Genomic DNA, 57,387 nt, shown 5'->3' on the forward strand with positions numbered 1-57,387 from the left:
TCCGAAGATTTCATTGATGCCGAACTGCACCACATTTTTTTGTGCAAATTAACTGTCCCGTTAAATCAACTTAAAAAGCAGGATAGTGAGGTAGCCGATCTGGCCATAGTACCCTTATTTAAATTTGCAGAAGAAACTTGGGGTTTGGCCAGCGTGGGCAAATATGTGCCGCACGGCCCTACCTATTACAAAACCATTATCAATGAGATTAAAAGTCGGACTTGACTTTTTCAACGAATTCCTCCAGTGAATCCAACGGATAGTCCTTCTGGTCGCCTGTCTTCATGTTTTTGGCCACAAACTTACCATCGGTCAACTCTTGTTCCCCCAAAAGGATTACGTATGGTACACCTCTCTTGTCCGCATATTTGAACTGCTTCTGCACTTTGGTATCCGTAGGATACAAATCAGCCCTTAGACCTTGCTTACGTAGTCCAGACACCAATTTTAAAGCCGCTGTTCCTTCTTTCTTTCCAAAATTAAGGCAAAGCACATCCAAAGAAGTATCCAAGCTGTCAGGGAACAGGTTCAATTCTTCCAAAACCAGATAAATCCGGTCCAATCCAAAAGAAATACCCACACCACTCACATCCTTAAGTCCAAAAATGCCAGTGAGGTCATCGTAACGACCTCCACCACCAATAGAGCCCATTTTTACACCTTCTGGTGCTGCAACTTCAAAAATAGCCCCTGTGTAGTAATTTAGTCCACGGGCAAGTGTCACATCCAATTGTAAGTTGGTAGATTGCAAGCCAACCATATCAACAGTGGAAATTATCTCTTCCAATTCCGAAACACCCAACATGCCCACTTCTGAATCGGCAAGAATGGATTTCAGCTTTTCCAATTGCTCTGAAGCGGTGCCAGTCATTTCGAACAAAGGCTGTGCTTTGGATATAGCGGCTTCGGAAATACCTTTTTCCATCATTTCCGCTTTTACCTTCTCCTCTCCTATCTTGTCCAATTTGTCCAAGGCCACGGTAAAGTCCACCAATAAATGCTTCGCTCCGATCACTTCGGCAATTCCGGATAGTATTTTTCGGTTGTTGATTTTAATAGTAGCGCCATTTAATCCTAAATCGGTAAAAACAGCATCGTACAACTGTACAAACTCCACTTCTTGAAGTAGTGAGTTCGCACCAACCACATCGGCATCACACTGATAAAACTCGCGAAAACGCCCTTTTTGTGGACGGTCTGCACGCCACACAGGCTGAATCTGGTATCGCTTGAAAGGGAAATCTATCTCATTTTGGTGCATCACCACGTAACGAGCGAACGGCACCGTAAGATCATAGCGTAGGGCTTTTTCCGAAATCTTGGGCGTTAAAGAAGCTGAATTCTTGGAGCTGTAGGTCACGTCGTCCACTTTGGAAATAAAATCACCCGAATTCAATATTTTAAAAATCAAACGGTCCCCTTCATCCCCATATTTACCCATTAGGGTCTCGGAATTCTCAAAAGAAGGGGTTTCTATCGGCTGAAAACCATAGGTCTCGAAATGCTTTTTTATAGTTTGGATAATATAATTACGCCTAGCTACCTCTGCAGGTGAAAAATCTCGGGTTCCTTTAGGTATGGATGGTTTCTTTGCCATGTGGTTTTAAATTCTCGTGCAAATATAAGGTTTTGGTCAATTGGTATTAGGTAAAAGATAAGCGGTAAAGGGCGAATGGCAAAAGAGTTATAGCTTATAAAAACAGCCTATCCTAAAGGGCAAAAGTCTGGACTCTTGATTCACTGAAAACCCTTATCAGTGTTCCATAATTTGATCAAACCATTGGTACAGTTCGCCCTTGGTGATAACAGCACCTTGTTTTATAATTTCGAACTTATCCACGTTTTTATCCTCGCCATACGCTTTGGACGCAGAAAGGTATTCCACAAAATCGGATTGGTAGTTGCGCTTAAACCAACCGAAACCTACTTCTGTCCTTAAATCAATTTCTGGATTTAGAATCTTGACTGACAACAATTTCATCTCTTTATCGGTCAAATGGAAAAGATGCATATGCTTTTCTGAAACATTTTCCAGATACTCTACTTTATTCAATACACCTTCCCAAATCAGATCACTGAAAACATCAATCTCATCCTCTGCTACCTCTGGCTTCTCTTTTTTCAGTGAATCCCATTCATCCGCAGTAATGGATTGGGTTGCCAAAAAGTTGATAAATTCCGGATGGAGCTCTTCCAATTGCTCCTTGGTCAATCGTTTATATTTCATCCTGCAAAAATAAAAAGGCTTCTGAGAACGACCGAATTTTTCATGCAAGAATCATATAAATTCACTAATGGAGACACTTTGCCTTTAAGTTTATCTTAACCTTGAAACTTTGGCAAGCCACCTAAGATCCATTAGTTTCGGAAACTAACATTTAACAAAAACAGATATATAATGACATTTTTGAATTCGATGAAAACATTAGTGATGTGCATCGCGATGCTAGGGGTTTGTGCATTTGCACAAATAAATGCCCAGGAACAAGTAGAGGTAAGCGATGCAGAGCTAAATAAAATTGCTTCAGCGTTTCCTGATATCCAAAAAGTAAATATGGAGGCCCAGCAAAAGGTGATGCAAACAGTAAAGGACAGTGGTTTTGAACCCAACAGATTCAATCAGATGTACCAAGCCGCCGCTTCCCCTGAAAAAACAGTTGATGCCAGTGATGAAGAAAAGGAACGCTTTGGAAAATTAATGAACCAGATTCAACAGATGCAAATGGGTTTCACCCAACAAATCGAGGAAATTATAGGCAATCAAGGGTTGAGCATGGAACGCTATCAAAAAATTGCGATGGCTCTCCAAACCGATGCCGAATTACAAGGTCGATTAAAAACGGCTTTGGAACAACAACCTTAGATTAGAAATGAATTATAAAAAAAGCCCGAGCAAATTGCTCGGGCTTTTTTATCTATTGTAAAGTAGTTCTTAGTTTGCTTCTGCAACTACTTCAAAAGGGAATTCTACGATAACTTCCCTGTGTAATCTGATAATTGCTTCGTAAGGACCAACTCTTTTGATAGCTCCACCTTTAATATTGATGAATTTTCTATCAATTTGGTGACCTTCTTTGTCCAAAGCACTTGCAAGGTCAATGTTTGTAACAGAACCGAACAATTTGTCGCCTGCACCAACTTTAGCTGCAATTTTGATTTCCAATTGCTTCAAAGCATCGGCAATCTTAGTAGCCTCATCAATAACCTTTTTCTCCTTGTGAGCTCTTTGCTTAAGGTTCTCTGCCAAAACTTTTTTAGCAGAAGGAGTAGCCAAATCGGCCAAACCTTGTGGGATAAGGAAGTTTCTGCCGTAACCGTTTTTTACGGTAACGATATCATCCTTAAATCCCAAATCCTGTACATCTTCTTTTAGAATAAGTTCCATTCTCTGGTATTTTTTTATTTCAACATATCGCCAACATACGGCATTAACGCTAGGTGACGGGCACGTTTAACGGCCTGTGCTACTTTTCTTTGGTATTTCAAGGAAGTACCGGTAAGTCTTCTTGGAAGCAATTTACCTTGCTCGTTTACCAACTTCATCAAGAAATCCGGGTCTTTGTAATCAATATACTTGATACCTGACTTCTTGAACCTACAATACTTCTTTTGCTTGCTGGTCTCAATGTTAAGCGGGGTCAAATATCTGATTTCCCCGTCTTTTTTCGATTTTGCTTGTTGCTCAATAGATGCCATACCCTTATGCCTTTGCTTTTAGTTTGTTTCTTCTTTTTTCCGCCCAAGCAATTGCGTGCTTGTCCAATTTAACGGTCAAAAAACGCATAATGCGCTCATCTCTTCTAAATTCCAACTCGTATGGGCCAATAGCCTCACCTGGAGCTTGGAATTCGAACAAGTGGTAAAATCCACTTTTCTTGTGCTGAATGGGATAGGCCAACTTTTTAAGTCCCCAATCTTCTTTGGAGACCATTTTGGCACCACTCTTAATCAAGAAATCCTCAAATTTCTTGACTGTTTCCTCTATCTGTGTCTCAGACAGAACGGGATTCAAAATGAAAACAGTTTCGTAATGGTTCATTATAATATATTTTTAAAGGAGCGCAAAATTAGTAATAATTCTATCACCCTGCAAGAAAAGTAAAAAAACTTCGTTTAAGTACAAGAGTTATCAACAATAAAAAACCCAATAAACCTAAATAACACATATGGCAATTTACACAACAAAATAGACCATGTTTACATCTTTTGTTGCTGTTAAACGTCTTTTTTATGTAATTTGCCGATGATTTAAAACCCTACAAATCACCCCATTCTATGAAATTAAAAAGTATAATTGTAGACGATTCCTCGATGCAGCGTATGGCTGTTGCGAAATTGGTCAACAATCATCCACACCTAGCTTTGGTTGCCGAGTACAGCAACGCCATTGAAGCCAAAAATGGCCTAAAAAACCACGAAATCGATCTAATCTTTTTAGATGTTGAGATGCCTATTATCAGTGGTTTTGACCTTTTAGAGGCCCTAGAGAACCCACCACAGGTTATTTTGATTACAGGAAAACCTGATTATGCACTTAAAGCATTTGACTACGACGTAACCGATTACCTTCACAAACCTATCACCTTGGCCCGTTTTGAAGCCTCTGTAAAAAGAGCTGTTGCCAAATACGAGCAAATGAACAGGGTGGACGAGGATGAAGAGCACATCTTTGTAAAAAGCAACCTTAAAAAGCGTAAGGTTATCTTGAACGATATTAAATGGATAGAAGCGTTGGGTGATTACATTAAATTGGTGACAGATGAAGCCAATATTGTGATTCTTTCCACTATGAAATCTTTCGAAAAGCAATTGCCCGCAGAAAAATTTCTACGTATCCATAAATCTTATATTGTGAATCTGGAGAAGATTGAAAAATTCAACAGTAAAAATGTTGAAGTAGGGGGCAGACAGATTCCATTAAGTAGAAACAAAAAGACAGAACTAGCAGAAGCGCTGGCCAATGTATAATTATATGTGGTCCACATTGTAGACCAGTCTTACACTTTTATACTTGGAAATAGCATTAAAAGATTTTTCAATTCTTTTAATGCTATTTTTTGTTTGTGCCAAGGGTTGCTTCCTTGGAATTTTGATCATAATGTTTTTAAGATAGTCCCTTCGAATTCGAGCAACCGGTGGATACTCGGGTCCAAGAATATTCGAACCGAGCACATTCCGTAAAGATCCTGCCATCCAATCTGCCGCCTCGTTCAGCTTATTGAAATCCTTATCTTTCAAGGTTATTTTTATCAGCCGTACCAACGGAGGGTACTTAAACTGTTCCCGCTCATAAAATTGTTCCTTGAACATATTGTCATAGCTGTTCGTGGTGACTTGCTGTAAAATTTGATGATACGGATTATACGTTTGTATCAAAACTTTACCACGTTTTTGGGTACGCCCTGCCCTACCCGCTACCTGCGTCAGCATTTGAAAACTGCGTTCATGAGCTCGGTAATCGGGGAAATTGAGCATAGAGTCCGCATTCATAATGCCCACTAAGCTAACATTTCTAAAATCGAGTCCTTTTGTGACCATTTGGGTTCCGACAAGGATATCCATCTCTTGGTTTTCAAAAGATGAAATGATCTTTTCATACGCATATTTGCCACGAGTGGTATCCAAATCCATTCGACCAACCTTAACATCTGGAAACAACTGTCCCAACTCCTGTTGAATTTGCTCTGTGCCAAAGCCCTTATTGTCCAATGTAGGGTTGCCGCAAGCCAAACATGCTTGTTGCAATGCCATATGATATCCACAATAATGACAGCGCAGTTGATTTCTGTGTTGGTGATACGTTAAACTTACATCGCAATTGGGACATTGGGCCACATGACCACAAGTAGTACATTCCACAACTGGGGCAAACCCTCTTCGGTTCTGAAAAAGTATAATCTGCTCCCCCTCCTCCAATGCTTCCGTAATGGCCTTAATTAATATCTCCGAAAAATGGCCTTTCATTCGTCGTTTACGGGTAGCTTCTTTAATATCCACCAAATTGATATCTGGCATCAGCACATCACCAAACCTATGAGCTATGGAAGCATAACCGTACTTGTTTGTTTTAGCATTGAACATACTTTCAATGCTCGGGGTCGCCGAACCCAAAACTATGTCCGCTTTGTGCAGGGCCGCTAGAACAACAGCAGCATCCCTCGCATGATACCTTGGAGCAGGATCAAATTGCTTAAAAGAAGTTTCATGTTCCTCATCCACCACTACCAGACCTAATTTTGTAAAAGGAAGAAAAAGGGATGAGCGAGCTCCGATCACGATTTGGGCCTTTTCTGCATTCTTCAGTACATTGTTCCATACCTCGACCCTCTCGTGAATGCTATATTTTGAATGATATACGGATACCTGGTGCCCAAAATAATGCCTTAGTCTATTGATCAATTGGGAAGTCAATGCAATTTCCGGAAGCAAGTACAGGGCTTGTTTGCCTTCGTCCAAGCATTTTTGAATCAGTTTTACGTAAACTTCGGTCTTTCCTGAAGACGTGACACCATGCAACAACACCGGTTTTCCGTCATCAAAACCTTTGTTGATATCCTGTAAAGCTTGATGCTGATATTCATTTAAGTCTATATGCTTGGATTCCTCCGAACGCTCATCAAACTCTACCCTATCCTTTCGAATATGGTATTCCAATAAGATTTCTTTGTCGATGAGTGACTTGATTACTGCCTTTGAGGCCCCGCTAGCTTCTTCCAATTCGTTAATGGCAATAGGCTTGTTTCCTTTTTTGGATTTAATCTGAAACAAGGACAAGACCACTTGACTTTGCTTGGGTGCCCTAGTAAGTTCGTTCAATAATTCGGATAGCTGTTCTTCGTCATCGTACTGTTCCGAGAGTTTGACATACCTTACCAACTTGGGCTTGTATTGTTCGTACAGCTCTTCTTTTTGTAGCACAACTCCCTTGTGGACAAGTGTATTAATGAGCTTCAGTACATTTTTCTTGTCCACAATATCACTTACCTCGGATATTTTCAACGCAGTTTGATGCTGTAATGCTTCAAACACCAAAAATTCATCATCCGAGAGTTCCTGTTCGTCCACATCCACATTTTTGTTGGGCAACACCAGGGTTTCGCTCTCCAACATAAAAGCACTCGGCAAAGCACTCCGTATTACTTCGCCCAGTGTGCACATGTAATACTTGGCCACCCACTCCCAATGTTTTAACTGTGTATGGGTAACAACAGGGAAATCATCCAGTATTTGATAAATTTCTTTGGGTTCGTATGCTTCTGGTGCATTTTGGTGTACTTTAAAAGCAAGCGCAGTATAAATTTTTGATTTGCCAAAAGGAACAGCAACACGCATACCTTCCTTTATGAAGTTGGCCTCTTCTGCAGTAATCTTATAAGTGAAGAGTTTTTCCAAGGGAATGGGAAGAACAACATCCAAAAAATAATCCATACATTAATTCTCTACAACCCTGTGCCATGTTTGGGTTCTATGCAAAAATGCCAGATACCCTCTTACTTTTAACCTGTCCTCGTTATCCTCGTCCAACCAAACTTTTCCTCTAAAGGTCATGGCTTGTTCGGGGTCAAACAGTGTATCTCCTTTGTATATTCCATCCTTGTGCTCTTCAAAGTCTTTCATGATTGTCATGCCAAGAATGGGCTTGTCCTTTTTTTCGCCATCACATTTGGTGCAAAGTGCTCCTTTTTTCCCGTCTTCCAATATTTTGACCACTTTGGCATGCAGCATGCCATCTTCCTTATAAATTTCGATGATGGCTTTTTCCACTCCATTTCGGTCATCGATGGTCTTCCACTTTCCGAAAACAGTCTGTGACCATGTTATCTGACAAAGCAGAAAACAAAGAAGATATATGCACTTATTCAGGGTTTTGCTGCTTTTCATGTCGTTTTTTTAAGGAGTTCAACGTCGCATTCAATTCGAAACCTAACAATAATATATTAGAATTCAACCAAATGAACACCATTAAAATCAATAATCCTCCCAAAGCTCCATAAAGTTCGTTGTATCGAGCGAATTTCTCAACATATATCCCGAAAAGATATGAAGTGAGCAAAAACAATAGGGTCGTCATTAACGCCCCTGCCGAAAAGAATCTGGCCTTTCTGCCTTCCGCCGTACCAAAATAATAGAGTATAGCGGTGGTAAAGTAAGACAAGCATAGAAAAAATAAGATCTTGGCCACTTGAATTCCAATTGTATCCCCTTTCTCTACATCATAACCTAAGGTTTTGCCCAAATATTCACTGGTGTATTCTACAATATAAAATTCAAAATAAACGAAGGCGACCGCACCTACGATCAATAAAATGGACAAAATCAGGCCCACCATAAGTGCATAGGCGTATTGCCTGAAAAAATTTCGTGTAAGTTCTACATGGTAGGAGTTCTCAAACCCTCCGAATATGGCATTTACCCCATTGGCCATCAAAAAAATGGATAGGATAAAGGCCGAGGACAAAAGGCCTCCCTGTTTTTGGTCTTTTATCTGTTGGTAAATCTCCCCAAAATAATCACTGGTTGCGGATGGAAGAAAAGATTCCAAAAAGTCCAGGAACTGTGCATCAAAATTCTCGTTCCCAACACTTACATAGGGTATGATAAAGGGAATCATGGTAACGAAAAAAATAAGCAAGGGAAACAGGGCCAAAAAAATGCTAAAAGCAATGGAACTGGCTCTGGAGGACAATGCCCCTTTTACAATTCCCATTAAATACATTTCAATCAAATCATAGAAAGAGAGCCCCTCAAAAGCTTTGAGTTTTATGTTTTTTAGCAACCGTACGATCCAATTGATCACCGGTATTTTTTCTAACTGCTCCTCTATGGCTGCGGACATTTAAACTGCTTTTAAACTAAGGTCCATATTATAAACGGAATGGGTCAATGCTCCGGAAGAGATATAATTCACCCCACATTCTGCATATCTTCGTATGGTATCTTCCGTTATTCCTCCCGAGGATTCTGTGAGACATTGATCTCCGATACGTTTTACCGCTTCGGTGGTGTCGTCGTAATCAAAATTATCCAAAAGAATGCGGTACACACCTCCGGCTTTTAAAATTTCATCCACCTCATTTAAATCTCTGGCCTCCACTATAATTTTGAGGTCCTTCCCTTTCTCTGCCAAATAATCTTTTGTTTTTTGAATGGCTTTTGCAATACCGCCCGCAAAATCGATATGGTTATCCTTGAGCATGATCATGTCGTACAGCGCAAATCGATGGTTTTCACCTCCTCCGATCTTTACTGCCCATTTTTCAAGGGCCCGGATTCCAGGTGTTGTTTTTCGGGTATCCAATATTTTGGTATCGGTTCCATCCAAAATAGAAACAAAATCCTGTGTTTTGGTGGCTATGGCACTCATGCGCTGCATGGCGTTCAGAACTAATCGCTCCGCCTTTAATATGCTTTGAGAGCTGCCCTCTACATAAAAAACCACGTCGCCATATTTTACTTTTTCTCCATCATTGATCAAGACTTCCACGGCTAGTTCGGAGTCCACATAATTAAATACCATCTTGGCAAAATCCACGCCGGCTATAATGCCTTCATCCTTTACCAAAAGTTTGGCCTTGCCCTTTGCAGAAGCAGGGATACACGCCAAAGAGCTATGGTCACCATCGCCTACATCTTCCCTTACTGCGTTGGCGATGATCAAATCCAGCTCGTTTTGAAATTGTTCTTCGGAAATCATCCAATTGGGGTTTTAACGAAAATAGTAAAAACATTGCTGCCTGTAAATGATAAGTAGGTGCTTAATTTAAGCTGAAACGTTTATTTTTGGGTATGCAGATTACTTTGATCGCCATTGGCAAAACTGATAAGTCTGAACTTGAAGAACTTATAACTGTTTATGAGAAACGGCTAAAGCACTATATAAAGTTTAGCCTTGAGATTATTCCGGATATAAAAAACCGCAAAAATTTATCCGAAACCCAACAGAAAGAGAAAGAGGGTGAGTTGATTTTGGCACAGCTTCAACCTACGGACACCTTGATATTGCTGGATGAGAAAGGAAAGCAATACTCTTCCATGGATTTTGCTCAGCTCCTTCAGAAAAAAATGAATGCTGGAACAAAGAACCTAGTACTAACCATTGGCGGACCATATGGTTTTAGCGATGCCGTTTATGCGAAGTGCTCGGGTAAAATAAGTTTATCCAAAATGACATTTTCCCATCAAATGGTACGTTTGTTCATTGTAGAACAAATCTACAGAGGCTTCACCATTTTAAGGAACGAGCCCTATCATCACCAATGAGATAGTTGGAGGCCAAAGACGAGAACCAAGACCAAAAAAGTCCTTGTTCCTTTTTCTTTAAGCGCAGCGGTTTTCCTTATGTTAATATAGCACCCTGAACTTAATGGTATTCTCGATTTTCTTGAGGGCTTTGATCACATCCTTATTGTATTCCTTATCCAAATCGGTGATTACATAGCCTACTTGACTGTCGGTTGATAAGAATTGCCCGGTAATGTTCAAGCCATATTTAGCCAACACCTCGTTGATCTTGGCCATAATTCCAGGAACATTTTTATGGATGTGCAGGAATCTGTGGGCTTTGTTCTGTTTTGGCAATCTAATATTTGGGAAGTTGACAGCATCAACCGTATTCCCTGTATTTATGTAGTCCATGATTTTATTGGGTACAAAATCGGCAATATCTCTTTGTGCTTCCTCTGTACTTCCACCGATATGAGGCGTAAGGATAACGTTCGATAATCCTTGAAGTGGGGTTTCGAACTCACCATTACTTCGAGGCTCAACCGGATATACATCTACTGCTGCCCCTCCTAATTTTCCGCTTTTTATGGCAGCCGCCAATGCATCGATATCCACTACGAAACCGCGCGAAAGGTTGATCAGCTTGGCACCATCTTTCATTTGATTGATCTCACGCTCTCCAATAAAGTTTTTATTTGCCTTATTATCATCCACGTGCAGTGTCACCACATCCGAAATAGATAACAAATCTTCCAGTGTATTGCATTTTGTGGCATTACCGATTGCCAATTGGTCGGCAACATCATAATAATACACTCGCATACCCATAGCCTCCGCCAACACGGACATTTGCTTACCAATGTTACCGTAACCTACAATACCCAAGTTTTTTCCCCGTACTTCTTGTGATCCTGCTGCAGTTTTATTCCATTCCCCATTGTGGATTTCCATACTACGAGGAAAAATACTCCTCATGAGCATAATAATTTGTCCGATCGCAAGCTCTACAACGGAACGTGTGTTACTGTAGGGAGCATTGAACACAACAACTCCCTTCTTTTTGCTGTAGTCCAAATCGATTTGGGTGGTACCAATACAAAAAGCACCAACAACCAATAGTTTATCCGCTGCATCCAATACTTTCTGGGTAACCTGTGTTTTGGAGCGTATCCCCAACACATGAACACCTTTAATGCGCTCGATAAGTTCCTCTTCGGAAAGGCTGGTCTTTATCAATTCAACGGAAAAACCTTCTTCCGAAAGATTTTCGAAAGCTGCTGGGTGCACATTTTCCAGTAATAATATTTTAATTCTGTTCTTGGGGTATGATAAGTTTCTTGGCAAATCGTTCACAAATAAAAATTCATCTAGGTTAGGTGCCACATGATCGGCATTATTGGCCGCTTTTTCACGGTGCACATTTTCAGTGTAGGCGAAAAATTTATGGGCGATTCCGGCCTCACGCATTACGTAATCACTATAGCCATCGCCAATAACTTGGACTTCGCCTTCCAAATCCAAGTTTTTTAAACATTCTATTTTTCCGTTGTGGGCAGCTAGAACATTGGTTTCATCAAAACCGATAATGTTACCTTTTTCGTCAAACTTAAACGTATTGGCATATACCCTATCGGATGGTATGTTATATTCTTCAACAATCGGATCTATAAACTCTTTAAATCCACAAGAAATCACATAAATATCCTCTGAATATTTATGAAAAAACTCCTTGTTGGTGGCTATGGACTTTGAAATCTTTTGACGAAGCTCCACTACCAAATCCTGCAGGTCTTCTTTGTTCGCACTCAGCAAACAGATTCTTCGTTCCAATGATTCGGTGAATGAAATATCCCCATCAATCCCCAGGTTGGTGATTTTCTGGATTTCCGCCACTATCTCCTCCCTCTTGGGATTATCCTGTAGTGTCATTTCCGCCAGCACATCCAATGCTTCTACCCTAGTAAGGGTACTATCAAAATCGAAAACATATTTGCGGCCTGTCTCCACCATGCGCTTATTAAAAAAATTAAGGCATAAAATTAAACATTAATTCCATCCTTATAATCGGAACTTATTAAAAACCTTACACATTTACAGATAAATCAAAAATCCGTTACGATTTGTTTTAAATCGCACCAAAAATGAAGACATTTCGAATAAGTTCATCTCAAAACCAACGCCTTGTCAGTTTACAATAGATACTAAACTCTTTTCCGAACATTTCCATCAAGGCCTCTTCCTCTGGTTTAATTTGAAAGTGGTTCATAAACGAGACAAAGCCTGCCGCCAATAACGTATTAAAGGCATTTCCCAACTTTAGGCCAAAAGCAAGCAAGAAAAGTAGCATTCCCAAATACATAGGGTTTCGGGTAAATTTATAGACCCCGTTGGTCACTAGTTTTTTTGTTTTCTTTGGGTTTAATGGGTCAACCGTTGTTTTTAAGGTGAAAAATTGGCCCACAGAAACCAAAATAACCAAAACTCCCAGACCGAACAGAATCATTGCCAATTGATTTCTACCAAAAAAATCAAATTCTCCAACAGGCAAAAATCTGTCCAAAACATACATTAATCCTCCAAAAACCAGCATAACCAAAGCTGGTGGCACTTTCATTTTCATATAAACGGGTTAAAGTCCGAAATTACTACTTTTGAAACTCAAATAGAACCCTTTTGATTTGAAACTAGTTTTTGCCACCCATAACGACAACAAGCTTAAAGAAGTGCAACAATTACTGCCCAAAAACATTGAGCTGTTGTCCTTAAAAGATATTGAATGCTTTGATGAAATCCCCGAAACCGGGGCCACTTTGGAAGAAAATGCCAAAATAAAAGCGGATTTTGTGACCCAAACCTATGGTTTGGATTGCTTTTCCGATGACACTGGTTTATTGGTCGATGATCTAAATGGTGCTCCTGGGGTTTATTCTGCAAGATATGCAGGAGAACAAAAAAAGGCAGATGACAATATGGCCAAACTTTTGGCAGAACTAGAGGGATCCAACAACCGATCCGCACACTTTAAAACCGCCATACATTTAAACCTGCAAGATCAGAGTTATACTTTTGATGGCATTGTTGAAGGCCAAATAACCTTAGCCCGGCATGGTGAAGGCGGATTTGGCTACGACCCCATTTTTAAACCTAACGGGTACGATAAAACCTTTGGGGAACTGTCTTCGGAAACCAAAAATGCCATAAGTCACAGAGGAAGAGCTGTTCAAAAATTAGTGGAATTCCTAAAAAACAGGGCAACTTAGGTTGCACCGATCAAAATAAGTGTACCTTTGCCGCTTTATTAACGCCGCCGGTATGGGCAAGGTGTTGCGATGGGCTTGAACGGGAAATACAAAATCGCTCTATGCAACACAACATATTTGCGATTTAAGGTATTTACACCGCTATGACAAAATTTGAAGCCTTGGGGTTAGATCAACCCCTATTGGATGCTATTTCCGACCTTGGATTTGAATCCCCCTCTGAAGTACAAGAAAAATCAATCCCAATTTTATTGGAGCAGGAAACCGATTTGGTGGCCCTAGCCCAAACAGGAACGGGTAAAACTGCTGCTTTTGGATTTCCTATGATTCAAAAGATTCAATCGGACAGCAGAACAACCCAAGGATTGATCCTCTCCCCTACGAGAGAGCTTTGCTTGCAGATCACCAACGAATTAAAACTCTACTCCAAATACGTAAAAGGACTGAATGTGGTTGCCATCTATGGTGGTGCCAGCATTACCGACCAGGCCAGACAGATAAAGAGAGGCGCCCAGATTGTTGTGGCAACTCCTGGCCGTATGAAGGACATGATCGGCAGAAATATGGTCGATATCTCCAAAATTGATTATTGCGTACTTGATGAAGCCGATGAAATGTTGAACATGGGCTTTTATGAAGACATAAAGGACATTTTGTCCAATACCCCACAAGAAAAATTTACATGGCTTTTTTCGGCGACCATGCCCAAGGAAGTGGCCACGATTGCCAAAAAGTTCATGCACAAGCCAGTTGAGATAACCGTTGGGTCTAAAAATGCAGGGGCTTCCACCGTACAGCACGAATATTATGTGGTAGGTGGTCGTGATCGTTATGCAGCACTTAAAAGGTTGGCCGATGCGAACCCAGGTATTTTCTCCGTAGTGTTCTGTAGAACCAAAAGAGACACCCAACGTGTAGCCGAAAAGCTAATCGAAGATGGTTACAACGCTGGTGCTTTACATGGAGATTTGAGTCAGAACCAACGTGATTTGGTGATGAACTCCTTCCGTAAAAAGCAAGTTCAGATGTTGGTGGCTACCGATGTAGCTGCCCGTGGTATCGACGTGGACGATGTAACACACGTAATCAATTACCAGTTACCTGATGAGATTGAGACCTATACCCACCGTAGTGGTCGTACTGGGCGCGCAGGGAAGTCTGGGATTTCCATGGTAATCGTAACTCGTTCCGAGCTTAGAAAGATAAAGGCCATTGAGAAGAAAATCCAACAGGAATTCCTATCCAAAAAGATTCCTGATGGTATTGAAATCTGTGAGATTCAATTATACCACTTGGCCAACAAAATCAAAGAAACCAAGGTAAACCAAGAAATTGACAGCTATCTACCAGCTATCAACGATGTTTTGGAAGGTATTGACCGTGAAGAACTCATCAAAAAGATATTCTCCGTAGAGTTTACCCAGTTCTACAACTATTACAGTAAGACCAAAGACCTTAACAGTCAAGATTCTGGTAAGGGAGTAGGAAGTGATAAAGGAGACATTCCAACAGAAGGTTCAGTGCGTTACTTTATTAATGTAGGTGAGCGCGATGGCTACGATTGGATGAGCTTGAAAGATTTCTTGCGAGACACTTTGAACTTGGAAAAAGAAGATGTCTACAATGTGGACACCAAAGATTCATTCTCCTTCTTCAATACCGATGCTCAACTTACTGAATTTATCCTTCAAACCTTTACAGACTTTAAACTGGAAGGTCGCTTTATAAATGTTGAAGTTTCAAAGAATCCAGGTGCTGGTGGCGGCGGAAAAGGCGGAAAAAAACGTCGTGGCCGTAAAGGCGGTGGCGGAAGTCGAAGAGGCGGCAACAAGTCATATAAAGGAGGAAAAAAAGGAGGTTACGGTAAAAAAGGTGGTAAGAAAAAACAGGGCTTTTATTAGTTAATTCTATATTAAATGGTAAGCCTCTCCTATTTATTTTTCTTTGTTTAGTACCTTTATAGCTACAAAGATTGCATGAGAAGATTACTACTTTTAATATTGGTCTTGATTCCCTTCCTTGGTTTCTCTCAGGTTGACGAGCAAGAAAACCAAGAAGTCCAGGATTTTACCGCTACCGTTATCAATGCACAAACGGAATTTCCTTTGGAAAGCGTTCACGTGGTAAACCTTAACCAAGTAAAAGGTACAATTACGAATCCTGAAGGAAAGTTTACGATTCCAGCAGCCGTCAATGATACCTTGTACTTCTCTTATCTTGGTTTTAAAACCCAAAAAGTTAGGGTCACCAACGATATGTTTCGATTTGGAAACACGGAAATCGCGTTGACGGAATTGGCCTATGCTTTGGAAGAGGTGATCGTTAGGCCCTATCAGCTTACCGGATACCTGGAAATCGATGTTAAGAACCTGCCCGTTAACGATGCAAAACAATACAGTATTTCCGGACTTCCAACTAGTTATGAGGCTGGGAGTAAAAACCCGAGTGCGGTAACCAAAGTTCTCGGTGCCATTCTAAATCCTGCTGATCTATTGCGAAATCTTTTTGGCAAAAAGCCACGGCAAATGCGCAAGTTGAGACAAATAAAGGAAGATGATAATATCAGGGACCTTTTAGCTTCAAAATTCGATAGAGAGACCTTGACCGAATTGTTGCAATTGGAAAAAGTGGACATTGAGGATATCCTAAACAATTGCAACTATTCCAAATCCTTCATCAAAACTGCGAACGACCTTCAGATTTTAGATGCGATTTCGAGTTGTTATGAAGAGTACAAAGTGTTGAACAGAAATCAATAACCATCATTTAAACCATCAATTGGGACGGTGCCGCACGGCTGTAAATAAATTTTATTTTTCCGCATTCATTTTATAGCTTTAGACAAAATCCCAATTCATGAAAAAACTACTTGTTGTTTTGTCTGTTTTACCCATTTTTATTGGCTGCAAACGAGTTGAAAAAAAGCAGGAAATTACACAAGTGGTTGAGGAAGAGACTCCAAAGAAAGAAGTTCCATTTGTTTGGGAAGGTGCCAATATCTATTTTCTACTGACCGACCGTTTTAACAATGGCAATCCCAACAATGATGTAAATTTTAATCGAACCGAAGAAACCGCTGTCCTTAGAGGTTTTGAAGGAGGCGATATTCAAGGAATTACCCAAAAAATAGAAGAAGGTTATTTTACCGACCTGGGCATCAATGCCATATGGTTTACTCCCGTGGTAGAACAAATTCATGGTGCAACCGACGAGGGAACAGGAAAAACTTATGGCTATCACGGTTATTGGGCCAAGGACTGGACCGCCATCGACCCCAATTTTGGAACAAAAAAAGACCTAGAAAAATTAGTTAAAACAGCACATAGCAAAGGGATTCGAATTCTTTTGGATGTTGTTTTGAACCATACCGGACCGGTTACCGAAAAGGATCCTGTTTGGCCAGATGATTGGGTGAGAACAGGTCCTAAATGTGAATTTTCCACCTATGAGAACACCACAGCATGTACTTTGGTGGACAATCTACCCGATATCCTTACCGAATCCAATGAGCCGGTTGAACTGCCCGATGCCCTATTGGCCAAATGGAAGGAAGAAGGGCGTTTGAGCAAGGAGCTCGATGAGTTACAATTGTTTTTTGACCGCACAGGCTATCCAAGAGCGCCCCGGTATTACATTATTAAATGGCTAACGGACTACATCAACGATTTAGGTGTAGATGGTTTTCGTGTGGATACTGTTAAGCATGTAAACGAAAATGCTTGGTCCGACCTTCACAAAGAAGCCAATTATGCCTTCGACATGTGGAAGAAGAAGCACCAGGACAAAATATTGGACGACAATCCTTTTTATATGGTTGGTGAAGTCTACAATTATGGTATTTCTGGTGGACGTGAATTCGATTTTGGTGACAAAAAGGTTGATTTTTTTGATTATGGATTCAAAAGTCTCATCAATTTTGAGTTGAAACATGATGCCGGAAGCCCTTACGAAACCATATTTAAGAAGTATAACAAGCTATTAAACACCAAATTAAAGGGCAAGAGCGTACTTAACTATTTAACCTCACATGATGATGGAGCTCCATACGATAAGGACCGAACAAAGCCATATCGTGCAGCTAACGTATTGTTATTAACACCTGGTGCATCTCAAGTATATTATGGAGATGAAACCTCTAGAGACCTTACCATAGAAGGTACTGTTGGGGATGCCACACTACGCTCCTTTATGAATTGGGAAGAACTGGACAGCTTACCAGAAACCCAAAAGATTCATAAGCATTGGCAAAAATTGGGCAGTTTCCGAGCCAACCACCCGGCAATTGGTGCTGGAAAACACAAACGACTGTCCAAATCACCCTATGTCTTTTCCAGAACTTATGTAAACGGCGATTTTAGGGACAAAGTGGTTGTTGGATTGGAATTACCCAAAGGCAAAAAGTCCTTGAGGGTAAAAGGATTCTTTGGAGACGGTACTAAATTGTACGACACCTATTCCGAGACCGAGGTTACCGTGACAAACGGAAAAGTAGTATTGGACAATGATTTTGACATTGCCCTACTGGAATTGGTTGAATAAATTTTATTGCCTGGAGTGCAAGGCTATCCGATTGCCTTCTGAATCCAAAAACAGCGCCATATAACCTATATCCGGACTTATCTGGGTCTTAGCCTGTGATATTTTACCTCCCGCTTTCTCAACTCTCGATAATTCATTATCCACATTGGCACTGGAAAAATAAATTAAAACACCATCTGTAGCACTCGGATTATACCAGTCCTTGTTTTGAATTAAAGAGCCAGAAGCACCTGGCTTTCCATAATCTGCAGGAAACCATCCCATTTTCGTACCACCCAAATCGTGAAGTTGGATATCGATTTGAAACACCTTATCGTAAAACTTTTTAGCACGATCGATATCCGCTACGGGAATCTCGAACCAGCCCACCATATTACTTTCCATATGTTATTGATTTTCTAGAATTTGTTTTAAACTGTTCAATCCTTCCTCAAAGTCTTTGCCTATAGCCTTATCCATATTCATGAACAGCATCATAATACTCATTGGAAATTTGTTCTCACCAGAAAAGCCCCAAACCACTTTGGTCATATCTTTATCTACCTCTTTTGTGGTAATATAGGCGTCGGATGTAGACTTAAAAGGCTTTAAAAATCGGAGCTCGGAATCAATCCGGCTTCCTTCTTCAATGTGTGTAATCTCTTGCTCCCCTTCCCCTACTTCCTTATTTCCTTTCCAACGGTTTATGGCTCCCACTTCCCCATCGGTTCCAGAAAAATCCTTTACCATATTTGGGTCGCGTTTACTCCATGGCGACCATTCATCTTGGTTTTTCAAGAATTTTAGATATTCAAAAACTTCGCTTTTAGAACGATTGATTTCGATAGAACGGGAAACATCATAGTTTTTTGGGGCAAGTACGGCTAAAATCAGGATCACGACCACTAGGGCCAAAACAATATAAAGTACTAACATAACTGTGTAATTGATTGATTAACAGTTAAAAATACAAAAAAATCAATCCGTTAGATATCTTTCTATTATGCCATTTACATCCTTAATGGATTTTTTGGTCCAATCCAATCGCTTTTCAAGAAACTCCATATCGGTCAAATGCCATTCAACCTCTGAATCACGTACTTTTTGTGCCAATTGCTGTATAATAATTGCTGCTGAAACGGATACATTCAAACTTTCTGAAAAACCCACCATCGGAATTTTAAGGAACCCATCGGCTTGTTGCATTACTTCCTCCGACAGTCCCTCCTTTTCCGTTCCAAAAAATATGGCCGATTTTTTTGTTGGAAAGAAGTCGTGCAGCAAGGTAGAATCATTATGAGGAGTTGTGGCAATAATTTGATAGCCTTCACCTTTTAATCGCGAAATACAGTCCGTAGTTGTCTTGTACCTTTGCACATCCACCCATTGTTCTGCACCCATGGCGATATTTTTGTCCAAACGTTTCCCAAAACGGTGTTCTATAACGTGCAGATCCTGTACGCCGAATACATCACAGCTACGAAGTATAGCACTGGTATTATGCAATTGATATACATCTTCCACGGCAACTGTAATGTGCCTGGTTCTTTGCTGAAGCACATCCAAAAAACGTTGCTTGCGCTCCTCCGTAAGGTAGGTTTCGAGATATTTCAACAAATCATCATCAAACATAAAACCAAGATAGGAAAATTTGGAACTTTACCGTGGTGGCACCTTAAAGCTAGATACCATAACTTTTATAGATGTTTGTAAGGAATATGCATTTTTACTGTATTTCCTGTCCAGAACATGATTAATTTAGTACTCTAGAATTGGCAATAATGAAAGTGAATTACAACACATCCGATAAAACCATTGAAATCGAGGATGGTTTAAAAACCCATTATCTTGTTTTAAAAATGCTGATGATACTCAACCTGGGTAATGCGGCTTTGAATTTATACGATATAAACAAAAAGGAAATTGGATTTATAGAAATCGTTTGGATCGTGGTTGGGCTGATATCCCTAGTCCTTCTCTATTTTTTCATCTTTAAAAAATCAACACAGAACAAACTTGCGGTAACCTCTATAGAAAGATTGGATACTACATCTCTATTCGGGAGAAATATTTTCAGCATTGTGCTAAAAAACGGGAAAAAGCGTGACCTGATAGAAATTAAATCCAAAGAAGATTTCAACCAATTAAAAACCTTGTTTTCCAATATTGGAATACATAACTAAGACCTCATCATAAATGAAAAAGCAACTGCTCCTATTATTTTCTATACTTAGCGTGTCAAGTTCGCTATGGGCCCAGGAAAAAACCGCCATAATCTGTGGAACACTTATTACGGGCAATGACGAAAAAGTTAAGACCAACACCGTAATCCTTATAGAAGGTGATCGCATAGTTGATATAGGCACCAAGGAATTGCTCACTTCTGAATACAAAACCATTGACCTGAGTGATTATACCGTATTGCCCGGAATGATCGATGCCCATGTACACCCCTTGATCTATGGAAGCGAATATCAGACCAACCACTTAAAAGGATCTTCGGCATTCAATGCACTTAGAGGTTTAAAAACCGTACAAGATTGGCTTAAAGCGGGATGGACCACTCTCAGGATTGCAGGAGATGCAGACACCAAATACGCTCATTTTGAGATTAGGGACGCCATAAATTCCGGGATGTTCCAAGGTCCAAGAATATTTGGGGCCGGCCACTATTTGTCCGTTACCGGAGGTGGAGGCGATATCAACTACATTTCCAATGAGCAGACCATTATCCCGGACGGATTGATCGTGGACGGCAAAGAAGAAATGCAAAAGGCTATTCGCCAAGAAATAAAAAATGGTAGCGATTGGATTAAATTATTGGTCACAGGAGCATTTATGTCCACCGGTGATAATCCCAAGAATATTCATTTTAGCGATGAAGAACTTATCACAGCAGTGGATGAAGCCAATCGGCGAGGTGTTCCCGTGATGATGCACGCACACGCTAAAGAAGGTATTGTAAAAGCCATAAAATTCGGTGCGCGATCTATTGAGCATGGCACTTTTCTGGACGAAGAAACCATAGACCTTTTACTGGAACACAACACTTATTTGGTTCCGACTCTTACCGTTGGCACCTATTTTAGGCTAAAGGATCCCGGAAATGTTGCTCTTACCAAAACAGAGCGCTCACAAAAACAGTTTAGGGAAGACCGAATGAAAATGCTGGCAAAAGCTCACAAAAAAGGAGTGAAAATTGGAATAGGCTCCGACAATGTTGGTTTTCCAGGGAGTTTTGCAGCCAACGAGTTTGAGGAGTTCGTTAAATTTGGAATGACACCCCTACAGGCCATTCAAGCAGGAACCAAATTAAATGCCGAACTCTTGAAAAAAGAAAAGGACATTGGTACCATCGAAGTTGGAAAGTACGCCGATATTATCGCAACCAAAACCAATCCCCTGCATGATATTACTGAATTACAGCGTGTACAGTTTGTAATGAAAGGTGGAGCTATAATAAAGTCCATTGATTAGATATGAAAGCATCATAAGCGAATGATGGATAAGGATATACTCGAACTAAGGCATAGACTGCACGCCAACCCGGACCTATCGAACCATGAAGACAAGACGGCCGCAATCATAAAAGACTTTATTGCCTCCTTTCGCCCTACGGAAATTATCGAAGGTATTGGTGGATGCGGTCTGGCCGCTGTTTATAGGTTTTCAGAAAAAGGCCCCACAATAACCTTACGATGTGAGCTAGATGCTCTTCCGATAAAGGAATCCAATTCATTTGCGCACAAATCCACCAAAACTGGAGTATCACATAAATGTGGGCACGATGGTCATATGGCGATTGTTGCGAGTATTGCTAAATGGTTAAATCAAAACCCGCTAAAAAATGGAACTGTTATTTTACTCTTTCAACCCGCGGAAGAAACTGGAGAGGGAGCTAAGCGTATCATTGAGGACGAAAAATTCAATAATCTAAATACAGATTTCGTTTTTGCACTTCATAATATACCCAAGAAACCTAAGCACCACATCATAATTCCAAAAAAGGGTTTTTCGGCAGAAGTACTCAGTGTCATCATAAAACTCCAAGGCAAGGAATCCCATGCTTCGGAACCAGAAAATGGCATCAACCCATCTTTGGGCATATCCAAAATTATACATCAGCTCTCCTCATTTAACATAGTTGAACCGTCCGACACCAACTTCGCTATTCTCACCCCGGTACACATTAACATGGGGCAAAAATCCTATGGTATTTCTCCTGCCCATGGAGAGTTACACTACACCCTTCGCACATGGAATACTGCAACAATGGATAAGTTAAAAGCAAACCTAGAGCATGTGGTACAAACTATTTGCCGACAACACTTGCTGCAATACGATTTGGAATGGTTGGAGCATTTTCCAGCTAGTGAAGTGGACAAGTCATGCAATGCCATAGTTAAAAAGGCTGCGATTGTGAATGGTTTCACCTTTGAAGATAAAAACACACCTTTCAAGTTTGGTGAAGACTTTGGATGGTTCTCCAAAACATACAAATCTGCCATGTTTGGTGTTGGTGCTGGGATGTCGACACCTGCTTTGCATAATGCAGATTACGATTTTCCAGATAATCTTCTTGCTACCGGGTTTTCCATGTTCAAATCCATAATTTTAAATATTCTAGAAAAGAAATAAGTTTGGGACCAATAGAGCTATTCGAGTGCTTCAATTGATCATTTAACTCTAAATACATAAAAATCATATCTTTAGAGAAACCAACCTCCAATGATTAGATTTTTTCGAAAAATTCGACAGCGATGGCTTAACGAAAATAAGTTCACAAAATACTTGCTCTACGCCATCGGAGAAATTTTTCTAGTAGTCATTGGAATTTTACTTGCACTACAAATAAACAATTGGAACGATAGGCGAAAAGAGAAACAAAAGGAGACATTCATTTTAAAGGACCTTCACCAAGAATTTGCCTCCAATAAAAAACTTCTGGATTCTATTATCACCTACCATAAACAAACCTTTAAGTCCGCTGAATACTTAAAATCACAATTGCCAATCGATGTTAATAGTATTGACAACCTGGACTCATTATCTTATCACCTGTTCACGGTCAGTTTTGCCTACACGTATAACCCTTCCACGGGAATTATTAATAGTTTACTTAACAATTCATCCATTGAGATTATTTCTAATGATGAATTACGACAATTACTTATTGGTTGGAAGGATGTATTGTCCGATTATCAGGAAGAGGAATTACGGGCCAGTGAAAATTATCTTAACCATTTAAAACCTTTTGAAAAAGAGAACTTTAAATACAGTTTGGATTACAAGGAACTATTGTCGGATCCCAGAATTGATTTGACCTTTTTAGAAACCCTTGCTTTTGACAATTATGTACTCGACAGGCATAACGACCTCAACAATATTGTCAACAGTTCCACAGGGACGGGAGAACTAAATCTTATCATGAAAACAATGGACCGTATCATTCAACTTTCAGATACAGAATCCAAGGATTGAGCTGTATCGATAAATCAAATTTATTTCACCTTTTGCCTACCTGTTAATGCGATACTTTACATAGCCCTTCATTTGGTAAGAACTCAATATGGTCTGGGCCGTTAACGATATCTTGAACATGGGCAGCAAAGCCTCTTTGTCCACCTCAAAGAAAAACATGGCTTGGCCACAAGAAATGAATTTTGCTCCCAAGTTTTCCAGTTCCTCAATGAGTTTCATGTTCGGATTGTCCATTTCAAATTTGCCATTATAAAACTCGTTGGTGGTAAATGAATTTAATGCGGCTGCGTGGACTACAATCACTGGGTAAGTTTTTTCCAAAGGAATACCCGAGGCAGCATGTAGATTAATAATTCTCGCCACTTCTACCAATCCAGCATTTAAATCAGAAGGTTTTTCATCGTCAAAATTCACCAATTCGAACAATAACTTATACTCAAGGTTTGGATCTGGTGTTTCAGTAATATCCTCTATTGGAACAACCCCTGAAAATGTCCCTGCATTAATCACAGGAAAGGTTGCAACAGCTTCTATTTTCGCCATCATTTGCTGTCTTCTATTCACCTGCCCCCTCTTTTCGGAATCAACTGGGGCCTCTTTAGAGGTAACACTATCTTTTGATGTATTATTTTCGGTGGTTTGGCAATAGCTGCTAATTACTACTAAACTGGTAAAAAGAAAGAGAATTTGTTTTTTCATTTTTGGCAAGGTCGATTGGTGGGTTTTTAAATTTATTGGTAATTTGAAAGTACATAAAAATTCCAGTTATTACGTGTAAAACACTAGTTTGAAAACCAGAAATATGTCCAAACAAAAGATTGTAGTACTTACAGGAGCAGGAATGAGCGCCGAGAGCGGTCTTAAAACCTTTAGGGACGAAAACGGACTGTGGGAAGGCCATGATGTAATGCAAGTGGCCTCTCCGCAAGGATTTGCAAGGAACCCTGAACTTGTTCTGGAATTTTACAATCAACGCAGACGGCAATTAATGGACGTAGTACCGAACAAAGGTCATTTGGCCTTGGCTGAGCTAGAACAAGGTTTTGATGTAAGCATTGTTACCCAAAATGTGGACAATCTTCACGAACAGGCCGGCAGTTCACATGTAGTGCACTTGCACGGCGAATTGTTTAAAGTGCGTAGTACGGTTAACGAAAACCATGTTTTGGAATGGAAAAAGGATTTGGTTTTAGGTGATACCGATGATTATGGACACCAGCTTCGCCCTCATATCGTATGGTTCGGTGAGATGGTTCCCATGTTGGAAACCGCAGCGAAAATTACTCAGATGGCGGATATAGTTATTATAATAGGCACTTCCATGCAAGTGTATCCAGCAGCAAGTCTAATACATTATGCCCCAGACCAAACTCCGATTTACTTTGTGGATCCCAGACCAAACATAAGGTCCAGCGATTTTAACAACCTTACGGTTATTTCCAAAACGGCCGAGGAGGGTGTACCGCCTTTGGTGACAGATCTTTTTAATAGTTTGCTCTAGCCGCATCCGCCCACGCTACCAAAGCACTGATTTGCTCATCGGATAATTTGGCGTCGCCATGGGTCCAAGTATATTCGTTCAACGGCATTTTGCCTTCTTTAACCTCTTCTATTACTTCCTCTAACTTGTGGTCCTTCTTTTTGGTATCATAATTTGCCCAATCCGAAAAATCCAGATGCTTTTTCCCATCCTCAATATGATCGGCCAACCAATAAGACACTGGAGCTATATTGTTATACCAGGGATATTCGGTATTGGCACTATGGCAATCGTAACATGCAGTTTTTAGAATTTGCTTTACCTCGGCGGAGGGTTGGGTCTCTGCTTCAAAAGTGGCTACGTAATCTCCATCTGCCGTATTTTTTTCCGGGCGATAGAATTGCATACCAATCAATACGACCAATAGAGCAATTGCTATTTTTTTTACTATTTTCATCACACAGGGTTTTAGTAAATATATCGATTTTTTGTGACCGAAGAGCAGCTTCATAACGCACTTAATTCAGGCAGGATATCCAAACAACAGATAGATGCTTTGGTGGTTCAGTTGGAAAAAGAGCCACTTCTGGCCGAGAGACTGTTCCAAGAAGTTTTGTTGGAAGATAAAGAAGGTACCTTTAATGCCAGTTGGACATTTGACCATTTGATGCGTAAAAAGCTCATCTATATCCTTCCTTTTATTGATGCCTTTGTGGATGGGCTATCGGAAATACAGAGCGAATCTTGCATACGGCCCATCGCCCATGTATGCGAAATGGTCTGCGAAGCCTACTTTAAAAAGAAAAATCCAGAATTTGTTCAAAACATCGCGGATGAACAATTGGAAAAGATAATGACTGCTTGTTTTGACTGGCTCATTGGCCCCATGAACATGGCACCAAAGGTGTTTTCCATGACCAGCCTTTACTATTTAGGGCTAAAGTTTGAATGGGTCCACCCGGAGCTCAAACTGGTTTTGGAAGAAAGCTATGCTTCGGGGACCACAGGATACAAGAACCGGGCAAAAAAAACTCTGGATAAGTTGGCCAAATTGGGTGTCTAAACCACAGCGTTTAAGTATCTTTGATGCTTTCAAAATTTTCTGGACCATGTCATTGACACAACTAAATGCCATTTCACCGATCGACGGTAGATATAGAAACAAAACCAAGGCTTTAAAAGACTATTTTTCAGAAGAAGCGCTGATCAAATACCGTGTTCAAGTAGAAATCGAATACTTTATTGCTCTTTGTGAGATTCCATTGCCGCAATTGGCCGATTTTAACACGGCTCTGTTCCCTGATCTACAGAAAATATATCAAGAGTTTTCCGCGGAAGATGCGCAGGCCATAAAGGATATTGAAAAAACCACCAATCACGATGTAAAAGCGGTGGAATACTTCATCAAACAAAAGTTTGACGAATTAAATCTTCAAAAATATAAAGAGTTCATCCATTTTGGTTTGACCTCTCAGGATATAAATAATACTGCTATACCACTTTCCATCAAAGAGGCCATGAACGATGTGTACGTGCCATCTTATTTGGAAGTCTTTGAAAAATTAAAAGAGCTTGCCAAAGAATGGGAAAATATCCCCATGTTGGCCAGAACGCACGGTCAACCTGCATCCCCAACCCGTTTAGGTAAAGAAATAGATGTTTTTGTAGAGCGATTCAAAGAGCAGTTCAATTTATTGAACGATATCCCTAGTGCCGCCAAATTCGGTGGAGCAACAGGGAATTACAATGCACATAAAGTAGCATACCCAAACAACGATTGGAGAGCATTTGGAAAACAGTTTGTTCAAGAAAAGTTAGGATTGCACCACTCCTTCCCTACTACTCAAATTGAGCATTACGACCATATGGCCGCTTTGTTCGATTGCCTAAAGCGCATCAATACTATTTTGATTGATTTGGATAGGGATATTTGGACATACATTTCCATGGATTACTTTAAGCAGAAAATCAAAAAAGGGGAAGTCGGTTCATCTGCCATGCCACACAAGGTTAATCCAATTGATTTTGAGAATTCCGAAGGGAACCTTGGATTGGCCAATGCCATTTTTGAGCACCTTTCTGCCAAATTGCCTATTTCTAGATTACAGCGTGACCTTACGGACAGTACTGTTTTAAGAAATGCAGGCGTGCCTTTTGCACATACCATTGTTGGATTCCAATCTACTTTGAAAGGGTTGAACAAACTGGTATTGAACCAAGCCAAGTTTGAAAAAGATTTGGAAGACAATTGGGCCGTGGTTGCCGAAGCCATCCAAACAATCTTGAGAAGAGAAGGTTATCCCAACCCTTACGAAGCCCTAAAAGGTTTAACTCGTACCAACGATAAAATCAACCAGAAGTCCATTGCTGATTTTATTGAAACCTTGGAGGTTTCGGATGCAATTAAAGCAGAGTTAAAACAAATAACCCCAGCAAACTATACCGGGGTTTAATTTTTGTCCGTTCGAGCGCGGTGGAAAACCAGCTAAGACATCTCGATTGCTCCTTTGACTGCGCTCGAAATGACAAAAAATCCAAAAATCCAGCTATCCGACTATCCTTCCTTATGGATTTCCACTTGATGCGGATAAGGTATTTCGATTCCAGCTTCGTCCAGAGCGATTTTACAATTCTCATAAGTTGAAAAATAGACATCCCAGTAATCCTCAGGTTTGCAAAATGGCCGTACGGCAAAGTTAACAGAGCTATCAGCCAACTCAAGTACATTTACTGATGGAGCTGGGTCTTTCAGTACCTTGTCGTTGGAAGTCAATACTTTTAAAAGTACCTCTTTGGTTTTTTTGATGTCCTCATCGTACCCCACTCCAATAACAGTATCAACCCTCATTTTACCCTCGGCCGTATAATTGATGATGTTTCCGTTCGCCATGGCCCCATTAGGTATAATGGCAAGTTTATTTTGGGGTGTTATAAGTTTGGTAGTGAATATTTCTATGCCCTTCACACTCCCTAAAACGCCTTGTGCTTCGACTAAGTCACCAATTTTATAGGGTTTAAAGATCATAATTAACACACCACCGGCAAAATTGGAGAGAGAACCTTGTAAAGCTAATCCAACAGCAAGACCGGCTGCAGCAATTACAGCGGCAAATGTGGTGACATCCACACCCAATCGGGAAATAACAATTATGATCAAAAATACCTTTAGGGCCCAAGAGAAAAGATTTAATAGAAATTTTTGGAGCGATTCGTCGTATTTGCTTTTGGACATTACCTTTCTGGTACCGGCAATTATCTTTTTAACCACCCACATACCCACGATGTAGATAATGAGTTCGGTAATGAGCTTAGGCCCAAATTCTTTGGCCAGTTCTATTCCGTAATCGAACCATTCTTGTGCTTTTTCCATGATGTAGAGGTTTTGTTAGTGTTCTTATTTTGAGACACTAAGATACTAAACTACGTCACTTTCTTATTAGCAAAGAAAAAGGGCGACAAATGCCGCCCTTTTTTACTTATTTGATGATTGGGTTTTTATCCTTTTAGGAAGTCTCCTATTTCTCCAAGTCCTTCTCCTTTGTAATCGGATTTTTGAATGGCCTGCATTAATTGCATAATGTGTGCAGGGTTCATGTCTTTGCCCAAAACACGTACCAAGGCAAAACCTCTTTCCTTGCTGTCGCCGTAAATAATAACCTCATCTATGGCATCTTCATCCCCTAAATACTTAATGACTCCTTTACCATATTTTGAATTGATTTTCATCAACTCTACAAAGTCATCCCCTTTAAGGATTTCACGGACCTTTTTCTTTTCAATTTCGTATTCCGTTGCATTGTCTGCATTCTTTTTAAAGGCCAACAGGTTAAATTTACGCAATGATTCTATAGCTTCTATTTGAGTTGGATTCAACTCTTCTTCATTAAGTTTTAGAATACTGGCAGGTACATCGATGGACAAAAAGTTCGGATTCTCCGCATTGTCCACGTAATACTCCTGCAGACTGGGCTGCGAAGCACACGAAGCCAGAAGTACTGCTCCGGCCACCAACATGCTTTTAATAATATGTTTCATCTTTTTATGTTTTTGATTGATTCTTCAAACTGATAATCAGTTGACAATAATTAGTTGGGTTTTATAGCTTTTTGTTACAATTTCCAACAAATTATTGCCAACTGACATGCTAATTATTTGTTCTTCTTGCCGGCTTCATTCAATTCTTCAGGCAAGTTCATCTTCTTGGTCAACGAACTAATGTTGTTAAGATCAATATCTCCGGTAAGTGACAAGATCACTGTCTCAAACTTATGTCCGTTTGCTTCTACCTCACTCATTCCCGTTACAAACATTAACAGTTCGCTCACGTGGTCTGCATCTCGACCTTCTTTGATATAGAATTTAACGTTGGCGTCTTTGTCCTTGATACGCATCAACTCTTCCATTTTGGATGATCTTAGGTAACTGTCCACAGAAGATTTCATATCGTCCCCGATACTCTTATTTTCGGTAGTGAACACCTTTAAGCTTTTTAAACTGTTTACGATGCTGATAAACTCCTGAGCTTCCGGATCATTGGTTTCAATATCCATTTTGGCCAAAAGATTGAACATACTTTTGTTCACGATTACCGTGGTTACATCGTCCAGGTCCTCGAACTTGTCAAAAACCGATTGTGAAAACCCTGCCAAAGGCAGCAATGCCATTACTGTAATTAAGATATACTTTTTCATTTTTTCGTTTTTTAATTGTTGTTGTAAATTTTTTGTTTTGCTTCTTCGAACTCGTTGAGGTAAGCCACTTTTTCTGTTCCGCGATTAAAATTTTCCGCTAAAAGGTCAAAAGCTTTTTTGGTTTCCTCATAGGCGTACTCCGCCTTTTCTTGTTCCAAACGTTTTGTTTCTTGGTATTGATTACCAAAATAAATGCCGAAGGTGAGAACCACTGCCGCTGCTACGGATAGCCACTTGTAATAGTTTACTCTAGGTTTTAATGGAACCTGCTTGGTGTACTTTTCTTCCTTGGCCATGGAAAAGTAGTTGAACATAGGTTTGTACTGCTCCAAGTGAGGTGCTACCTCGTCTTGTGAAAAATACTCCCTAAGTGTTCTTTCTTCGTCCACAGTGGTAGTGGCCTCGAAATACTTCTCCAATATTTTTTCTATGTTACCCAATTCCATAGTTATGTTTTTTAATTAATTCTTCCCTTACTGTTTTTCTCGCCCTGGATAGTGCAACTCGCACTGCCGTGGGTTTCATATCCAATAGTTCGCAGATTTCCTCGAACTCATATTGCTCTACATCTCGCAGTTGCAATATCATTTTTTGTTGTTCTGGCAGGTCTTCCATAATTCGTTCCATCCAACTTACGCTGTCCTCAGCCTCCAATTGTTTTTGCAAAGAGGTGTTTTCGTCGCTGTAGTTACTGTGAACCAATTTTAGGTTTCCTGCTTGCTTGGACTTTAAACGGTCCAAACAAAAGTTTTTGGTCATGGTCATGGCAAAAGCTTCTACATTTTTATACTTTCCCATGGATTCGTTCTTTGACCATAGCTTCAACAAAATTTCTTGAGTGGCATCTTCTGCTTCTTCCCTGGATACCAACAGGCGCTTTGCAAGCCTGTACAGTTTATCCTGAAAAGGTAAAACCACATTTAAAAATTCTGTTTGTTTCATTTGGTTGTCTTAGTTGTTTTTAAGTCTTTCTTATCGACCTACACTATCACGACGATACATATCGAAATTTGTTACAAAAAATTTGCAATCTGCTTTTATAAACCTATTTTGCAGGGCAAATTTACATGGTTATCCATGTTTTTTTACTCATTACAACCTACGCCAAAACAATATTTGGAACAAATTTTGAGTAAATTCACTAAAAATTAAGCTATGAAAAAGTATGTATTCCTCTTTTTGGGATTGTCAGTGTTGTTTATGTCGTGCAGTAGTGACGATAATGTAATCGACCCTGGTGTTACCCCAAATCCTGATCCAGGCTCTGGATCCGAAGTAGACATAACGGCACAACACTTTATGTGGCAAGCCATGAACCTTTGGTATTTTTGGCAAGCAGAATCCACTGAACTTGGAGATTCCAAATTTAGTTCCGATGCCGAATACACGGAATATTTGGAGGACCACCCAGACCCCGAAAGCTTTTTTTACGACACTTTGGTTTTCGGAGAAGACCGTTTTAGTTTCGCCAATGAAGATTACTCGGAATTAGTAAGTAGTCTATCCGGTATATCCCAAAGCAATGGTCTGGAATTTGGACTGGGACTCATTGGTGACACCAATAATGTTTTTGGTTATGTGCAATACATTTGGCCAGATTCCGACGCTTCCACAAAAGATATTCAACGAGGTGAATTCTTCACTAGAGTAGATGGTGTGCAACTTACTGTGGATAATTATGTAGAACTGCTTTTTGGTGATAATAGCTCTTATACTCTTGGAATGGCTACAGTAACCAACAACACGATATCCGATAGTGCCAAAGAAGTGCAACTCACCAAAATAGAGAATCAAGTGGAAGACCCCATTTTGATTGCCGAAACATTGGATGTAAATGGCACCAAAGTGGCATACCTTATGTATAATCGCTTTTTAAGCAGTTTTAATGAAGATTTAAATGCAGCCTTTGCACAGTTTGTTGCAGAGGGAGCTACTGAACTTGTTTTGGATATGCGCTATAACCCCGGAGGTTCTGTTAATACATCTCGCCTATTGGCCAGTATGATCTATGGCACCAACACTTCCGACGTTTATATTAAACAGCGTTGGAACGCCAAAGTTCAGGCTCAATTAACAGAAGATTTCTTAACTGATTATTTCGCAAGCTCTACAGGTTCAAGTGCTATCAACACCTTAAACCTAAGCAGGGTTTTCGTAATTGCCACAGGAGACTCTGCCTCGGCAAGTGAATTGGTGATGAACGGACTGGAGCCATATTTAGATGTAATCCACATCGGAGAAACTACTCGTGGTAAAAATGAATTTTCCATCACTTTGGTGGATGATGTAGAAAACACATATATATACAATAGCAATCGGGAAGGAAATATAAATTCCCAAAATAGCTGGGGACTACAGCCATTGGTAGGTAGAAATGAAAATGCAGATGGATTTTATGACTATACCTCTGGGCTAAACCCCGATATAACGCTTAGCGAGGATTTGACCAATCTTGGGATTTTAGGGGATGTAAACGAGCCCTTGTTGGCACGTGCATTACAAGAAATTTCCGGTACTGCTGCTAAAATTGACTTTACCGTGGAAATGCCGGCAAATTCTATTACTTCTTCAAGGTTTCACACACCTGTAAAGGATAATATGTATTTGGAAAAGCCATTACAATTGAACAAGCAATAAAAAAAGCGGCCAATCGGCCGCTTTTCTTTTTTAAAGGTTGAGGTTCAGCCCCACCCTAAAGTTTCGTCCACGTGTTGTGAAACCAAGCAACTCTCTATAGTCTTCGTTCAATAAATTATCTGCATTCAAGAATACGTTCAATTTATTTTTAATTAACTCGTGCCTAATGGAAAAGTTCAGTAAGGAGAAAGGGTCTAGAGCAATATCCGTATAGGTGGCAAAGTCGGTATCAAAACGCTCGCCGGTGTACGCATAGGTCAAAGAAGCGTCCGTGGATTCACAAAACTGATACCATAAGGACACATTGGCCTTGTGCTTGGGAATACGAATGGCATTGTCCCCCTTCCTTTCTGTGAAAGTATAGTTGGCATTTAGGCTTAAATTCTTCAAAGGCAACCAAGTTGCTTCTGCTTCCACCCCATTGGCATCGATTTCGTCCGCGACATTGATGCTCATAAAATTGGCGTCGTAACCAATGGCATTGGTTTCATTTCTATCAAAATAAACCATACTGATTCGGAACGAATTGTTCAACTTAAATTCCAATCCACCTTCAATGGTCGAGTTCTCTTCTGGTTCCAATTCTGGATTACCGCCAAAGGCTCCGAACAATTGAGTTAAATTAGGAGTGATGTATGATGTAGCATACGACCCCATCAATTTTACATAGCCATTTTCCGTGTCAAAAACATAAGAAGGGTTCACATTGTACACAAAATGATTACCATATTCAGAGTGATTGTTCAGTCTAGCACCCGCATTCAAGTTCAATCCAAAATCCGAAACATAAACTAAATTGGTATAAGGGTCCACAATGGTAAAATCAACCTCATCAGCAAAGATGGCCTCGTCCTTAATATAATTCACCCCTAAAATGGTGTAGAACTGTTCTCCAAAAATATATTTGTTGTAAACGTCCAAAACCCAGTTACTCCCTTCTGTAATGCTTTCACCAAAGGTGTCGTTGGCCACAGACTCATAATCCGTATAGGCCGCATTCAAGTGAATGGATCCCTTACCATAACCAAATTCGGAGGACAAACCGATACGTTGCTGTTCATTCTCTCCCAAATTGGGTGCTTCGGCCATAGTCGCATCATATTCATTTTTGAACTTGGTCTGGTTTCCATAGACCTGTATCCCAAAGCTTTCCGTAAACTGATAGCCCAGCTTTATATTGGTGCTAAAGTGCGAGAAAATATCCTCTTCATTCTCAGGTGTCACCGCAGTGGACAGTCCACTTCTATATCTGTTGGAAAAATCAACCCCATAATTGAACTTGCCCAAAGTACCGTTTACATTAGCGGAATTTTGAATACTTCCTATATTGTAATTCTGGTCATCGGCAGTTTGATTGGTCCCTACGCTGGTCTCAAAATTACCGGCAATCTTCTTTTTAGAACTCTTTTTTGTAATGATGTTGATCACTGCCGTTACCGCATTGGTGCCATAAAGCGTACTTGCCGCTCCCTTGATGATCTCAATGGACTCGATGGTATTGGGAGCAAGCAACCGAAGGTCGTACTCTGCGGAAAATGTAGATGGGTCCTGTACACGAACACCATCAATAATAATCAAAACCTGACGACCACGACCTCCACGGGCATATACCCCTAGAACGTCACCGTCCCTACCGCGGCTCCCAGCAATCTCGATACCACTTTTGGTATTGATAATTTCCGCAACGGTTCTACCCTGATTGCGCTGCATTTCCTCTGCAGTGATCTTGATGACCGTTTTACCTGAGTTTTCTCGTTTCAACTCAAATTTTGAATCGCTTACAACAACCTCGTCCAGTTGCTGCACTTTAAGTGAATCTTGCTGTACATTTTGCGCAAAAATCCCCTTACCCGCCAATAGAGCGGTAATTAACCATAAATGATTTTTTTTCATTTCGTTTAATTGAATAAACGGGAGAATAGTATGTGATGCATACGTAAACTTTTATCCCGAAAGTTTAACATTGTTTGTTTGAATCTGGCAGGTCTCCTGGCTTGTGTTTTGTCTCCTACCTTCCCACCCATTGGGCAGTGGCTTTGAAGAAGAGACAATTGCCTACTTCGTACTGATGCTAATAAACATCAGTGCCGATTCGGCACATACTTACAGTTGCGGGAACAGCTCCGGTTTTGCACCGGATTCCCTTTTAATCCCACGGAAACTCCGTGCGAACCAAAATTCGGTGTCAAAGCTAATCAAACTGTTTAATCTTTTTCCGCAAAAATTAAATAATCTTACTTTTGACACATGGTAAAAAAACAGTGGTCAGTTCTATTCCTGAGCTTGATTTTGGTGGTTTCGATGGGTTGTCAACAATCGAAAAAAAAGCAACCCGTTCAAAATCAGGATAAATCATCAAACATTGCGTATGCTACTGGTTTTACTGTGGAACATCAAGGTGATATTACAGTCATTGAAGTTACTGGAGCTTGGCCAGGGTCAGATAGTTTTAAATATGCTCTGGTGCCAAAGGAAAAACTGCCCGCCATTTCATTTCCGCGTGATGCTTATGATGCCATTATCGGAACTCCCGTAGAAAAAGTGGTGCTCACCTCTACTACACATATTCAACCGTTGCTACAGCTCAACGAACTGAATACCGTGGTCGGTTTTCCGAATACAGACTATATTTCCACCCCTGAGGCCAGAAAACTAATAGAAAGTGGCCAAATTCAAAATTTGGGCATGAACGATAGGCTCAACACAGAAATGGTACTTGCATTGAATCCAGAATTGATTGTAGGGTTTAGCATCAATAACGAGAATAAAGCCTACGACATCATTAAAAAAGCGGGGACACCCGTGGTCTATAACGGTGATTGGGTAGAGCATACCCCTTTGGGAAAAGCGGAGTGGATCAAGTTCTTTGCACCTTTCTTTGAAAAGGAGGCCTTGGGTGACAATATTTTTGCATCCGTTGAATCATCATACAAGCAGGCCAAAGAGATAGCTAAAAAGGCAAAGAGTCAACCAACGGTTTTAACTGGCGGACTCTATAAAGATGTGTGGTATGTTGCCGGTGGTAAAAGTTGGATGGCCCAATTTTTAGAGGATGCCAATGCAGATTACCTTTGGAGCAACAATACTGAAACAGGCAGCTTAGGACTAAGTTTGGAATCGGTTTTGGAGAAAGCACAAGATGCCGAATTTTGGTTCAATCCATCCGCAGAGACCACTTATAGCGGATTGGCCGAGGCCAATCCGCATCATCAACAGTTCGATGCTTTTAAAAATAAAAAAGTCTACTCGAATGCCATCGACAAAGGTGAAACTGGCGGGCTTATATTTTATGAATTAGCTCCCCATCGACCCGATTTGGTTTTAAGAGATCTCATCAAAATATTGCATCCCGAATTATTGACGGAGCACAAACTTCAATTTATTAAACCGTTACCCTAAATGCATGGTTCCCGAACATATCGATTTTCATTTGTATTGATGGTATTGGCATTGCTGTGCTCTTGGTTATTGAGCATAAGTTCCGGGTCGATCACCATACCTTTTGCCGATATGTTGTCCACATTGTTCGGAGAATCCCCAAAAATCGCTTCGTGGGAGTATATCATCTGGGATTATCGCGTACCAAAGGCCTTCACCTCCATATTGGTGGGAGCAGGACTAGCTTTGAGCGGACTTTTAATGCAAACGCTGTTCAGGAACCCCTTAGCAGGCCCGTTTGTGCTTGGGATTAGTTCTGGAGCCAGTTTGGGTGCCGCTATTCTTTTAATGGGCACCTCTATTTTGGCAGGGTATACTTCTTTATCATTTTTGGGTGATATCACCCTTTCTATCGCCGCAAGTATCGGTAGCTTTTTGGTTCTATTGACGGTTATGATTGTGGCCCAACGGGTAAAAGACACCATGGCCTTGTTGATTATTGGATTGATGTTCGGCAGTATTACTTCAGCGATCGTAAGCGTTTTGGCCTATTTTTCCAGCGCCGAGGATTTACAACGCTTCAATTTTTGGTCTTTTGGAAGCGTGGGCAACCTATCTGTAAACCAATTGCTTTTGTTGGGAAGTATCGTAGCCATTGGAGTCGTGTTAAGTATTGCCTCCATAAAATCGTTGAACGCTTTTCTATTGGGAGAGAACTATGCGCAAAGCTTGGGGGTCTCCTTAAAAAAATCAAGATTTACCATAATCATCGCAACCGGACTGTTGGCGGGCGGAATCACCGCATTCGCAGGGCCCATTGCTTTTGTAGGCTTGGCCGTACCCCATTTGACCAGACAGATTTTTGATACCATGGAACACAAAGTCCTGATTCCAGCTGTGATGCTGTACGGCGCCATTTTAATGCTGCTGTGCGACACTTTGGCGCAATTGCCCAATTCTGCCAGTGTATTGCCAATAAATGCGATTACATCCTTGGTAGGAGCCCCTGTAGTGATTTGGCTATTGGTCCGTAAACGTAAAATGATGTTCTAATGGCACATACGGAAAAAAATATATTGTCCATTACAGATTTGTCCATTGGGTATGGAACCAAGACTGTTACAAAAGGCATCAATTTTAATTTGAAGGCCGGTATGCTCTGTGGTATTGTAGGGGTCAATGGTATCGGAAAATCGACCTTGTTGCGCACTTTGGGAGGGTTTCAACCCAAACTTTCTGGTGATATTTCATTGAATGGCAATCCATTGGAAAAAATTAGCACAACCACACTATCCAAAGAACTCAGTGTGGTGCTTACGGAACAACCCGCTTCCAAAAATCTAACAGTGCAGGAATTGATTGCCTTGGGAAGACAGCCCTATACCAATTGGCTGGGCACCTTAACAACGGAGGACAAGCAACAGATTCAGGCTAGTTTGGATGCCTTTTTACTGGACGAACTCCGAAACAACAAATGTCACGAACTAAGTGATGGACAGCTGCAAAGAGTTTTAGTGGCACGAGCCATGGCACAGGACACATCCTTGATTCTTTTGGATGAACCTACTACGCATTTAGATTTGTACCATAAAGTGCAGATTTTAAAAATGCTTCAGGAATTGGCGCACAACCAACAAAAAACCATTCTGTTCACCACTCACGAAATTGAATTGGCCATTCAGTTGTGCGATCGTATATTAATTTTGGACGGAAAAGAACATCCCTTCGGAGATCCCTGTCAACTCATTGAACAAAAACATTTTGACCGATTGTTTCCGTCGGAAATGGTACAGTTTGATGGTAAAACTGGTTCTTTTAAAGTTTCAAAATAAGGGTTGCCTTTCTGAATCTTGAAGTTTTCTTGAGTCAAAACCGTCAATTCGAGTGAAATTCTATAGGGATTTTGTATCGAGAATTGGTTTTAGGCTTGAAATTCTAGTTCTCAATATGATTTTTTAAAAAATCACTCGAACTGACCAATTTCAACATTCATTTTGTGGATTTCTGCTTTTGCAGTATTGACATTTTATCTTTGTAATCCGTTATCTTTATCCTACAGAAAATTTTTCATGAGCACGGAACTTATCTATGTACTAATTTTCATCATCGCATTGACCATTGGCCTCTTTGCGGGGATGTACATTCAAAAACTGAAAACGAAGTCTACCGAGAGTGTTTGGGGCGAACGAGAACAGCAATTGAATGCTACCATTAAATCCCTGAACGATAAATTGTTGCTCAGTGATGAGGAGCAAAAGCAACTGCAACGTGAAAAAGAGCAGCAGAGCAATCAAATTGTGCGCTACCAAGCCGATTTGGAAAACCTTCAACTAAAGAACAAGGAGCAAAAGGAGGAGGTTGAAAAACTTCAAGAAAAGTTTACCAAGGAATTTGAAAACCTTGCTAATAAAATCTTGGATGAGAAGAGTGAAAAGTTCACCAAGAGCAACAAGGAGAACATTGAAAACATCTTAACGCCCCTCAACAAAAAAATAAAGGAGTTCGAGGAAAAGGTAGAAAAATCCCAAAAGGAAAACATCAGTATCAACTCCTCCCTAAAGCAACAACTGGAAAGCCTTCAACAACAAAACCTGAAAATAACCCAGGAAGCAGAAAACCTCACCAAAGCCTTAAAAGGTGATAGTAAAATGCAGGGGAACTGGGGCGAATTGGTCTTGGAACGCGTGCTTGAAAAGTCTGGTTTAGAGAAAGATAGAGAATACAGTGTTCAACAAAGCTTTAAACGTGAAGATGGTAGTCGGGTAATGCCCGATGTGATCATCCACCTGCCCGATGGTAAAAAAATGGTCGTGGATTCCAAGGTTTCCCTAACAGATTACGAACGCTATACGAATGCAGAGGAAGAGGATAGACCAAAGTTTTTAAAAGATCATATCAACTCTCTTCGTAGGCATGTGGAACAACTATCATCCAAGAAATATGAGGACCTTTACGAGATGGAGAGTCCAGATTTTGTATTGATGTTCGTACCGATTGAGCCTGCCTTCGCCATTGCAATCAATGAAGACAATTCGTTGTACAACAAAGCGTTTGAACAAAACATCGTGATTGTAACACCTTCTACGCTGCTGGCCACCCTTCGTACCATTGATTCGATGTGGAGCAACGAGAAGCAGCAACGTAACGCTATTGAAATTGCTCGACAAGCAGGGGCACTTTACGATAAATTTGAAGGTTTTGTAACCGACCTTACCAAGGTCGGCAAAAAGATGGATGAGGCCAAAACTGAATATCGTGGAGCCATGAACAAATTGGTGGAAGGTCGAGGTAACATTGTTACCACCATCGAAAAATTGAAGAAAATGGGGGCAAAAGCCAAAAAATCTCTTCCCGAACCCATTTTAAAACGAGCCCACGAGGACGACCTTGAAGAATTAAACTAGAACACTGACCATGAAAAAATTCCTGACCATTGTAATTACAGCCATAGTAATTGGTGTTGTGGGGTACTTTTCCTTCGTTTATTACGTGCCCTACAGTGAAGGATATCGCTCTGGTGAACTTATTAAGTTCAGTAGAAAAGGTGTTCTGGTAAAAACATGGGAAGGTCAAATAAGTCAAGGTCTGTCGGGTACCAATGTGTTTTCCTTTTCCGTTGAAGATGGTGAAAAGGAAATCATTGAAAAGATGAAAGAGTTCCAAGGACAATACATCAAAGTGACCTACAAAGAACGCTACGCTACTTTTTTCTGGCTGGGCGACACCAAATATTTTATCACAGAAGTCAAATCTGAAAAATCTCCGATTTTTAGGAATTAGTATGAAAAAATTCAAATCATCCAGAGAAAGTAGAGTATCCATCACTGAACTCATGCTACCCTCCCACTCCAATTTTGGGGGCAAAGTACACGGTGGGCACATTCTTAATCTCATGGACCAGATAGCGTTTGCCTGTGCTTCCAAACATTCTCAGAGCTATTGTGTAACCGCATCGGTGAATCGGGTGGATTTCTTGAACCCCATTGAAGTAGGCGAACTAGCAACTTTAAAAGCTTCCATCAATTATACCGGAAAAACCTCAATGGTTGTGGGCGTGCGTGTGGAATCTGAAAATGTGACCACAGGTGAAGTCAAACATTGTAATTCCTCCTATTTTACGATGGTTGCCAAAGGAAAGGATGGCAAAAACAAAACTGTACCTGGTTTGATTTTAAAAACTAAACAGGATATTCGTCGATTTGCCCGAAGTAAAGAACGCAAGCAATCTGCCTTTAAAAGGGATAGTAAATATGAATCGAATAACTTTAAAGTAAACGAATACTTGGAATTTCTAGAAGGCGAAAACGTTAAGATGGATTTTGATTAAGCTTTGCCGCGGCCTCCTCATCCAAAAACCAGACTAGGTTTCCTGATGATGGATCAACCAAAGAGGCCGGATAAGCTTCTGAACCTTTTGTTTTTTCCACTACCGCTTCCACTTTTTCTGCTTTCGATGCTCCTGTAACCAAAAAGGCCACTTCTTTGGCCGTATTGATTACTTTACCGTTTATGGAAACCCGCTTTTGACCCGAATCAGGATGCGTGGCCACCACACAATGGTCTTCGGCATCCCACAACTCAATTTCATGAGGAAAAATAGATGCGGTATGTCCATCATCACCCATACCCAGTATCACCAAGTCAAATTGCGGTACCTCTTCCACCCTGTCCAAATCTATTTCCAACAGATTAGCGTAGCGCATAGCCTCGTTTACTGGGTCCTTTTCTCCTAAAATCCGATTAATATTTTCGGTAGGCACCTCAATTTTTGAAAATAGGTGTTCCACCGTCATTTTATAGTTGCTTTCACTATCGGAGGGAGGAACACAGCGCTCATCTCCCCAATAAAAATGCACTTTACTCCAATCTACTTTACCAGCAAAATTTTCGGCCAGCACATCAAAAACTATTTTTGGAGTACTACCACCCGAAAGGGCTACGTAAAAAGCATCTTTATCTTTTAATTGATCAATAAAATAGCTGGAAAATTGCTCAGCGACCTCTTGCTTATCCCTATATATTTTTAATTCCATATCCAATTAGTTTTTGTTCTCGACTGCGCTCGAACTGACATCTTTTTCCTGACTCCTAAAATCTAGCAAATCACACAATAACCAGGGTCATCGGCAAGGTTTTCACTGGGGTTTCTCCAATATCCATCGCCCTCGATCAGGCTATCTGCATTTTCCGGACCCCAAGCACCAGCTGCATATCCGTACATCCTAACATCATTGCCCTCTTGCCAATAATTTAAAATAGGATCTACAAATTCCCAGGCAGCCTCTACCTCATCGGCACGAGCATATAAGGTAGCGTCCCCTTGCATAGCGTCCAATAATAAACGCTCGTAGGCCTCCATAACATAAGTTTCGGCCAAGCTGGAATAATAAAAATCAAGATTGGCACGTTCCACTTTGAAACCTTGACCTGGAACTTTCACTCCGAACTTGATCAAAATACCTTCATCGGGCTGAATACGGACAATCAATTTATTGTCCATTTCCTGCATTTCTGAATCCCTGAAAATTTGATGGTGCGGTTTTTTAAAGTGTATCACTATCTCGGTGACCTTGGTTGGCATTCGCTTAGCAGTCCTCACATAAAATGGAACCCCATGCCAACGCCAGTTATCCACAAAAAATTTAATGGCGGCATAAGTTTCGGTAGTTGAGTTTGAATCAACGCCATCCTCTTCTCGATAGCCCTTCACTTTTTTGCCACTGACCTTGGATGCTACGTATTGAGCGCGGATAGTGTTTTCAAAAAGCTCTTTTTCGTCCGTCATTATCCGTAAAGATTTTAACGCCTTCACCTTCTCGTTTCTAATTTCTTCTGCATCGGAACCAATGGGAGGTTCCATCACCACTAGGGACACAATCTGTAATAAATGGTTTTGGAACATATCCCTTAACGCCCCGGATTTATCATAATATCCCCCTCTTTTTTCCACGCCAACGCTTTCTGCATTGGTGATTTCTACGTGTTGGATATAGTTACGATTCCAAAGAGGCTCAAAAATACTATTGGAAAAACGTGTAACCAATAGGTTTTGAACCGTCTCCTTGCCCAAATAGTGATCTATTCTATAAATCTGATGTTCCTTAAAATATTTATGAAGTCCTTTATTGAGTTTCTGTGCGGTTTCAAGGCTATAACCAAATGGTTTTTCAACAACCAAACGCTTCCACCCATTGTTTTGGGTGTTCATGCCCGCATCGGATAAATTATGGGAAATTGTCTCGTACAAAGTTGGCGGCGTAGAAAGATAATAAATTATGTTCCCAGACGTATTGAATTCAGCCTTAAGGCTTTCCACCCTTTTTCGCAAGGCACCATAGTCGGTGTCGTAACTATCCCCTAGGTCTTCATAAAAAAGTTTATTGGCAAATTCTTTTATTTTCTGCTCTTCTTGGTCTTTCGTCTTTTCTTTTAAATATTCGCTGTTGTAGACGACATGGTCCCTGAAGGTCTCATCGGACATATCGCTTCTACTAACCCCTAGCACCACAAAGTTTTCTGGTAATTGATTGGCTAAGTATAAATTAAATAAAGAAGGTATAAGTTTTCTAGCAGTCAAATCACCCGATGCCCCAAAAATCACGAGCATCTGATTATCGGTCTTTTTCATAGTATTTTCGTTTTCTGGCGAGTTTTGCTCCCATTGACGGTTTCAATCCAATATGCAGTCAATTATTTTGAGCATGACGAATATAAGGTTTATTTTAGGTTCGTAATTCAAGAATTGTAACCTTTGAACGGTCTTAACACCAAAGAAGAAGAAAAAATATATAATGGCAGACACGTATGATTTTGGCCTTGTGGGCCTTGGAGTAATGGGACGTAATTTTATTTTGAATGTGGCCGATAACGGATTTACCGCATTTGGAAATGATTTGGATGAAGAAAAAGTAAGCGCACTGATCGAAGAAGGTGGAGACACGTCAAAAGTGAACGCCACTTCGGATGTTGAAACCTTTGTTGGATCGTTGACAGCTCCTAGAAAAATTATGTTGTTGGTGCCTGCCGGAAAAATTGTTGACAGTGTAATAGATGGATTATTGCCACATTTGGATAAAGGAGACATTATTATTGATGGAGGGAACTCCTTTTACACCGATACTGATCGCAGGGAAGCATATCTAAAAGAAAAAGGGATTAACTTTTTTGGTGCAGGTGTTTCCGGTGGTGCCGAAGGCGCCCGTAAAGGACCTAGCATTATGCCCGGGGGGTCCAAAGAAGCCTACCAACACGTAAAACCTATTTTTGAGGCTGTTTCCGCCAAATACAAGGGTGAGCCCTGTGTGGCTTACCTAGGTCCAAAATCAGCGGGAAACTATGTAAAAATGGTACACAACGGCATCGAATATGGTTTAATGCAGTTGACCTCTGAGATTTACGATCTTCTTAAAAAAGCAGGAGGGCTTAACAATAAAGAGCTTCATAAGACCTATTCCGACTGGAACCAAGGTCGATTACAATCTTTCTTGGTAGAAATCACCTCCGAAATATTTGAACAAAAAGATGAGTTGACCGATAACGACCTGGTCGACATGATCTTGGACAAAGCCAAGCAAAAAGGCACAGGGAAATGGACCTCGCAAAATGCAATGGACTTGGGTATTCCAGTGCCCACCATCGATATTGCGGTGAGCATGCGCGAAATATCTGCCCTAAAAGATGAACGCATCAAAGCTGACGAATTGTACGACCGTCCCACTCCAAAAGCTGTGGATAAGAGTGATTTTACATCGAAAGCAGAACAGGCGTTGTATTTTGCATTCATCATTACCTATGCGCAAGGCATGCATCAATTGGCTGATGCATCCAAAGAGTACGGTTATGAACTGGAATTGGGGGAAATCGCTAAAATATGGCGAGCTGGCTGTATTATCCGTGCTGCACTATTGGCCGATATTACCGAAGCCTACCAAGCCGATAAAGATTTACAGAACCTATTGCTCTCTCCTTCTTTTGTGGAAAAGGTAAAAAGTACGGTGGATGCAGCGCGTGAATTGGTAAGTTATGGAGCAGCAAATGGCATTCCACTACCCGGATTGTCAAATGCACTAACCTATTTTGATGCCTATACCAGTAGCAGACTTCCGCTGAACCTGATTCAGGCGCAACGCGATTACTTTGGGTCGCATACCTATGAGCGTCTAGATCGTGAAGGTATTTTCCATTCAGAGTGGAATAAATAACTTCTTCATGTTTTCAAATCAGTCAAATGAGATTTGAATCATTATTTTTTAAAGAAAACCTTAACAAGAAACATGAAAAATACCAGTTTTCGCTAGCTGGTTTCTTTGCTTTACTGTCTTTTGGACTTATTGCAGGTCTATACAAAGATGATAATTTCAGACCCAAAACAAGAAGATTGGCAAGGGTCATAGGGCGTGCAGCAAACGGTCTGAATAATATGGATACTTTAGATGTTATAATTGCTGGTCTCACTGCATTAGCTGTTGGTTTTTTAACCATATTAATTTTAGATTTAATGTTTCATGACAGAAAAATAATTGTTGCATTTGAAATCAATCAACTCAATAAAACCATAATTTTTGAAACTAAAACTGTTAGGAATAAAAAGGCAGTCAAAACAGAATTACAATATAATGATCTTTCATTTTCACACGATAAGTTAAAAGACGGTGTAACCCATGAAGTTTTTGATTGTTTAATATTTAAAAAAAATCTTAAATCAATTGGAATTCTTTATTTAAATCATCCGATGTGGAATGGATATGATTCAATTGAATTTGATAAATCTATCAACCTTCTAAAAAACCAGATTAGATAAAGATTATGAAAAAAACGCTCCTTCTTCTAGCTTTTACCCTAAACCTTTTAACCATTTCAGCGCAAAAGACCCCCTACGTTATTTATAACGCCAAAGGGAAAAAAGTCTCTTACAAAAAAATGTTGAAGACCTTGGTGGAAAAGGACATGGTTCTCTTTGGAGAATTGCATAACAATCCTATAGCCCACTGGTTACAATACGAACTAACAGCCGATTTGCACAGCAAAAGACAATTGATTCTTGGAGCGGAAATGATCGAGGCGGACAACCAGGACGAACTCAACGATTATTTATCGGGCGAAATAGATTACAAAGTCTTGGATTCCACAGCACGGCTCTGGAACAACCACAAAACGGACTATGCACCATTGGTAGACTTCGCCAAGGACAACAAACTAGCATTTGTGGCCTCCAACGTCCCAAGACGCTACGCCAGCATGGTGTACAAAGGAGGTTTTGAAGCCTTGGATTCTCTTCCATCACAAGAAAAGGAGTGGATCGCTCCATTACCCATTGCTTACGACCCGGAATTGCCCGGTTATCAGAACATTCTAAAAATGATGGGGGACCACGGTAGCCCTACCTTAGTAATGGCCCAAGCTATTAAAGATGCCACAATGGCCCATTTTATTATTGAAAACTATAAAAGAGGAGCCTTGTTCTTACATTACAATGGAGCCTACCATTCCAATGACTATGAAGGTATTCTTTGGTATCTGCAACAGGAAAGACCCGATTTGGAATACGGTACCATATCCACTGTAAGCCAAGAAAATGTACTAAAATTAGAAGAGGAGAATCTTAATCTGGCAGATTTCATTATCTGTGTAGACGAGAACATGACCACTACCTATTAATTCCACTACTTTTTCCGAGGTATGTCCCAACAAGGGATAATTTGCTTATTTTTAGTAAACTAAATAACCTACCTCATGAAAAAATTACTCGCCACCATGCTACTGCTAGTGGCCATAAACCCTTTAGGGTTTGGTCAAGTACAGTCCAATCTGGAATTATTGGACATCTTTAACATGGAATACGTATCCGACCCTCAGATTTCTCCGGATGGGTCCAAGATCATTTATGTTCGGAATTTTAAAGATGTGATGACGGACAGGAACCTTTCCAACCTTTGGATCATCAATTTTGATGGTTCCAATAATCGTCCTTTGACAACAGGGAATCATAATGACTTTGCCCCTCGCTGGTCGCATGATGGCTCAAAAATCGTTTTCAAATCCAACATGTCGGATGATAAAATGAAACTTTACCTAATGTGGTTGGACACCAAGGAAACCATGGCCTTGACCAATACGCCTCAATCACCAGGGTCCGTTTCTTGGTCTTATGATGACAAATATGTGGCATTCAATATGTTTGTTCCAGAGGCCAATAAATCCATCATTAAAATGCCTGGAAAGCCGGAAGGAGCCAAATGGAACGAACCTCCCAAGTACATCGATAAAATGAACTATCGTGGCGATGGCGCCGGATATTACAAAGGCGGGAATTCCCAATTGTTCACCTTGCCCATAAGTGGCGGTACACCTAAGCAACTTACCTTCTCCGAATTTGATCATGGGGGCCCGGTTTGGGCAAACGATAATATGCATCTATATTTTAATGCCAACTTCCATACAGATGAGGAAATGGAGCCTGCAGATAGTGAAATCTATAAAATAAATGTCAATACCGGTTTGGCAATACCCCTAACCGACCGTTATGGACCGGATGCGCATCCTGTATTATCACCAGATGGGTCCAAAATCGCCTACTTGGGATACGATGACCGTTTACAGGGCTATCAATTAACACAATTGTATGTGATGAATGCCGATGGCTCCGATTCCAAATTAATTTCAGGAGATTTTGATCGCGACGTAGAAGATATGGCCTGGAATAGCAAGGGTAACGGACTTTATTTTATTTATACAGATCAAGGAATGGGCAAATTAGCATCCATGAGTCTTTCGGGAAAAGTGGACGACATTACTGACGGTTTGGGCGGTCTTACCTTGGGAAGACCCTACAATGCAGCTAGTTTTTCCGCATCTGCCAACAATAAATTTGCATACACTTTGGGTAATACCAGTCACCCATCCGATTTGGCGGTGGCAGACACTAAAACCACGAAACGTTTAACCGCCGTTAACGATGACCTATTTTCTTTTAAAAAATTGGGCAAAGTAGAAGAAATGTGGTGGGAATCCAGTTATGACCAACGAAAAATACAAGGTTGGGTGGTAACCCCTCCCGATTTTGATCCTTCAAAAAAATATCCAATGATCCTCGAAATCCATGGTGGACCCTTTACCAGCTATGGAGAAGTCTATTCTGCAGAAATTCAAGCTTATGCAGCAGAGGGGTATGTAGTGCTCTACACCAATCCACGTGGTAGTACCAGCTATGGAGAAGAATTCGGAAACTTAATTCACCATGACTACCCCAATCATGATTACGAAGATTTAATGTCCGGCGTGGATGCCCTTTTGGAAAAAGGCTATGTCGACGCAGAGAAATTGTTTGTAACCGGTGGTTCTGGTGGTGGTGTACTCACTGCTTGGATTGTTGGCAAAACAGACCGCTTTAAGGCAGCAGTGGTGGCAAAACCCGTAATTAACTGGACAAGCTTTGTGCTGTACGCGGATGGCGTACAATTTTTCTCCAAATATTGGTTTGGAAAAAAGCCATGGGAAGACCCAGAAAACTACATGAGACGCTCTCCCCTAACTTATGTCGGAAACGTGACCACACCAACAATGTTATTAACAGGTGAAGAAGATTATAGAACCCCAATTGCGGAATCCGAACAGTTTTATGCGGCCCTCAAATTGGAAAATGTGGAAACCGCTATGGTCCGTATTCCAGGTGCTTCGCACGGCATTGCCAACAGACCCAGCAATTTAATAGCTAAAATCGCTAGCGTCTTAGCTTGGTTTGATAAATATAAAGGAGAATAATAATTGTAAAGATTCATGGAGTTTTTCAGAAAAGTAACCGTAAAAACAACAGAAAACGATATCCATCAACGTCTGACACTGGGCAATCTGGACATGATCAGTACGGAAATCTTCAATTTGGACGAACCTGGTGAACACCAAGTACAAATAGGTGGTATTTGGGGCGAATTCACGTTGACCAGGAATATAATAAAAGGAGGATGTCGCTTTGCCTTAGTAGAGTGCCCCAATGCTCTATGTTGGACCATTACAACGGGATATCCTCCCGATCCAGAATCCATTATTGTTCACTTAACCATTAATCGTACAGAAAAAGATGATGAGTTCATTGAAGAAATTACAGATTTTTTAAATGATATGTGCCAAAATCTGAACCATTCATTTTCACAAGAAAAAATAAAACTTAACCAATAAAAATTTAATTATCAGTCAATTGATACGGGCAAATTACCTAATGTCAAACATGAAGGTTGTGGAAAAATCCAAGTACCGATTGGCATTAATCTGAGCCTAGGTCAATGGACATGGCTAACCGTAAATGAATAGACTTGGTTCGATAAGTATAATGGAAACAAATGTACAAATGGAATCACAAGGGATAACTAAAAATGGGGTTTCCTCCAATGAAGTACGTTATGGTGGCCTGTTATTGAGTATGGGTGCACTGATAACGGTAATCTGTATCGTTTTAGAGGTGAATGCAGGTTGGGCATCTTTCAGTAAAGAAATAGTAAGGACCGATCTTGAAGCTGGGACCTTCTTGTTTCAGAATTGGGATAAAATGAATGTTATCTGGAGCTTTTCCTTATTTGGAAATATCCCCCTGGCCATTGCGGCCCTACTTTTACAAAAACACGCTAAAAAAATCGGTGCGCTACCTTTGAGCCTTTTTTGGCTTGTTCATTTTATAGGAAGCATACTGATAATCATAGCGTTTGGTATAAGCGTAGGTAGTTATTTCCCTGCCATGGAAGTCCTCAATGAACAACCAGCACTTTTCAGTACCATAAGAGGTGCACCCATGGTTTTCTTCAATTTTGGGGCCCTCTGTCAGCTTTTTGCTATACCAATTTTCTTTCACTCCGGGTTTAGCAAATCAGGCCCAGTTGGAAAAAAGTTGGCAATTATTTGTCTGGTATTGATTTTACTGGCAATCGTTTTATCAATGGTAGGACTTGTATCCTTTGCCGTAGTGGCCATTTCGTTTTATATTCCCTCTATTGTACTAGGAATTGTCTATTGGCAAAAAGCAACATCATAGGTGTTGATGATACATAAAAAACACTAACTATTAAAATATGAAAAACCTTGTACTTGTCTTTTTAATAACGGCACTTCTAAGCTGCCAAGGTAACCCAAGTGATGCTTCATCAGAAAAGGAAACCGAGTCGGTACATACTTTGGATAAAGATGCAGAGCTGGCCAAAATACAAGAAGTTAGAAATTCATTTCAGAAAACTGTAAAAGAAAAACGTTACGGTGATTTGGGCCAGTTTGTAACTGATGATTTAATATCAATCGGTCCAGGCAGCGAAGATTGGATAGCCTACCGAAAATTAAGAGAGCAATACGGAAATAAATTTCGATACGACAGCATAAAAATGAACCCCATCGAAACGGTAATATTATCCGATACCATGGCTTACGATTTCGGGGTAAGCTCAGTATTTTACACTGATGAGAATGGAACCGTGCACGAAATGGAAGATACTTTTTTGGTTATTATGAAGAAAACCAAAGAAGGCGAATGGAAACTATTTAGAGAGTTGGCCTCCTCTTTGGTAGTGGATTAAAAATAAAAACTTGTAATCGATATAGTTCCCCCTCACATTAAACGAGTAATAACCCATTAACTATATCATTATGAAAAATCAATTTGTACGTAGTATCATAGCAGTACTGACCATTGTTTTTGCAGCTAGTTGTGAGCAACCTGCACCTGAGGTCGAATCAGGTAAAGCGTATTCAGCGCAAATTCAAAAAATCATTGAAGAGAAGAATGAGCAGATTCAAGGGTTTTATGCTTCGGGCATGATTGACTCCGCTGCCACTCATTTTGCTGATGATTGTATTCAGTTTATGCCAAACATGCCCGCAATTGTTGGAGTTGAAAACTACAAAGCTGCCTGGAAACAAAACATTCAATTTGGCAAATGGGAATTCGACCTCAACACCCAAGAAGTAAAGGCCAGCGGTGATCTGGCCACCGAATACGGTAAATACACCATGACATTTACACCAAATGAAACCTCACCCCTCCCTCCCATAAAAGACAAAGGAAACTATATGGTGCTTTGGGAAAAATTGGATGGAGAATGGAAAGTGGTCTGGGATGCCCCTGTGACCGAGCTTCCATTGCCAAATCAGGTTCCAGACTCAACCATGGTAGAGTAAATTACACGTCTGTAATGATTCAGCACCTCCACATACCAAAAAACCCAGCACTTTCTCAGGTAGTAAAGTTTATGACCTATGTAGAGTTGACCCAAGAAGACATATTGGATGGTCGAACCGCTATTTTTCCAAACGCCACTACCAATATCCTATTCTCTTTGGAAGAGGACATTCTTGTTAACCAAACATCATCTTCCAATTCTATTTATACCTCTTGCAGTACCACAGTATTTTTTAAGCCTTATGTTGGGATGAAGTTCATGACGGTTCAGTTTAGTAGTTATGGGCTCTCCCATATAAAAAAATACCTGCTTTCGAGTTATTGGACACCTTGAGCAATCTCGACATTATTTTTCCAGCCAGTGATATCGAACGTATATCTTCCCGGTTGAAGGAATGCGAAACCATTGGAGGTAAATTTTCAGTTTTAGAAATGTTCGTTAGTGAAAAAATGGGGTTGCCAGAGGTAAACCCCAGACTCCCCTACGCATTGCAACTTTTGAATTCCGAACATTCCATTTCCATTGATGCTTTGAGCCAATCCCTTTGCATTTCAAATCGAGGGCTCCAAAAATTGTTCAAAAAGCATATTGGGATGAGTCCTGTTTATTACCGAAAAATTATCCGTTTTAATAAGGCGGCACAGTTACTCCTGAACGATTCCGAAAATTCCTTAACGGAGGTCTCATATACTTGCGGCTACTTTGATCAGGCCCATTTTATCAAGGATTTTAAGGAATTTGGCGGCATCTCGCCGTCAGAATTTTTGCGATATAAGACCAATGGTTCGGATTTTTACAATTATAGGATTTCAGAACCCCATACCTTGGACAGCATCAAACAACAGCAAATCAACATATGAAAACCAAAACATCAATTATTCTCCTTTTGACCTTGGTCATGATCTCCATTCAGTATTCGATAGGTCAACAAACAGACAAAAAAGAGGGACTCTCCAACCTCATTGGAAAGTTATATGTCAATGGCACCCTGCATGGAGGGGTTTTAGTTGCAGAGGGTGAAGATATCCTTTACCGAGATGCTTGGGGAGTGGCCAATATAGAGCAGCACACGTCTTTGACCGTTGACGATAAGTTTACCATTAACAGTATGGGTAAAATGTTTACATCGATACTTATTTTACAGCTTGTAGAAGAGGGAAAACTCGACTTTGAGGATAAACTAAGTGATATGCTCCCCGAATTTCCGCACAAGAGAGCCAAAGACATTACGCTGCATCATCTTTTGGCACACCGCTCCGGAGTACGGGATTACGGATTATTACAAATGGCAGGGCAACTTCCGTATGATTTGACACGAGATCAAATGTTTGCGGAAATTGGTAAAATGGATTTAAAGTTTGAGCCCGGTTCCAAATTCAACTACAGTAATTCGGGCTATATGCTTTTGGGTGCAATCATAGAAAATAACCGTGGAAAATCATTGAAAGAAGTTATGCAAGAGCGAATTTTTGGCCCACTCGGCATGCAGAACACATCCATGATTTATACATATGATCTTGATGAATTGCCACAATACTTTTTACAAGATGGAACTATTTACCAAGAAGACGATGTGGTCATCTACGGAGGTGACGGTGCCGAAGTTTCCACCATGGACGATATGTATACTTTTATGATGGCCCTTGGTTCTGATACATTGTTGTCCGAAGCTATGTGGGAGCTAGCATTTACCCCACACTCCTTTCCAAATGAGGTTCCTGAAGATGCTTGGCCCCCACCACATCAAGATCCTTATGGGTATGGTTTTAGTATTATGGAATTACCTTTTGATGGCGAAACAACCGCTACAGCAGTGGGACATGGAGGAGCAGGTTTGGGAAGTAATTATGCACTCCGCTTTTTAGAGAGTAAACGTATCATCGTCAACTGGAACAATATTTTTAAGAACCCGATACTTTTTGATGTCATAACCTATTTGGCAACAAGTAATTAAACACCGTCGGTTAAAATCAGAAGCCCGGTTCACAAATGTAAACCGGGCTTCATTTTGGGTAAATCAATAGCCAAGGCAGTAGGTAAAACTATTGATTTGGGGCTTAATTCCAGCCACCGCCCAAGGCGCGGTACATATTTACCTGGGCCAATAACTGGTCTTTTTTGGTCTCCACCAATTCCATTCGGGATTCCAAGGCCTCCCGCTGCGCCAAAAGCACTTCGATATACTCGACACGTGCAGATTGGAACAAACGTGTGGACAGGTCTATGGATTCCGTCAAGGCCTGTACTTGACCATCTTTCAATTCATAGCTCTTTTTTAAGTTATCGATGTTGGACAACTGGTTAGCCACCTCGATATAAGCGTTCAAAATGGCCTTTTCATACTCATAAACCGCCTGTAACTGCCGAGCCGTAGCGTTTTTATACTGGGCCTTTATCGCATTTCTGTTGATCAAGGGAGCCACCATATCACCAATGGCTGAATACAATACGGATTCCGGTGTAGTGGTCAGGTATTTGGTATCGAACGCTTCCAGCCCCAAACCAGCTTTTATGGTAAACTGCGGATAGAAATTGGCCTTGGCCGCTTTAGTATCCAACTTAGCGGCAGCCAATTCATATTCAGCACTTCGTACATCGGGACGGTTTTGCAACAATTGCGAAGGAATTCCAGCGTAGATCACATCGATAGGCGTGTCGATAAAATTATCGGACGCCCGCTGAATATGTTGTGGAGAGCGACCTACAAGAAAGTTCAATCGATTTTCCACCTCTACAATTTGTTGCTGGATTTCATATTTGTGGCTTTGGTTTTTCAATACCTCTGCCTGAAAACGCTTCACCGCCAATTCCGTAGCACGCGCAGCTTGCTTTTGAAGTTTGACCATCCGTAAGGCATTCTGCTGTATGGCCAAATTTTGGTCGATAATTGCCATTTGATTGTCCAAGGCCATCAACTCATAGTATGAATCTGCAATTTCCGCTACCAAATTGGTCACCATAAAGTTCTTGCCCTCCACACTGGACAAATATTCATAAACAGCAGCTTTTTTCTCATTTCGGAGTTTTTTCCAAACATCAAGTTCCCAAGTGGCGAAGGCCCCGACCATATAATTGGTCAGGGGTTCGGGGAACTCTTCGCCTTCCTTTACCTCAAGGTTCTTTTCAACTGCTCCGTTTCTGGTGTACTCACCCACTTTTTCAACCTCGGCACCAGCCTGAAGGTTGACAAAGGGCAAATACTCCCCTTTTTTGGCCTGAATTCTGTTTTTGGCAATATCCACTTGCTGTAACATAATGTTCAACTCTTGGTTCTTCACCAAGGCGGAATCAATCAACGCAACAAGGTTAGGGTCTTTAAAGAACGTTCTCCATTCCACCAATCCTGTATTTATGGTATCCGTAGATTGATTTTGATAATTTCCTGGAACTGAAACGCTCTCGTTCCTGACCTCACGGGTGGGCACACAGGAATAGAGGCCCACCATTGCTATCATTACAATTAAAAGTGATTTACTATACTTCATCTTGGTCACCATTTTTATTCTTGTTTCCATTTTTTGTGGTCGTCATTTTTTTCAACCGCTTGTTCATCAAACGAAGACGTGCCTTCAATTTGAACACTGTATCGTTCTGTCTAAAAAACTCTTCGGACATCGGTTCATCATGTTCATCTTTAATGAGACTTTTGCCATCCGCCATTTTAGCGAATATGTAGTACAGACCTGGAATCAATAAAACTCCAAATAGCGTTCCCACGATCATACCTCCCATGGCGGAACCACCAATGGTCTTATTTCCAATAGCACCTGCACCTGTTGCAATAACCAAAGGAATCAAGCCTGCAATAAAGGCAAAGGATGTCATTAAAATAGGTCGGAAACGCTGTCTCGCACCTTCAATGGCAGCATCGAGTATGGTAGAGCCTTCGCGGCGCTTTTGCACGGCAAACTCAACAATCAGCACAGCATTTTTACCGAGTAGCCCCACCAGCATTATAATACCGATTTGCGCATATACATCATTGGCAAGACCCATGGCTTTCAATAAAAAGAAGGATCCAAAAATACCGACCGGAAGCGATAAAATCACTGCCAAGGGCAGCAAGAAACTTTCATATTGCGCCGCTAGCACCAGATACACAAAGATGAGTACCACAATAAAAATGTAAAGTGATTCATTACCGCGCTGTGCCTCATCATAGGATAGACCTTCCCAAGCAATATCGTAGCCTCTTGGCAGAGTTTGCTCAGCCACTTCCTCGATGGCCTTAATGGCATCCCCACTGGTGTAACCTGATGCCGGCAAACCTCGGATAGCTGCAGAATTATACAAGTTATATCGGGTAATCTCGTTGGGACCCAACTTTTTCTCCATGGTCATAAACGCTGAATAGGGCACCATTTCACCTTCTTCACTCTTTACAAAAAGCTTTTCAAGGTCGGACGGCATACCGCGATATTCTGGGGCCGCTTGGGTGTACACTTTAAAGAATCTACCAAAACGGATAAATCCTTGTTCGTAGGTACTACCGATTAGAATATTCAGGTTTTCCATTGCTTTTCCAATGGAAACTCCTTTTTGCATAGCTGCTTTATTGTTGATTTTTAACTCGTATTGGGGATAGTTCGCAGCAAAAAAGGTAAACAAACCTGTCAACTCCTCTCGTTCGCGCAAAGCATCCATAAATTCATTATTGATGCGCTCGAACTCGTGATAGTCTGTACCGTCGGTTTTATCCAACAAACGCATGGAGAAACCACCTGATGAACCAAAACCAGGTACCGCTGGTGGCTCAAAATATTCAATGACAGCTCCCAAATCCTTGGTTTCTTCTTCCAATTCTTCCATGATCTCGTGCACTGAATGCTCACGTTGCGACCATGGTTTCAGGTTGATGAGACAGGTACCTGCATTGGAGCCACGACCTTCCGTCATAATCTCGTAACCTGCCAAAGAAGAAACAGATTCCACACCTTCGGTCTCCTCGCAAATGGCCTGAAGCTTTCTCGCGACTTCGTTGGTTCGTTCCAAAGTAGCACCTGGAGGAGTTTGAATAATAGCATAGATCATACCTTGGTCCTCATTGGGAATAAATCCTGCTGGAAGTGTTTGATTGGTGAAGAAAATACCGGCACAAAAGGCAATCAACACACCAAAAGTGACTACCCTTCGATTTACAATCTTGCTCAATACGCCGATATATCGTCCTGTAAGTTTTTCAAACCGTCTATTGAACCAATCAATGAATCGGTTGATAGGGGATTTTCTTCTTGGTTTCCCATGGTTGTTCTTTAACATCATAGCACATAACACCGGTGTAAGGGTAAGTGCCACTAGAGCGGAAATAATGATAGATCCTGCCATGGTTATTGAAAACTGACGATAAAACACTCCAACAGGTCCCGTCATGAACGAAATTGGAATAAATACGGAGACCATCACCATAGTAATAGCTATAATGGCACCCCCTATTTCGCCCAATACTTCGTAGGAGGCTTTGTAGGGCGTGAGGTTTTCTTTCTCCATCTTCATATGGACGGCTTCCACTACTACAATAGCATCATCAACCACAATACCAATGGCCAAAACCAATGCAAATAAGGTTATCAGGTTGATTGACAAGCCAAAGAGCTGCATCACAAAAAATGCACCGATAAGGGATACCGGCACGGCAATGATCGGAATCAACGTAGAGCGCCAATCACCCAAGAAGAGGAACACGACCACCGCAACAAGGATAAAGGCATCTCGTAATGTGTGCAATACCTGTTCAATCGATGCATCCAAGAAATTCGACACATCATAGCTGATCTTGTAATCAATTCCCGGGGGCAACTCTGTTTCCAGTTCGGTGAGTTTTTCCTTCACAGCATCGATAACCTCGCTACCATTACTACCAAAAGTCTGTTTTAAAACTATGGATGCGGATGGGTCGCCATCAAGATTGGAATAGATATCGAAGAATTCACTTCCGAGTTCCACATCGGCCACATCGCCGAGTTTCAGCATCTCACCTTCATCATTCGCTTTAATGATAATATCCTTGTACTGTTCGGGTTCGTTGTACCTGTCCTGATAAACCAGCACATATTCCAACGACTGTGCACGCTTCCCAGAACTGCGCCCCAAACGTCCAGGCCGAGCCAAAATACTCTGCTCTTCCATTGCAGTAAGTATTTCCTCTGCTGAAACATCGTAGGCCCGCATACGGTCCGGTTTTAACCAAACCCGCATGGCAAACTTTCGGCTTCCTAAAATTTGGGCGCTCGCAATCCCGTTGATCCGTTGTATCTCAGGGATAATCTTCGTGTATGCGTAATTGTACAGAAACTTTTCATCATTATGCTTGGCATCGCTGTACAGGTTAACGTACATCAACATACTGGGCTGTACAGGGGTTATGATGACCCCTTCACGCTGTACCAGTTCCGGTAACAGCGGCATCACTTGGTCTACCCGGGTCTTTACCCGCACTACCGCTTGGTTGGGGTCGGTTCCTGGTTCAAAAATGACACGTAAAGTTCCTTCACCAGCACTTGTAGCATCAGAAGCGATATAGCGCATTCCTTGAACCCCGTTTATAGAGGTTTCTAAAGGAATCAAGGTTGATTTTACAAGTACATCGGCACTTGATCCTGGGTAAGCAATAAAAATATTGACCGTGGTGGGCGCGATCTGTGGGAACTGCGAAATGGGCAGTTGTTTTATGGCCAACAGTCCTGTAAATACAATAATGACCGAGATCACAATGGCCAATACAGGTCTGTGTATGAATTTTTTAAACATTGTAAAAGATTATGGGATTGTTACTCAGAATACAACTCAAGGTGAGATAGTATGGACTCGGGTTTCTCGAATTCGTATTGAATTTTTTCACCGTTCCTTACCATTCTAATACCTTCCAACAGTACCTTATCGTTTAACGAAAGTCCCTTTTCCACCACAAAAAGATGGGGAAGTTCGGCACCTACTACAATTTCACGTTGTTGTACGGTATCGTTTTCATCGAGTACAAAAACAAACTTTTTGTCCAACACCTCAAATGTGGCCTTTTGGGGAATCAACATAGCCTTATCCAAGGGAACCCTCATTAATATGCTTCCTGTTTCGCCATGTCTTAAAATGCCATCAGGATTAGGGAAAGTTGCCCTGAAAGCAATGTTTCCCGTTTCGTGGTTAAACTCCCCTTCGATGGTCTCCACAACACCGGACTGATTGAACCTTTTGTTGTTTGCCATCAACAGTTCCACCTGCTGCTTTTCATTCTTTTTGGCACTGGTAATGTAATCCAGATACTCCGCTTCGGGCACATTGAAATACACCCACATTTTGGAATTATCGGATAGTTTGGTCAAAAGCTCTCCTTCATCCAAAAGACTACCTTCCCTAACTTCCAAATGGTCCATGATACCATCAAAGGGAGCCCTGATGTTGGTGAAGCCCAAATGGGTTTCGGCAAGGGCCACCTCTGCTTTCGCTCTATCAAATTCAGCTTTGGCCATGGCCAATTCATTGGCGGACACTACGTCGCCATCTGCCAACAATTTGGTGTTTTGATACTCTATCTCGGCCACTTCTGCTTCGGCCTTGGCTTTCTGTAA

At 40.8% G+C, this 57,387-nt stretch carries 60 protein-coding genes and 1 riboswitch (2 of these 61 cut by a window edge); of the genes, 33 read left to right on the top strand and 27 right to left on the bottom strand.

All coding sequences use genetic code 11. The annotated features are described in order from the left end of the window. Window positions 1-225: the end of an NUDIX hydrolase gene (locus tag PY091_RS02220; RefSeq protein ID WP_275648122.1), read on the top strand. The gene continues 324 nt to the left of window position 1, outside the view; only the last 225 of its 549 coding nucleotides appear in the window; its start codon lies beyond the left edge, outside the window; the stop codon is at window positions 223-225. On the opposite strand, the gene hisS is transcribed toward PY091_RS02220, so the two are convergent. Then, window positions 209-1,597: a histidine--tRNA ligase gene (hisS, locus tag PY091_RS02225; protein ID WP_275648123.1), complete on the bottom strand. Its 1,389-nt coding sequence runs from the start codon at window positions 1,595-1,597 to the stop codon at window positions 209-211. The two genes, PY091_RS02220 and hisS, sit on opposite strands and share 17 nt — an antisense overlap. Before the next feature lie 156 nt (window positions 1,598-1,753). Then, window positions 1,754-2,227: a DUF6495 family protein gene (locus tag PY091_RS02230; RefSeq protein WP_275648124.1), complete on the bottom strand. Its 474-nt coding sequence runs from the start codon at window positions 2,225-2,227 to the stop codon at window positions 1,754-1,756. Window positions 2,228-2,431: 204 nt separating this feature from the next. Here PY091_RS02230 and PY091_RS02235 point away from each other — a divergent pair, with 204 nt between their 5' ends. Further along, on the top strand, window positions 2,432-2,863 hold the full coding sequence (locus tag PY091_RS02235) for a DUF4168 domain-containing protein (RefSeq protein WP_275648125.1): 432 nt from the start codon (window positions 2,432-2,434) through the stop codon (window positions 2,861-2,863). A gap of 69 nt (window positions 2,864-2,932) precedes the next feature. Here the strand turns inward: PY091_RS02235 and rplI are convergent, their stop codons facing one another. The 3 genes from rplI to rpsF are packed head-to-tail and all read right to left on the bottom strand — an operon-like array spanning window position 2,933 to window position 4,039. Beyond that, on the bottom strand, window positions 2,933-3,385 hold the full coding sequence (rplI, locus tag PY091_RS02240) for a 50S ribosomal protein L9 (protein ID WP_275648126.1): 453 nt from the start codon (window positions 3,383-3,385) through the stop codon (window positions 2,933-2,935). A gap of 14 nt (window positions 3,386-3,399) precedes the next feature. After that, window positions 3,400-3,696 (bottom strand): 30S ribosomal protein S18, encoded by a 297-nt coding sequence (gene rpsR, locus PY091_RS02245; RefSeq protein WP_014031368.1) that lies wholly within the window; start codon window positions 3,694-3,696, stop codon window positions 3,400-3,402. Between the two features lie 4 nt (window positions 3,697-3,700). Continuing rightward, window positions 3,701-4,039, bottom strand: a complete 339-nt coding sequence (gene rpsF, locus PY091_RS02250) for a 30S ribosomal protein S6 (protein ID WP_275648127.1) — start codon at window positions 4,037-4,039, stop codon at window positions 3,701-3,703. 236 nt (window positions 4,040-4,275) lie between these two features. Between rpsF and PY091_RS02255 the strand changes: the two genes are divergently transcribed. Further along, window positions 4,276-4,968 (top strand): LytR/AlgR family response regulator transcription factor, encoded by a 693-nt coding sequence (locus PY091_RS02255; RefSeq protein ID WP_100818563.1) that lies wholly within the window; start codon window positions 4,276-4,278, stop codon window positions 4,966-4,968. On the opposite strand, the gene priA is transcribed toward PY091_RS02255, so the two are convergent. The 4 genes from priA to nadC are packed head-to-tail and all read right to left on the bottom strand — an operon-like array spanning window position 4,969 to window position 9,694. Beyond that, window positions 4,969-7,428 carry a replication restart helicase PriA gene (gene priA / locus PY091_RS02260; RefSeq protein ID WP_275648128.1) on the bottom strand — a complete coding sequence of 820 codons (2,460 nt, stop codon included), beginning with the start codon at window positions 7,426-7,428 and terminating at the stop codon, window positions 4,969-4,971. A 3-nt stretch (window positions 7,429-7,431) separates the two neighbouring features. After that, window positions 7,432-7,881, bottom strand: coding sequence for a DUF2147 domain-containing protein (locus tag PY091_RS02265; RefSeq protein ID WP_275648129.1), 450 nt, complete (start codon window positions 7,879-7,881; stop codon window positions 7,432-7,434). After that, a complete protein-coding gene (locus PY091_RS02270) occupies window positions 7,856-8,836 on the bottom strand; it encodes a YihY/virulence factor BrkB family protein (protein WP_275648130.1) in 981 nt (326 codons plus the stop codon). Before PY091_RS02270 ends, PY091_RS02265 begins: the two co-directional genes overlap by 26 nt. Further along, on the bottom strand, window positions 8,837-9,694 hold the full coding sequence (gene nadC / locus PY091_RS02275; RefSeq protein WP_275648131.1) for a carboxylating nicotinate-nucleotide diphosphorylase: 858 nt from the start codon (window positions 9,692-9,694) through the stop codon (window positions 8,837-8,839). A gap of 92 nt (window positions 9,695-9,786) precedes the next feature. Here nadC and rlmH point away from each other — a divergent pair, with 92 nt between their 5' ends. Further along, complete coding sequence (gene rlmH / locus PY091_RS02280; RefSeq protein ID WP_275648132.1) at window positions 9,787-10,260, top strand: 23S rRNA (pseudouridine(1915)-N(3))-methyltransferase RlmH; 474 nt, start codon at window positions 9,787-9,789, stop codon at window positions 10,258-10,260. Window positions 10,261-10,341: 81 nt separating this feature from the next. Here rlmH and serA read toward each other — a convergent pair whose 3' ends face one another. Beyond that, on the bottom strand, window positions 10,342-12,234 hold the full coding sequence (serA, locus tag PY091_RS02285) for a phosphoglycerate dehydrogenase (RefSeq protein ID WP_275648133.1): 1,893 nt from the start codon (window positions 12,232-12,234) through the stop codon (window positions 10,342-10,344). Between the two features lie 157 nt (window positions 12,235-12,391). After that, on the bottom strand, window positions 12,392-12,844 hold the full coding sequence (locus tag PY091_RS02290) for a methyltransferase family protein (protein ID WP_275648134.1): 453 nt from the start codon (window positions 12,842-12,844) through the stop codon (window positions 12,392-12,394). A gap of 58 nt (window positions 12,845-12,902) precedes the next feature. Here PY091_RS02290 and PY091_RS02295 point away from each other — a divergent pair, with 58 nt between their 5' ends. The 4 genes from PY091_RS02295 to PY091_RS02310 all read left to right on the top strand — a co-directional run bounded on the left by PY091_RS02295 (window position 12,903) and on the right by PY091_RS02310 (window position 18,023). Continuing rightward, complete coding sequence (locus tag PY091_RS02295) at window positions 12,903-13,484, top strand: non-canonical purine NTP diphosphatase (RefSeq protein WP_275648135.1); 582 nt, start codon at window positions 12,903-12,905, stop codon at window positions 13,482-13,484. 143 nt (window positions 13,485-13,627) lie between these two features. Next, window positions 13,628-15,385 carry a DEAD/DEAH box helicase gene (locus tag PY091_RS02300; RefSeq protein ID WP_275648136.1) on the top strand — a complete coding sequence of 586 codons (1,758 nt, stop codon included), beginning with the start codon at window positions 13,628-13,630 and terminating at the stop codon, window positions 15,383-15,385. Window positions 15,386-15,460: 75 nt separating this feature from the next. Continuing rightward, window positions 15,461-16,243 carry a carboxypeptidase-like regulatory domain-containing protein gene (locus tag PY091_RS02305; protein ID WP_275648137.1) on the top strand — a complete coding sequence of 261 codons (783 nt, stop codon included), beginning with the start codon at window positions 15,461-15,463 and terminating at the stop codon, window positions 16,241-16,243. A 97-nt stretch (window positions 16,244-16,340) separates the two neighbouring features. Continuing rightward, the gene (locus tag PY091_RS02310; protein WP_275648138.1) at window positions 16,341-18,023 is read left to right on the top strand and encodes an alpha-amylase family glycosyl hydrolase; all 1,683 of its coding nucleotides are present in this window, start codon (window positions 16,341-16,343) and stop codon (window positions 18,021-18,023) included. 3 nt (window positions 18,024-18,026) lie between these two features. Here the strand turns inward: PY091_RS02310 and PY091_RS02315 are convergent, their stop codons facing one another. The 3 genes from PY091_RS02315 to PY091_RS02325 are packed head-to-tail and all read right to left on the bottom strand — an operon-like array spanning window position 18,027 to window position 19,634. Then, window positions 18,027-18,407: a VOC family protein gene (locus tag PY091_RS02315; RefSeq protein WP_275648139.1), complete on the bottom strand. Its 381-nt coding sequence runs from the start codon at window positions 18,405-18,407 to the stop codon at window positions 18,027-18,029. Window positions 18,408-18,410: 3 nt separating this feature from the next. Continuing rightward, window positions 18,411-18,938: an SRPBCC family protein gene (locus PY091_RS02320; RefSeq protein ID WP_275648140.1), complete on the bottom strand. Its 528-nt coding sequence runs from the start codon at window positions 18,936-18,938 to the stop codon at window positions 18,411-18,413. Window positions 18,939-18,980: 42 nt separating this feature from the next. Beyond that, window positions 18,981-19,634 carry a TrmH family RNA methyltransferase gene (locus tag PY091_RS02325; protein ID WP_275648141.1) on the bottom strand — a complete coding sequence of 218 codons (654 nt, stop codon included), beginning with the start codon at window positions 19,632-19,634 and terminating at the stop codon, window positions 18,981-18,983. Between the two features lie 149 nt (window positions 19,635-19,783). Here PY091_RS02325 and PY091_RS02330 point away from each other — a divergent pair, with 149 nt between their 5' ends. The 4 genes from PY091_RS02330 (at window position 19,784) to PY091_RS02345 (ending at window position 23,483) form a co-directional block, all read left to right on the top strand. Further along, window positions 19,784-20,185: a hypothetical protein gene (locus PY091_RS02330; RefSeq protein WP_275648142.1), complete on the top strand. Its 402-nt coding sequence runs from the start codon at window positions 19,784-19,786 to the stop codon at window positions 20,183-20,185. A gap of 13 nt (window positions 20,186-20,198) precedes the next feature. Then, a complete protein-coding gene (locus PY091_RS02335) occupies window positions 20,199-21,479 on the top strand; it encodes a metal-dependent hydrolase family protein (RefSeq protein WP_275648143.1) in 1,281 nt (426 codons plus the stop codon). A 21-nt stretch (window positions 21,480-21,500) separates the two neighbouring features. Continuing rightward, window positions 21,501-22,640 (top strand): amidohydrolase, encoded by a 1,140-nt coding sequence (locus PY091_RS02340; RefSeq protein ID WP_275648144.1) that lies wholly within the window; start codon window positions 21,501-21,503, stop codon window positions 22,638-22,640. 90 nt (window positions 22,641-22,730) lie between these two features. Further along, complete coding sequence (locus tag PY091_RS02345; protein WP_275648145.1) at window positions 22,731-23,483, top strand: DUF6090 family protein; 753 nt, start codon at window positions 22,731-22,733, stop codon at window positions 23,481-23,483. 36 nt (window positions 23,484-23,519) lie between these two features. On the opposite strand, the gene PY091_RS02350 is transcribed toward PY091_RS02345, so the two are convergent. After that, entirely contained in the window at window positions 23,520-24,182 is a 663-nt protein-coding gene (locus PY091_RS02350; RefSeq protein WP_275648146.1) for a DsrE family protein, read from the bottom strand. Window positions 24,183-24,285: 103 nt separating this feature from the next. On the opposite strand from PY091_RS02350, the gene PY091_RS02355 reads away from it, so the two are divergent. Further along, window positions 24,286-24,984: an SIR2 family NAD-dependent protein deacylase gene (locus PY091_RS02355; protein WP_275648147.1), complete on the top strand. Its 699-nt coding sequence runs from the start codon at window positions 24,286-24,288 to the stop codon at window positions 24,982-24,984. Here PY091_RS02355 and PY091_RS02360 read toward each other — a convergent pair. Beyond that, window positions 24,968-25,420 (bottom strand): heme-binding domain-containing protein, encoded by a 453-nt coding sequence (locus tag PY091_RS02360; protein ID WP_275648148.1) that lies wholly within the window; start codon window positions 25,418-25,420, stop codon window positions 24,968-24,970. The two genes, PY091_RS02355 and PY091_RS02360, sit on opposite strands and share 17 nt — an antisense overlap. 33 nt (window positions 25,421-25,453) lie before the next feature. Here PY091_RS02360 and PY091_RS02365 point away from each other — a divergent pair, with 33 nt between their 5' ends. Together PY091_RS02365 and purB are read left to right on the top strand one after the other, a co-directional pair. Further along, entirely contained in the window at window positions 25,454-26,026 is a 573-nt protein-coding gene (locus tag PY091_RS02365; protein WP_275648149.1) for an adenylosuccinate lyase, read from the top strand. A 46-nt stretch (window positions 26,027-26,072) separates the two neighbouring features. Beyond that, on the top strand, window positions 26,073-27,416 hold the full coding sequence (gene purB / locus PY091_RS02370) for an adenylosuccinate lyase (RefSeq protein ID WP_275648150.1): 1,344 nt from the start codon (window positions 26,073-26,075) through the stop codon (window positions 27,414-27,416). 101 nt (window positions 27,417-27,517) lie between these two features. Here the strand turns inward: purB and PY091_RS02375 are convergent, their stop codons facing one another. From PY091_RS02375 to PY091_RS02395, 5 genes are all read right to left on the bottom strand, one after another. Then, entirely contained in the window at window positions 27,518-28,333 is an 816-nt protein-coding gene (locus PY091_RS02375; RefSeq protein WP_275648151.1) for a mechanosensitive ion channel family protein, read from the bottom strand. A gap of 125 nt (window positions 28,334-28,458) precedes the next feature. Then, on the bottom strand, window positions 28,459-28,998 hold the full coding sequence (locus tag PY091_RS02380) for a DUF4252 domain-containing protein (protein WP_275648152.1): 540 nt from the start codon (window positions 28,996-28,998) through the stop codon (window positions 28,459-28,461). 113 nt (window positions 28,999-29,111) lie between these two features. Continuing rightward, window positions 29,112-29,654, bottom strand: a complete 543-nt coding sequence (locus tag PY091_RS02385; RefSeq protein WP_275648153.1) for a DUF4252 domain-containing protein — start codon at window positions 29,652-29,654, stop codon at window positions 29,112-29,114. Window positions 29,655-29,665: 11 nt separating this feature from the next. Further along, entirely contained in the window at window positions 29,666-30,100 is a 435-nt protein-coding gene (locus PY091_RS02390) for a hypothetical protein (RefSeq protein ID WP_275648154.1), read from the bottom strand. Further along, window positions 30,087-30,596, bottom strand: coding sequence for an RNA polymerase sigma factor (locus PY091_RS02395; protein ID WP_275648155.1), 510 nt, complete (start codon window positions 30,594-30,596; stop codon window positions 30,087-30,089). The genes PY091_RS02390 and PY091_RS02395 overlap by 14 nt, the downstream gene beginning before the upstream one ends. A 213-nt stretch (window positions 30,597-30,809) precedes the next feature. Here PY091_RS02395 and PY091_RS02400 point away from each other — a divergent pair, with 213 nt between their 5' ends. Further along, window positions 30,810-32,291, top strand: coding sequence for a S41 family peptidase (locus PY091_RS02400; RefSeq protein WP_275648156.1), 1,482 nt, complete (start codon window positions 30,810-30,812; stop codon window positions 32,289-32,291). 30 nt (window positions 32,292-32,321) lie between these two features. Here the strand turns inward: PY091_RS02400 and PY091_RS02405 are convergent, their stop codons facing one another. Then, a complete protein-coding gene (locus PY091_RS02405; RefSeq protein ID WP_275648157.1) occupies window positions 32,322-34,184 on the bottom strand; it encodes a TonB-dependent receptor plug domain-containing protein in 1,863 nt (620 codons plus the stop codon). A 69-nt stretch (window positions 34,185-34,253) separates the two neighbouring features. Then, window positions 34,254-34,483, bottom strand: a riboswitch (cobalamin riboswitch). Between the two features lie 55 nt (window positions 34,484-34,538). Between PY091_RS02405 and PY091_RS02410 the strand changes: the two genes are divergently transcribed. The 6 genes from PY091_RS02410 to PY091_RS02435 all read left to right on the top strand — a co-directional run bounded on the left by PY091_RS02410 (window position 34,539) and on the right by PY091_RS02435 (window position 39,996). After that, window positions 34,539-35,690 (top strand): ABC transporter substrate-binding protein, encoded by a 1,152-nt coding sequence (locus tag PY091_RS02410; protein ID WP_275648158.1) that lies wholly within the window; start codon window positions 34,539-34,541, stop codon window positions 35,688-35,690. Then, entirely contained in the window at window positions 35,691-36,722 is a 1,032-nt protein-coding gene (locus PY091_RS02415) for a FecCD family ABC transporter permease (protein WP_275648159.1), read from the top strand. Next, window positions 36,722-37,501, top strand: coding sequence for an ABC transporter ATP-binding protein (locus PY091_RS02420; protein WP_275648160.1), 780 nt, complete (start codon window positions 36,722-36,724; stop codon window positions 37,499-37,501). The genes PY091_RS02415 and PY091_RS02420 overlap by 1 nt, the downstream gene beginning before the upstream one ends. 237 nt (window positions 37,502-37,738) lie before the next feature. Then, the gene (locus PY091_RS02425) at window positions 37,739-39,073 is read left to right on the top strand and encodes a DNA recombination protein RmuC (protein WP_275648161.1); all 1,335 of its coding nucleotides are present in this window, start codon (window positions 37,739-37,741) and stop codon (window positions 39,071-39,073) included. 10 nt (window positions 39,074-39,083) lie between these two features. Further along, window positions 39,084-39,449 carry a 6-phosphogluconate dehydrogenase gene (locus PY091_RS02430; protein ID WP_275648162.1) on the top strand — a complete coding sequence of 122 codons (366 nt, stop codon included), beginning with the start codon at window positions 39,084-39,086 and terminating at the stop codon, window positions 39,447-39,449. Between the two features lies 1 nt (window position 39,450). Continuing rightward, window positions 39,451-39,996: an acyl-CoA thioesterase gene (locus PY091_RS02435; RefSeq protein ID WP_275648163.1), complete on the top strand. Its 546-nt coding sequence runs from the start codon at window positions 39,451-39,453 to the stop codon at window positions 39,994-39,996. On the opposite strand, the gene pgl is transcribed toward PY091_RS02435, so the two are convergent. Continuing rightward, window positions 39,977-40,702: a 6-phosphogluconolactonase gene (pgl, locus tag PY091_RS02440; RefSeq protein WP_275648164.1), complete on the bottom strand. Its 726-nt coding sequence runs from the start codon at window positions 40,700-40,702 to the stop codon at window positions 39,977-39,979. The two genes, PY091_RS02435 and pgl, sit on opposite strands and share 20 nt — an antisense overlap. Before the next feature lie 62 nt (window positions 40,703-40,764). Next, the gene (zwf, locus tag PY091_RS02445; RefSeq protein ID WP_275648165.1) at window positions 40,765-42,297 is read right to left on the bottom strand and encodes a glucose-6-phosphate dehydrogenase; all 1,533 of its coding nucleotides are present in this window, start codon (window positions 42,295-42,297) and stop codon (window positions 40,765-40,767) included. Between the two features lie 163 nt (window positions 42,298-42,460). Here zwf and gndA point away from each other — a divergent pair, with 163 nt between their 5' ends. The 11 genes from gndA to PY091_RS02500 all read left to right on the top strand — a co-directional run bounded on the left by gndA (window position 42,461) and on the right by PY091_RS02500 (window position 51,779). Next, complete coding sequence (gene gndA / locus PY091_RS02450) at window positions 42,461-43,870, top strand: NADP-dependent phosphogluconate dehydrogenase (RefSeq protein WP_275648166.1); 1,410 nt, start codon at window positions 42,461-42,463, stop codon at window positions 43,868-43,870. A 26-nt stretch (window positions 43,871-43,896) separates the two neighbouring features. Continuing rightward, complete coding sequence (locus PY091_RS02455) at window positions 43,897-44,469, top strand: hypothetical protein (protein ID WP_275648167.1); 573 nt, start codon at window positions 43,897-43,899, stop codon at window positions 44,467-44,469. A 5-nt stretch (window positions 44,470-44,474) separates the two neighbouring features. Then, entirely contained in the window at window positions 44,475-45,326 is an 852-nt protein-coding gene (locus PY091_RS02460) for a ChaN family lipoprotein (protein WP_275648168.1), read from the top strand. A 75-nt stretch (window positions 45,327-45,401) separates the two neighbouring features. Beyond that, entirely contained in the window at window positions 45,402-47,429 is a 2,028-nt protein-coding gene (locus PY091_RS02465; protein WP_275648169.1) for a S9 family peptidase, read from the top strand. A 15-nt stretch (window positions 47,430-47,444) separates the two neighbouring features. Beyond that, window positions 47,445-47,843, top strand: coding sequence for a hypothetical protein (locus PY091_RS02470; RefSeq protein WP_275648170.1), 399 nt, complete (start codon window positions 47,445-47,447; stop codon window positions 47,841-47,843). A gap of 169 nt (window positions 47,844-48,012) precedes the next feature. Continuing rightward, complete coding sequence (locus PY091_RS02475) at window positions 48,013-48,690, top strand: hypothetical protein (RefSeq protein ID WP_275648171.1); 678 nt, start codon at window positions 48,013-48,015, stop codon at window positions 48,688-48,690. A 37-nt stretch (window positions 48,691-48,727) separates the two neighbouring features. Then, a complete protein-coding gene (locus tag PY091_RS02480; protein ID WP_275648172.1) occupies window positions 48,728-49,222 on the top strand; it encodes a YybH family protein in 495 nt (164 codons plus the stop codon). Window positions 49,223-49,292: 70 nt separating this feature from the next. Beyond that, window positions 49,293-49,823: a YybH family protein gene (locus PY091_RS02485; RefSeq protein ID WP_275648173.1), complete on the top strand. Its 531-nt coding sequence runs from the start codon at window positions 49,293-49,295 to the stop codon at window positions 49,821-49,823. A 14-nt stretch (window positions 49,824-49,837) separates the two neighbouring features. Next, on the top strand, window positions 49,838-50,158 hold the full coding sequence (locus tag PY091_RS02490) for a hypothetical protein (protein ID WP_275648174.1): 321 nt from the start codon (window positions 49,838-49,840) through the stop codon (window positions 50,156-50,158). Then, a complete protein-coding gene (locus PY091_RS02495; RefSeq protein WP_275648175.1) occupies window positions 50,155-50,685 on the top strand; it encodes a helix-turn-helix domain-containing protein in 531 nt (176 codons plus the stop codon). The genes PY091_RS02490 and PY091_RS02495 overlap by 4 nt, the downstream gene beginning before the upstream one ends. After that, window positions 50,682-51,779: a serine hydrolase domain-containing protein gene (locus tag PY091_RS02500; RefSeq protein WP_275648176.1), complete on the top strand. Its 1,098-nt coding sequence runs from the start codon at window positions 50,682-50,684 to the stop codon at window positions 51,777-51,779. Before PY091_RS02495 ends, PY091_RS02500 begins: the two co-directional genes overlap by 4 nt. Window positions 51,780-51,882: 103 nt before the next feature. On the opposite strand, the gene PY091_RS02505 is transcribed toward PY091_RS02500, so the two are convergent. The 3 genes in view from PY091_RS02505 to PY091_RS02515 are tightly spaced (at most 20 nt apart) and all read right to left on the bottom strand, a layout consistent with a single transcriptional unit that may run on beyond the window. Beyond that, window positions 51,883-53,340, bottom strand: coding sequence for a TolC family protein (locus tag PY091_RS02505; protein ID WP_275648177.1), 1,458 nt, complete (start codon window positions 53,338-53,340; stop codon window positions 51,883-51,885). Then, the gene (locus tag PY091_RS02510) at window positions 53,300-56,572 is read right to left on the bottom strand and encodes an efflux RND transporter permease subunit (RefSeq protein ID WP_275648178.1); all 3,273 of its coding nucleotides are present in this window, start codon (window positions 56,570-56,572) and stop codon (window positions 53,300-53,302) included. The genes PY091_RS02505 and PY091_RS02510 overlap by 41 nt, the downstream gene beginning before the upstream one ends. A 20-nt stretch (window positions 56,573-56,592) precedes the next feature. Then, window positions 56,593-57,387, bottom strand: the 3' portion of a protein-coding gene (locus PY091_RS02515) for an efflux RND transporter periplasmic adaptor subunit (RefSeq protein ID WP_275648179.1). 288 nt of this gene lie beyond the right edge of the window; 795 of the gene's 1,083 nt are visible here — the last part of the coding sequence; its start codon lies beyond the right edge, outside the window — the gene reads right to left on this strand; its stop codon occupies window positions 56,593-56,595.

The sequence above is a fragment of the Flagellimonas okinawensis genome (assembly GCF_029194005.1).
Taxonomy (GTDB): domain Bacteria; phylum Bacteroidota; class Bacteroidia; order Flavobacteriales; family Flavobacteriaceae; genus Flagellimonas; species Flagellimonas okinawensis.

Bases quoted from the DNA above. Each gene is read 5' to 3' on its own strand.
- PY091_RS02435 (WP_275648163.1), top strand. From the start codon at position 39,451: ATGAAAAAATTCAAATCATCCAGAGAAAGTAGAGTATCCATCACTGAA.
- PY091_RS02380 (WP_275648152.1), bottom strand. From the start codon at position 28,998: ATGAAACATATTATTAAAAGCATGTTGGTGGCCGGAGCAGTACTTCTG.
- PY091_RS02350 (WP_275648146.1), bottom strand. From the start codon at position 24,182: ATGAAAAAACAAATTCTCTTTCTTTTTACCAGTTTAGTAGTAATTAGC.
- PY091_RS02310 (WP_275648138.1), top strand. From the start codon at position 16,341: ATGAAAAAACTACTTGTTGTTTTGTCTGTTTTACCCATTTTTATTGGC.
- rplI (WP_275648126.1), bottom strand. From the start codon at position 3,385: ATGGAACTTATTCTAAAAGAAGATGTACAGGATTTGGGATTTAAGGAT.
- PY091_RS02420 (WP_275648160.1), top strand. From the start codon at position 36,722: ATGGCACATACGGAAAAAAATATATTGTCCATTACAGATTTGTCCATT.
- PY091_RS02500 (WP_275648176.1), top strand. From the start codon at position 50,682: ATGAAAACCAAAACATCAATTATTCTCCTTTTGACCTTGGTCATGATC.
- PY091_RS02290 (WP_275648134.1), bottom strand. From the start codon at position 12,844: ATGAAAATGAAAGTGCCACCAGCTTTGGTTATGCTGGTTTTTGGAGGA.
- gndA (WP_275648166.1), top strand. From the start codon at position 42,461: ATGGCAGACACGTATGATTTTGGCCTTGTGGGCCTTGGAGTAATGGGA.
- nadC (WP_275648131.1), bottom strand. From the start codon at position 9,694: ATGATTTCCGAAGAACAATTTCAAAACGAGCTGGATTTGATCATCGCC.
- PY091_RS02465 (WP_275648169.1), top strand. From the start codon at position 45,402: ATGAAAAAATTACTCGCCACCATGCTACTGCTAGTGGCCATAAACCCT.
- PY091_RS02325 (WP_275648141.1), bottom strand. From the start codon at position 19,634: ATGTTTGATGATGATTTGTTGAAATATCTCGAAACCTACCTTACGGAG.
- PY091_RS02270 (WP_275648130.1), bottom strand. From the start codon at position 8,836: ATGTCCGCAGCCATAGAGGAGCAGTTAGAAAAAATACCGGTGATCAAT.
- PY091_RS02255 (WP_100818563.1), top strand. From the start codon at position 4,276: ATGAAATTAAAAAGTATAATTGTAGACGATTCCTCGATGCAGCGTATG.
- PY091_RS02455 (WP_275648167.1), top strand. From the start codon at position 43,897: ATGAGATTTGAATCATTATTTTTTAAAGAAAACCTTAACAAGAAACAT.
- PY091_RS02480 (WP_275648172.1), top strand. From the start codon at position 48,728: ATGAAAAACCTTGTACTTGTCTTTTTAATAACGGCACTTCTAAGCTGC.
- hisS (WP_275648123.1), bottom strand. From the start codon at position 1,597: ATGGCAAAGAAACCATCCATACCTAAAGGAACCCGAGATTTTTCACCT.
- PY091_RS02395 (WP_275648155.1), bottom strand. From the start codon at position 30,596: ATGAAACAAACAGAATTTTTAAATGTGGTTTTACCTTTTCAGGATAAA.
- PY091_RS02410 (WP_275648158.1), top strand. From the start codon at position 34,539: ATGGTAAAAAAACAGTGGTCAGTTCTATTCCTGAGCTTGATTTTGGTG.
- PY091_RS02460 (WP_275648168.1), top strand. From the start codon at position 44,475: ATGAAAAAAACGCTCCTTCTTCTAGCTTTTACCCTAAACCTTTTAACC.
- PY091_RS02505 (WP_275648177.1), bottom strand. From the start codon at position 53,340: ATGGAAACAAGAATAAAAATGGTGACCAAGATGAAGTATAGTAAATCA.
- PY091_RS02405 (WP_275648157.1), bottom strand. From the start codon at position 34,184: ATGAAAAAAAATCATTTATGGTTAATTACCGCTCTATTGGCGGGTAAG.
- rpsR (WP_014031368.1), bottom strand. From the start codon at position 3,696: ATGGCATCTATTGAGCAACAAGCAAAATCGAAAAAAGACGGGGAAATC.
- PY091_RS02375 (WP_275648151.1), bottom strand. From the start codon at position 28,333: ATGGAAAAAGCACAAGAATGGTTCGATTACGGAATAGAACTGGCCAAA.
- purB (WP_275648150.1), top strand. From the start codon at position 26,073: ATGTCATTGACACAACTAAATGCCATTTCACCGATCGACGGTAGATAT.
- rpsF (WP_275648127.1), bottom strand. From the start codon at position 4,039: ATGAACCATTACGAAACTGTTTTCATTTTGAATCCCGTTCTGTCTGAG.
- PY091_RS02235 (WP_275648125.1), top strand. From the start codon at position 2,432: ATGTGCATCGCGATGCTAGGGGTTTGTGCATTTGCACAAATAAATGCC.
- PY091_RS02510 (WP_275648178.1), bottom strand. From the start codon at position 56,572: ATGTTTAAAAAATTCATACACAGACCTGTATTGGCCATTGTGATCTCG.
- PY091_RS02430 (WP_275648162.1), top strand. From the start codon at position 39,084: ATGAAAAAATTCCTGACCATTGTAATTACAGCCATAGTAATTGGTGTT.
- PY091_RS02305 (WP_275648137.1), top strand. From the start codon at position 15,461: ATGAGAAGATTACTACTTTTAATATTGGTCTTGATTCCCTTCCTTGGT.
- PY091_RS02470 (WP_275648170.1), top strand. From the start codon at position 47,445: ATGGAGTTTTTCAGAAAAGTAACCGTAAAAACAACAGAAAACGATATC.
- PY091_RS02355 (WP_275648147.1), top strand. From the start codon at position 24,286: ATGTCCAAACAAAAGATTGTAGTACTTACAGGAGCAGGAATGAGCGCC.
- PY091_RS02485 (WP_275648173.1), top strand. From the start codon at position 49,293: ATGAAAAATCAATTTGTACGTAGTATCATAGCAGTACTGACCATTGTT.
- rlmH (WP_275648132.1), top strand. From the start codon at position 9,787: ATGCAGATTACTTTGATCGCCATTGGCAAAACTGATAAGTCTGAACTT.
- PY091_RS02335 (WP_275648143.1), top strand. From the start codon at position 20,199: ATGAAAAAGCAACTGCTCCTATTATTTTCTATACTTAGCGTGTCAAGT.
- PY091_RS02425 (WP_275648161.1), top strand. From the start codon at position 37,739: ATGAGCACGGAACTTATCTATGTACTAATTTTCATCATCGCATTGACC.
- zwf (WP_275648165.1), bottom strand. From the start codon at position 42,297: ATGAAAAAGACCGATAATCAGATGCTCGTGATTTTTGGGGCATCGGGT.
- PY091_RS02400 (WP_275648156.1), top strand. From the start codon at position 30,810: ATGAAAAAGTATGTATTCCTCTTTTTGGGATTGTCAGTGTTGTTTATG.
- serA (WP_275648133.1), bottom strand. From the start codon at position 12,234: ATGGTGGAGACAGGCCGCAAATATGTTTTCGATTTTGATAGTACCCTT.
- PY091_RS02315 (WP_275648139.1), bottom strand. From the start codon at position 18,407: ATGGAAAGTAATATGGTGGGCTGGTTCGAGATTCCCGTAGCGGATATC.
- PY091_RS02330 (WP_275648142.1), top strand. From the start codon at position 19,784: ATGAAAGTGAATTACAACACATCCGATAAAACCATTGAAATCGAGGAT.
- priA (WP_275648128.1), bottom strand. From the start codon at position 7,428: ATGGATTATTTTTTGGATGTTGTTCTTCCCATTCCCTTGGAAAAACTC.
- PY091_RS02345 (WP_275648145.1), top strand. From the start codon at position 22,731: ATGATTAGATTTTTTCGAAAAATTCGACAGCGATGGCTTAACGAAAAT.
- PY091_RS02360 (WP_275648148.1), bottom strand. From the start codon at position 25,420: ATGAAAATAGTAAAAAAAATAGCAATTGCTCTATTGGTCGTATTGATT.
- PY091_RS02415 (WP_275648159.1), top strand. From the start codon at position 35,691: ATGCATGGTTCCCGAACATATCGATTTTCATTTGTATTGATGGTATTG.
- PY091_RS02265 (WP_275648129.1), bottom strand. From the start codon at position 7,881: ATGAAAAGCAGCAAAACCCTGAATAAGTGCATATATCTTCTTTGTTTT.
- PY091_RS02390 (WP_275648154.1), bottom strand. From the start codon at position 30,100: ATGGAATTGGGTAACATAGAAAAAATATTGGAGAAGTATTTCGAGGCC.
- PY091_RS02320 (WP_275648140.1), bottom strand. From the start codon at position 18,938: ATGTTAGTACTTTATATTGTTTTGGCCCTAGTGGTCGTGATCCTGATT.
- pgl (WP_275648164.1), bottom strand. From the start codon at position 40,702: ATGGAATTAAAAATATATAGGGATAAGCAAGAGGTCGCTGAGCAATTT.
- PY091_RS02300 (WP_275648136.1), top strand. From the start codon at position 13,628: ATGACAAAATTTGAAGCCTTGGGGTTAGATCAACCCCTATTGGATGCT.
- PY091_RS02475 (WP_275648171.1), top strand. From the start codon at position 48,013: ATGGAATCACAAGGGATAACTAAAAATGGGGTTTCCTCCAATGAAGTA.
- PY091_RS02230 (WP_275648124.1), bottom strand. From the start codon at position 2,227: ATGAAATATAAACGATTGACCAAGGAGCAATTGGAAGAGCTCCATCCG.
- PY091_RS02340 (WP_275648144.1), top strand. From the start codon at position 21,501: ATGATGGATAAGGATATACTCGAACTAAGGCATAGACTGCACGCCAAC.
- PY091_RS02385 (WP_275648153.1), bottom strand. From the start codon at position 29,654: ATGAAAAAGTATATCTTAATTACAGTAATGGCATTGCTGCCTTTGGCA.
- PY091_RS02490 (WP_275648174.1), top strand. From the start codon at position 49,838: ATGATTCAGCACCTCCACATACCAAAAAACCCAGCACTTTCTCAGGTA.